Origin of the sequence: uncultured Methylobacterium sp. (assembly GCF_964251405.1) — a bacterium.
Classification (GTDB): Bacteria; Pseudomonadota; Alphaproteobacteria; order Rhizobiales; family Beijerinckiaceae; genus Methylobacterium.
In genome coordinates this window covers 1-46,284 of the sequence record NZ_CAXUJR010000002.1, presented here as the reverse complement: position 1 = coordinate 46,284, position 46,284 = coordinate 1, and the positions used below count along the sequence as shown (strand labels likewise).

Annotated in this window: 43 protein-coding genes, 1 tRNA gene and 1 pseudogene; 22 read left to right on the top strand and 23 right to left on the bottom strand. The window is 67.4% G+C overall.

Annotated elements, in window-relative coordinates; genetic code table 11:
• The 10 genes and pseudogenes from ACFE7U_RS01135 to coxB all read right to left on the bottom strand — a co-directional run.
• A pseudogene (locus tag ACFE7U_RS01135) lies at window positions 1-275 on the bottom strand (threonine synthase); the annotation flags it as partial.
• 85 nt (window positions 276-360) lie between these two features.
• Window positions 361-777: a DUF4864 domain-containing protein gene (locus ACFE7U_RS01130; protein ID WP_375407881.1), complete on the bottom strand. Its 417-nt coding sequence runs from the start codon at window positions 775-777 to the stop codon at window positions 361-363.
• Window positions 778-861: 84 nt separating this feature from the next.
• Entirely contained in the window at window positions 862-1,620 is a 759-nt protein-coding gene (locus ACFE7U_RS01125) for an SURF1 family protein (protein WP_375407880.1), read from the bottom strand.
• Entirely contained in the window at window positions 1,617-1,985 is a 369-nt protein-coding gene (locus ACFE7U_RS01120; RefSeq protein ID WP_375407879.1) for a DUF983 domain-containing protein, read from the bottom strand. The genes ACFE7U_RS01125 and ACFE7U_RS01120 overlap by 4 nt, the downstream gene beginning before the upstream one ends.
• 135 nt (window positions 1,986-2,120) lie before the next feature.
• Window positions 2,121-2,972, bottom strand: a complete 852-nt coding sequence (locus ACFE7U_RS01115) for a cytochrome c oxidase subunit 3 (RefSeq protein WP_375407878.1) — start codon at window positions 2,970-2,972, stop codon at window positions 2,121-2,123.
• A 133-nt stretch (window positions 2,973-3,105) separates the two neighbouring features.
• Window positions 3,106-3,735, bottom strand: a complete 630-nt coding sequence (locus tag ACFE7U_RS01110) for a cytochrome c oxidase assembly protein (RefSeq protein WP_375407877.1) — start codon at window positions 3,733-3,735, stop codon at window positions 3,106-3,108.
• A gap of 11 nt (window positions 3,736-3,746) precedes the next feature.
• On the bottom strand, window positions 3,747-3,923 hold the full coding sequence (locus ACFE7U_RS01105; protein WP_375407914.1) for a hypothetical protein: 177 nt from the start codon (window positions 3,921-3,923) through the stop codon (window positions 3,747-3,749).
• On the bottom strand, window positions 3,920-4,876 hold the full coding sequence (locus ACFE7U_RS01100; protein ID WP_375407876.1) for a heme o synthase: 957 nt from the start codon (window positions 4,874-4,876) through the stop codon (window positions 3,920-3,922). Before ACFE7U_RS01100 ends, ACFE7U_RS01105 begins: the two co-directional genes overlap by 4 nt.
• Window positions 4,877-5,028: 152 nt before the next feature.
• On the bottom strand, window positions 5,029-6,657 hold the full coding sequence (gene ctaD / locus ACFE7U_RS01095) for a cytochrome c oxidase subunit I (RefSeq protein ID WP_375407875.1): 1,629 nt from the start codon (window positions 6,655-6,657) through the stop codon (window positions 5,029-5,031).
• A gap of 63 nt (window positions 6,658-6,720) precedes the next feature.
• On the bottom strand, window positions 6,721-7,563 hold the full coding sequence (gene coxB / locus ACFE7U_RS01090) for a cytochrome c oxidase subunit II (RefSeq protein ID WP_375407874.1): 843 nt from the start codon (window positions 7,561-7,563) through the stop codon (window positions 6,721-6,723).
• Between the two features lie 390 nt (window positions 7,564-7,953).
• Here coxB and ACFE7U_RS01085 point away from each other — a divergent pair, with 390 nt between their 5' ends.
• The 6 genes from ACFE7U_RS01085 to ACFE7U_RS01060 all read left to right on the top strand — a co-directional run bounded on the left by ACFE7U_RS01085 (window position 7,954) and on the right by ACFE7U_RS01060 (window position 15,061).
• On the top strand, window positions 7,954-8,862 hold the full coding sequence (locus ACFE7U_RS01085) for a LysR family transcriptional regulator (RefSeq protein WP_375407873.1): 909 nt from the start codon (window positions 7,954-7,956) through the stop codon (window positions 8,860-8,862).
• Between the two features lie 124 nt (window positions 8,863-8,986).
• The gene (locus ACFE7U_RS01080) at window positions 8,987-9,460 is read left to right on the top strand and encodes a formate dehydrogenase subunit gamma (protein ID WP_375407908.1); all 474 of its coding nucleotides are present in this window, start codon (window positions 8,987-8,989) and stop codon (window positions 9,458-9,460) included.
• Complete coding sequence (locus ACFE7U_RS01075) at window positions 9,457-11,016, top strand: formate dehydrogenase beta subunit (protein WP_375407872.1); 1,560 nt, start codon at window positions 9,457-9,459, stop codon at window positions 11,014-11,016. Before ACFE7U_RS01080 ends, ACFE7U_RS01075 begins: the two co-directional genes overlap by 4 nt.
• 14 nt (window positions 11,017-11,030) lie before the next feature.
• A complete protein-coding gene (fdhF, locus tag ACFE7U_RS01070) occupies window positions 11,031-13,892 on the top strand; it encodes a formate dehydrogenase subunit alpha (protein ID WP_375407871.1) in 2,862 nt (953 codons plus the stop codon).
• Window positions 13,879-14,733 carry a formate dehydrogenase accessory sulfurtransferase FdhD gene (fdhD, locus tag ACFE7U_RS01065; RefSeq protein ID WP_375407870.1) on the top strand — a complete coding sequence of 285 codons (855 nt, stop codon included), beginning with the start codon at window positions 13,879-13,881 and terminating at the stop codon, window positions 14,731-14,733. The genes fdhF and fdhD overlap by 14 nt, the downstream gene beginning before the upstream one ends.
• A 37-nt stretch (window positions 14,734-14,770) precedes the next feature.
• Complete coding sequence (locus tag ACFE7U_RS01060; protein ID WP_375407869.1) at window positions 14,771-15,061, top strand: formate dehydrogenase subunit delta; 291 nt, start codon at window positions 14,771-14,773, stop codon at window positions 15,059-15,061.
• Window positions 15,062-15,219: 158 nt separating this feature from the next.
• Here the strand turns inward: ACFE7U_RS01060 and ACFE7U_RS01055 are convergent, their stop codons facing one another.
• The gene (locus ACFE7U_RS01055) at window positions 15,220-16,194 is read right to left on the bottom strand and encodes a hypothetical protein (protein WP_375407868.1); all 975 of its coding nucleotides are present in this window, start codon (window positions 16,192-16,194) and stop codon (window positions 15,220-15,222) included.
• A 631-nt stretch (window positions 16,195-16,825) separates the two neighbouring features.
• Here ACFE7U_RS01055 and gltB point away from each other — a divergent pair.
• From gltB to ACFE7U_RS01030, 5 genes are all read left to right on the top strand, one after another.
• Window positions 16,826-21,541, top strand: coding sequence for a glutamate synthase large subunit (gene gltB / locus ACFE7U_RS01050; RefSeq protein ID WP_375407867.1), 4,716 nt, complete (start codon window positions 16,826-16,828; stop codon window positions 21,539-21,541).
• Between the two features lie 192 nt (window positions 21,542-21,733).
• Entirely contained in the window at window positions 21,734-21,835 is a 102-nt protein-coding gene (locus ACFE7U_RS01045) for a hypothetical protein (RefSeq protein ID WP_375407866.1), read from the top strand.
• Complete coding sequence (locus tag ACFE7U_RS01040; RefSeq protein WP_375407865.1) at window positions 21,798-22,088, top strand: BrnA antitoxin family protein; 291 nt, start codon at window positions 21,798-21,800, stop codon at window positions 22,086-22,088. Before ACFE7U_RS01045 ends, ACFE7U_RS01040 begins: the two co-directional genes overlap by 38 nt.
• 29 nt (window positions 22,089-22,117) lie before the next feature.
• Window positions 22,118-22,717: a glutathione S-transferase family protein gene (locus ACFE7U_RS01035; protein ID WP_375407907.1), complete on the top strand. Its 600-nt coding sequence runs from the start codon at window positions 22,118-22,120 to the stop codon at window positions 22,715-22,717.
• Window positions 22,718-22,818: 101 nt separating this feature from the next.
• Window positions 22,819-24,249, top strand: a complete 1,431-nt coding sequence (locus tag ACFE7U_RS01030) for a glutamate synthase subunit beta (RefSeq protein WP_375407864.1) — start codon at window positions 22,819-22,821, stop codon at window positions 24,247-24,249.
• A 7-nt stretch (window positions 24,250-24,256) separates the two neighbouring features.
• Here ACFE7U_RS01030 and ACFE7U_RS01025 read toward each other — a convergent pair whose 3' ends face one another.
• From ACFE7U_RS01025 to galE, 3 genes are all read right to left on the bottom strand, one after another.
• A complete protein-coding gene (locus ACFE7U_RS01025; RefSeq protein WP_375407906.1) occupies window positions 24,257-25,558 on the bottom strand; it encodes a DUF459 domain-containing protein in 1,302 nt (433 codons plus the stop codon).
• Window positions 25,559-25,729: 171 nt separating this feature from the next.
• Window positions 25,730-26,914: a lytic murein transglycosylase gene (locus tag ACFE7U_RS01020; protein ID WP_375407905.1), complete on the bottom strand. Its 1,185-nt coding sequence runs from the start codon at window positions 26,912-26,914 to the stop codon at window positions 25,730-25,732.
• Between the two features lie 47 nt (window positions 26,915-26,961).
• Window positions 26,962-27,954: a UDP-glucose 4-epimerase GalE gene (gene galE / locus ACFE7U_RS01015; protein WP_375407863.1), complete on the bottom strand. Its 993-nt coding sequence runs from the start codon at window positions 27,952-27,954 to the stop codon at window positions 26,962-26,964.
• A 256-nt stretch (window positions 27,955-28,210) separates the two neighbouring features.
• Between galE and ACFE7U_RS01010 the strand changes: the two genes are divergently transcribed.
• Entirely contained in the window at window positions 28,211-29,077 is an 867-nt protein-coding gene (locus tag ACFE7U_RS01010; RefSeq protein ID WP_375407862.1) for a UTP--glucose-1-phosphate uridylyltransferase, read from the top strand.
• A 244-nt stretch (window positions 29,078-29,321) separates the two neighbouring features.
• Here the strand turns inward: ACFE7U_RS01010 and ACFE7U_RS01005 are convergent, their stop codons facing one another.
• Window positions 29,322-30,227 carry an N-formylglutamate amidohydrolase gene (locus ACFE7U_RS01005; protein WP_375407861.1) on the bottom strand — a complete coding sequence of 302 codons (906 nt, stop codon included), beginning with the start codon at window positions 30,225-30,227 and terminating at the stop codon, window positions 29,322-29,324.
• A 195-nt stretch (window positions 30,228-30,422) separates the two neighbouring features.
• On the opposite strand from ACFE7U_RS01005, the gene cpdR reads away from it, so the two are divergent.
• The 4 genes from cpdR (at window position 30,423) to ACFE7U_RS00985 (ending at window position 32,589) form a co-directional block, all read left to right on the top strand.
• Window positions 30,423-30,779 carry a cell cycle two-component system response regulator CpdR gene (gene cpdR / locus ACFE7U_RS01000; protein ID WP_003603128.1) on the top strand — a complete coding sequence of 119 codons (357 nt, stop codon included), beginning with the start codon at window positions 30,423-30,425 and terminating at the stop codon, window positions 30,777-30,779.
• Window positions 30,780-30,894: 115 nt separating this feature from the next.
• Window positions 30,895-31,155, top strand: a complete 261-nt coding sequence (gene grxC / locus ACFE7U_RS00995; RefSeq protein WP_375407860.1) for a glutaredoxin 3 — start codon at window positions 30,895-30,897, stop codon at window positions 31,153-31,155.
• 8 nt (window positions 31,156-31,163) lie between these two features.
• A complete protein-coding gene (locus ACFE7U_RS00990; RefSeq protein ID WP_375407859.1) occupies window positions 31,164-32,009 on the top strand; it encodes a carbon-nitrogen hydrolase family protein in 846 nt (281 codons plus the stop codon).
• Window positions 32,010-32,127: 118 nt separating this feature from the next.
• On the top strand, window positions 32,128-32,589 hold the full coding sequence (locus tag ACFE7U_RS00985; RefSeq protein WP_375407858.1) for a DUF1178 family protein: 462 nt from the start codon (window positions 32,128-32,130) through the stop codon (window positions 32,587-32,589).
• Here the strand turns inward: ACFE7U_RS00985 and ACFE7U_RS00980 are convergent, their stop codons facing one another.
• The 4 genes from ACFE7U_RS00980 to ACFE7U_RS00965 form a co-directional block, all read right to left on the bottom strand.
• The gene (locus ACFE7U_RS00980) at window positions 32,590-33,081 is read right to left on the bottom strand and encodes a disulfide bond formation protein B (RefSeq protein ID WP_375407857.1); all 492 of its coding nucleotides are present in this window, start codon (window positions 33,079-33,081) and stop codon (window positions 32,590-32,592) included.
• The gene (locus ACFE7U_RS00975; RefSeq protein ID WP_375407856.1) at window positions 33,081-33,662 is read right to left on the bottom strand and encodes a YqaA family protein; all 582 of its coding nucleotides are present in this window, start codon (window positions 33,660-33,662) and stop codon (window positions 33,081-33,083) included. Before ACFE7U_RS00975 ends, ACFE7U_RS00980 begins: the two co-directional genes overlap by 1 nt.
• A gap of 102 nt (window positions 33,663-33,764) precedes the next feature.
• A complete protein-coding gene (locus ACFE7U_RS00970) occupies window positions 33,765-34,037 on the bottom strand; it encodes a YiaA/YiaB family inner membrane protein (RefSeq protein ID WP_375407855.1) in 273 nt (90 codons plus the stop codon).
• Between the two features lie 47 nt (window positions 34,038-34,084).
• Window positions 34,085-34,774, bottom strand: coding sequence for a PspA/IM30 family protein (locus ACFE7U_RS00965; RefSeq protein ID WP_375407854.1), 690 nt, complete (start codon window positions 34,772-34,774; stop codon window positions 34,085-34,087).
• Between the two features lie 187 nt (window positions 34,775-34,961).
• Here ACFE7U_RS00965 and ACFE7U_RS00960 point away from each other — a divergent pair.
• Window positions 34,962-35,046: transfer RNA gene (locus ACFE7U_RS00960), tRNA-Leu, on the top strand.
• Between the two features lie 9 nt (window positions 35,047-35,055).
• On the opposite strand, the gene ACFE7U_RS00955 is transcribed toward ACFE7U_RS00960, so the two are convergent.
• The 3 genes from ACFE7U_RS00955 to ACFE7U_RS00945 all read right to left on the bottom strand — a co-directional run bounded on the left by ACFE7U_RS00955 (window position 35,056) and on the right by ACFE7U_RS00945 (window position 38,378).
• On the bottom strand, window positions 35,056-35,754 hold the full coding sequence (locus ACFE7U_RS00955) for a type 1 glutamine amidotransferase (RefSeq protein ID WP_375407853.1): 699 nt from the start codon (window positions 35,752-35,754) through the stop codon (window positions 35,056-35,058).
• A gap of 19 nt (window positions 35,755-35,773) precedes the next feature.
• On the bottom strand, window positions 35,774-37,144 hold the full coding sequence (gene eat / locus ACFE7U_RS00950) for an ethanolamine permease (protein ID WP_375407852.1): 1,371 nt from the start codon (window positions 37,142-37,144) through the stop codon (window positions 35,774-35,776).
• Between the two features lie 73 nt (window positions 37,145-37,217).
• Window positions 37,218-38,378, bottom strand: a complete 1,161-nt coding sequence (locus ACFE7U_RS00945) for a glycosyltransferase (protein WP_375407851.1) — start codon at window positions 38,376-38,378, stop codon at window positions 37,218-37,220.
• 126 nt (window positions 38,379-38,504) lie between these two features.
• On the opposite strand from ACFE7U_RS00945, the gene ACFE7U_RS00940 reads away from it, so the two are divergent.
• Window positions 38,505-39,467 carry an NAD(P)/FAD-dependent oxidoreductase gene (locus tag ACFE7U_RS00940; RefSeq protein WP_375407850.1) on the top strand — a complete coding sequence of 321 codons (963 nt, stop codon included), beginning with the start codon at window positions 38,505-38,507 and terminating at the stop codon, window positions 39,465-39,467.
• Entirely contained in the window at window positions 39,464-40,363 is a 900-nt protein-coding gene (locus ACFE7U_RS00935; RefSeq protein WP_375407849.1) for a histone deacetylase, read from the top strand. The genes ACFE7U_RS00940 and ACFE7U_RS00935 overlap by 4 nt, the downstream gene beginning before the upstream one ends.
• Before the next feature lie 3 nt (window positions 40,364-40,366).
• Here the strand turns inward: ACFE7U_RS00935 and ACFE7U_RS00930 are convergent, their stop codons facing one another.
• On the bottom strand, window positions 40,367-40,933 hold the full coding sequence (locus ACFE7U_RS00930; RefSeq protein ID WP_375407848.1) for a TetR/AcrR family transcriptional regulator: 567 nt from the start codon (window positions 40,931-40,933) through the stop codon (window positions 40,367-40,369).
• Window positions 40,934-41,039: 106 nt separating this feature from the next.
• Here ACFE7U_RS00930 and ACFE7U_RS00925 point away from each other — a divergent pair, with 106 nt between their 5' ends.
• The 3 genes from ACFE7U_RS00925 to ACFE7U_RS00915 form a co-directional block, all read left to right on the top strand.
• Entirely contained in the window at window positions 41,040-42,149 is a 1,110-nt protein-coding gene (locus ACFE7U_RS00925; RefSeq protein ID WP_375407847.1) for an efflux RND transporter periplasmic adaptor subunit, read from the top strand.
• Window positions 42,146-43,228 (top strand): efflux RND transporter periplasmic adaptor subunit, encoded by a 1,083-nt coding sequence (locus tag ACFE7U_RS00920; RefSeq protein WP_375407846.1) that lies wholly within the window; start codon window positions 42,146-42,148, stop codon window positions 43,226-43,228. The genes ACFE7U_RS00925 and ACFE7U_RS00920 overlap by 4 nt, the downstream gene beginning before the upstream one ends.
• An 81-nt stretch (window positions 43,229-43,309) precedes the next feature.
• On the top strand, window positions 43,310-46,284 hold a 2,975-nt coding region (locus ACFE7U_RS00915), incomplete at its 3' end, for an efflux RND transporter permease subunit (protein ID WP_375407845.1).

Here is a 46,284-nt window from a genome sequence, read left to right as displayed (position 1 = left end):
ACCAACGGGCACACCGCCGGATGCCGGAAGGTGGCGTATGAGTCCTCGATCATCGTATCGAGGGCCGCGTCGGCGATCTCCCCGTCGATCAGCGGGCGCAGGACATGCTTGGCCGCATCGGCGTAGCGGATGCCGGCGAAACCCGCGATGGTGTCCCGGGACAGAAGCGGCCAGGATTCCGGCACGTAGAGGCCGCCATCACGGGCGAGGCCGGCGAGCAGGGCATCGGAAAAGCTGAGGGGCGCCGCGGCGCCGCGGGTCGAGACGTGTAGCAAGGGGGCCTCCGGGAAGGCGCTCCCTCTACACGATGTGGTTCGGCGTGTCGAAAATTAGCGATCCGGACGAATCTCGACGTGGCCGTCAGGCGTTGCTGCCCGGCGCCTTCACGAGCTGACACCCATTGATCCGCCAGGCCCCGTCGGGCTGTCTCTCGACAGTATAGAGGGCCATCCAATCGATGCCCTCCTCGTCCTGCAAGGAAACGCCGAGCGCCATGCCGTTGTCGCCCGCATCCTCGATCCTGTCGACGCTGAAGCGGCGGGCGCGGTAGACCGGGCTGTACCCCTTCTTCACCATGGCGATGAAGGTATCGGGGGAGGGGAACATGGTCTGGATGGACGGCGCCGCCTGGGCATAGGCAGTCGCCGCGTCGTCCTTGCGGAAGGCTTCGATCTGGCGCTCGACCGCGGCCCTGGCCTGCGATCGGGCGGCCTCGTCCGCGGCGAGGGCCGGACCAGCCAGCAAACCGAGGGCAAACAGGGCGAGGACGGCGCGCATGAGAGACACTCCGCAGCAAGGGCGGCTACGACCGGAGGGTAGCGCAGCCGCCTGGTTTTGCCAGAGCAAGATACCTGCCATGCCTCAGGAAGCCGCTCCGTCCTTAAACCGACGCCAAGCGAAGGCGCCGAACACGCCGACCAGGCAGCCGGCGATCGCGAACCACGTGAAGGCGTATTGCAGATGGTTGTTGGGCAGGTCGACCCGCAGCTGTCCACCCTTCGGCCAGCCTCCCGGATTGGGCGTGGCATCGGCTTCCACGAGGAAGGGAGGAACGTCACCCAAGTGCCTGGAGGCGGCGATTCCGGCGACGTCACGGTTGTACCACTCACCGCGGGCGGGATCGGGCGCCGGCACGAACATCGTGCGCGGTTCGGGCCCCCTCAGGATGCCGGTGACGGTGACCTCGCTCGCGACCTGACCTTCTGCGCGACGGGTCGGGTCCTTCAGCTCGGTTGGCACGAAGCCGCGATTGACCAGTACCGTCCCGCCATCGCTGCGTGCCAGCGGCGTCATCACGTAGAAGCCCTGAAGGGCGCGGCCGGGAACCGAGCCGGCCGCGAGACCGTGGACGAGCGTCTCCTTCTCGTGAAGGAAGCGACCGCCGACGCGCACGCGCCGGAACTCATCGGCCGCAGGGTTCCAGTCCTCGACGCGAGGAAGCGCAGCCGGAGGCTCGACGCGCGAGCGCGCGATGATCTGCCCGATCAGCGCTTCCTTCTCGGATTTGCGCTGAAGCTGCCAGAACCCGAGCCCGACAAGAATCGCGAGCACGATCCCGGCCGCGATTCCGGGGACCAGCAGCCGCCGCCATGCGCTTTCCGAAGCCGCCAGGGCAGTCACCGAAAGCGCCCCTGCTCGGCCTTGTTCACGAATTGCAGGGCCGCGAGCACGCCCTTCAGGGGGCGCACCAGGAGGAGGCTGAGCCCGATCGAGAGTCCGCCCCCGACCAAGGCGTGAACCCACATCGACGGCTCGTAGGTGATCTCGAGCCAGAGGGCGATGCCCACCACCACGACCCCGACGATGGACATGACGAAGAAGGCCGGGCCGTCTCCGGAATTGAAGGCGGAGTAATCAAGGCCGCAGGCCTCGCAGGAGGGCTTGAAGGTCAGGAAGCCATCGAACATGTGGCCCTGGCCGCAGCGCGGGCAGCGGCCGCGCAGGCCCGCGGCAATGGGCTCGGGCGTCGTGCGGTTCTCGTCCAAAACAGATCCTCCGTCGCCCCCCGATGGGGCCGTTGCCCGCCATATGGGGCTCGCGATCCCAAGACGCGAAAAGGGCGGCTCGCGCCGCCCTCTTCATCGATCGTCAGCCACGTTCGTCAGGTCGCGCCGGAGCGCTCAATGGGCCGAAGCGCCGGCTCCCCAGACGTAGATCGAAGCGAACAGGAAGAGCCAGACCACGTCCACGAAGTGCCAATACCAGGCGGCGAACTCGAAGCCGAGATGCTGCTTCGTCGTCATCTGGCCGAGATAGACCCGGTACAGGCAGATCGCGAGGAAGATCGTCCCGATAATGACGTGCGCGCCATGGAAGCCCGTCGCCATGAAGAAGGTCGACGAATAGATGCTGCCCGCAAAGCCGAAATGCGCGTGGCTGTACTCGTAGACCTGGCAGGCGGTGAACAGCACGCCGAGGATGATCGTCAGCCACAGGCCGTATTTCAGGCCCTTGCGGTCGCCGTGCAGCAGGGCGTGGTGGGCCCAGGTGATCGTGGTGCCGGAGGTGAGCAGGATCAGCGTGTTGAGGAGCGGCAGGTGCCAGGGATCGAACGACTCGATGCCCTTGGGCGGCCATGTCCCGCCCGTGAAGGCGACGCGCGAGGCCTGGATCGGATCATTGGTGTAGAGCGCCGCTTCGAAATAGGCCCAGAACCAGGCGGCGAAGAACATCACCTCGGAGGCGATGAACATGATCATGCCGTAGCGGTGATGGAGCTGGACGACGCGGGTGTGGTCACCCGTATTCGCCTCATGTGTGACGTCGCGCCACCACGACAGCATCGTGTAGAGCACGCCGAGGGCGCCGGCGCCGAAGATGTAGGGACCGACGGCGAGCGTTCCGATGGTGAGGCCTTTCATCCAGAAGACCGCGCCGAACGCCATCATGAAGGCCGAGAAGGCACCGATGAGCGGCCACGGGCTCGGATTCAGGATGTGGTAATCGTGATTCTTGGCGTGCGCCTCGGCCATCGAAACTAACTCCTCGCCCCCGACCCTGAGCCGTCACGGCCTCGGGCTGTCATCGTCTGAGGGAACGGGCGACGCCCGATCCGCTTGCCCGAACCCATAATGCGACCGGCGCGACCTTGTCACGCCGGTCCGTTCAGAAATTCGACTTCGTCCCCGTGCCGCCCGATGTCGCAAGCGCAGCCGTGGGCTGACCGTTCTTCGAGGCGAAGTACGTGTAGGACAATGTCATTTCGGTGAGCGCCGCCGTGTTCGAGTCGTTCCGCACGGCCGGGTCCACATAGAACACCACGGGGAAGTCCATCGTCTCGCCGGGCTGCAACGTCTGCTCGTTGAAGCAGAAGCACTGCACCTTGAAGAAGAACCCGCCCATGAGCGCGGGCTGGACGTTGAAGGTCGCGATCCCGGTCGAGGGCGTCGTGCCGGTGTTCGTCACGCGGAAGAACACCGTCTTGGTCTCGCCGAGCTTGGCGTTGACCTCGCGCGTCTCGGCCCGGAACCGCCACGGCAGCGAGGCCGCAACGTTGGTGTCGAAACGGATCAGCATGCTGTCGTCGCTAGTTGCGGAGGCCGATGCGACGCCCCGGCGCGGCGTGCCATCGAACCCCGTCGCCTTGCAGAACAGGTCGTAGAGCGGTGCCGCCGCGAAGGCGAGGCCGCCCATGGCGAGGACGAGTGCGACGCAGGCCAAAGCGGTGCGAGCCGCTCGACGGTTCGCCGCGACCGTGCCGTTATCGTTGGAGGTTGTCTTCGGTGTTTCCGGCATGCGGTTCACCCTCAGATCGGACGATTGAGGACCTGCGGCCCGAGCTTGGCGATCGTCAGGACGTAGAAGATCAGGACAAGGGCGCCGAGCACGAACGCGATGGCGATCGAGCGCTTGCGGCGGCGTTCCGCCTGGGCGGCATCGAGCGACCGGGGCGTGATCTCCTTGCGATCGATATCCCCCTTCACGCGATCACCCCGCGAAAGAGGCCGAGGCCCTGCTCGGCGAGGAGGGCCGAGAACAACAGGAAGAGGTAGAGGATCGAGAATCCGAACATGCCGAGTGCCGCCCGCTTCTCGGCCTCGCCCTCGCGGTTGCGCATGACGTGGAGGCTGAAGGCGATCATGCCGAGGCCACCGACGAGCCCGGTGATGCCGTAGAGGAGGCCGCCGAAACCGAGGGCCACCGGAGCGAGGCCGACCGGGAAGAGCAGCAGCGAGTAGCCGAGGATCTGGCGGCGGGTCGAAGCCGGCCCGGCGACGTTGGGCATCATCGGGATGCCGGCCTTGGCGTATTCGCCGGCCTTGATCAGGGCGAGCGCCCAGAAGTGGGGCGGCGTCCAGATGAAGATAATGAGGAACAGGACGATGGACTCGATCCCCACCGTCCCCGAGACCGCCGCCTGACCGATGATCGGGGGAAGCGCGCCGGCGGCCCCGCCGATGACGATGTTCTGCGGCGTCGCGCGCTTCAGCCACATCGAATAGATCACCGCGTAGAACACGATGGTGAAGGCGAGGAGGCCGGCGGCGAGCCAGTTGGCGGCGAGGCCGAGGATCATCACCGAACCCGCCGAGAGCACGAGGCCGAAGGCCAGCGCCTCGCCGGGCTGGATCCGGCCGTCGGGGATCGGGCGCTTGGCGGTGCGGGTCATGACCGCGTCGATGTCGGCGTCCCACCACATGTTGAGGCAGCCCGACGCTCCGGCTCCCACCGCGATCATCAGGAGGGAGATCGTCGCGACGACCGGCTGGATGTGGACGTTGGACACGACCATCCCGACGAGCGCCGTGAAGATGACGAGCACCATCACGCGCGGCTTGAGCAGGGCGAAGAAGTCGGAGACGTCGCCCTGGCCGGAGACCGTGGCGAAGGTCCGCGGCTCGGCGTCAGCGGGGAAGCTGTTCGTCAGGGTCGTCATGGGCACCGTGGTTCGCGTGTTCGATGATCGGGCGTCCGTCGCGCCGTCCGGCGTCGCCCTTTTCCGGATCCCACTCCAGGAGGGATCCGGGAAAGAGCGAGGACCGCCGTAGCGGTCCTCGCGACAATCTCGGGTCTGGGTCGCAGAGCCCCTTAGTGGGCGGGCTCTTCGACGATCTTGGGCAGCGTCTCGAACTGGTGGAAGGGCGGGGGCGAGGACAGCGTCCATTCCAGCGTCGTGGCGCCGGGACCCCAGGGATTGTCCGCCGCGCGCCTGCTCGACCGGAAGGCGAGGACCACGCCTATGACGAAGACCACCATGCCGAGCGCGAAGATGTGCCCGCCATAGGTCGAGACCTTGTGCCAGCCGGCGAAGGCCTCCGGGTAATCCGCATAGCGGCGCGGCATGCCGGCGAGGCCGAGGAAGTGCATCGGGAAGAACAGGACATTCGCGCCGATGAAGGCGAGCCAGAAGTGCAGCTTGCCGGCCCATTCGGGGATGATGTGCCCGGTCATCTTCGGGAACCAGTAATAGACGCCGGCGAAGATGATGAACACGGCACCGAGAGAGAGCACGTAGTGGAAGTGCGCCACGACGTAATAGGTGTCGTGGAGGTACTTATCGACCGCCGCGTTCGCCAGCACGACGCCGGTGACACCGCCGACCGTGAACAGGAAGATGAAGCCCACCGCCCAGTGCATCGCGGCGGTGAAGCGGATCGAACCGCCCCACATCGTGGCGATCCAGGAGAAGATCTTCACGCCGGTCGGCACCGCGATCACCATCGTGGCGAAGACGAAATAGGACTGCGTCTGGAGCGACAGGCCGACCGTGTACATGTGGTGCGCCCACACGACGAAGCCGACGACGCCGATGGCGACCATGGCGTAAGCCATGGCGAGGTAGCCGAACACGGGCTTCCTCGAGAAGGTCGAGATGATGTGCGAGACGATGCCGAAGGCCGGCAGAATCATGATGTAGACTTCGGGGTGGCCGAAGAACCAGAACAGGTGCTGGTACAGGATCGGATCGCCACCGCCGGCCGGGTCGAAGAAGGTCGTGCCGAAGTTGCGGTCGGTGAGGAGCATCGTGATTGCGCCGGCCAGGACCGGGAGCGACAGCAGCAGCAGGAAGGCGGTGACCAGCATCGACCAGGCGAAGAGCGGCATCTTGTGCAGCGTCATGCCGGGTGCGCGCATGTTCAGGATGGTGGTGATGAAGTTGATGGCGCCGAGGATCGAGCCGGCACCGGAGAGGTGCAGCGCGAAGATCGCGAAGTCGACGGCCGGGCCGGGGTGGCCGCTCGTGGAGAGCGGCGGGTAGACCGTCCAGCCGGTACCGGCGCCGACGGCTCCGGGCGCGCCCTCGACGAACAGCGAGCACACGAGGCTGAAGAAGCCGGCCACGGTCAGCCAGAACGAGATGTTGTTCATGCGAGGGAACGCCATGTCGGGCGCGCCGATCATGAGGGGCACGAACCAGTTGCCGAAGCCGCCGATGAGGGCGGGCATCACCATGAAGAACACCATGATGAGGCCGTGGCCGGTGACGAAGACGTTGTAGGTCTGCGGGTTCGCGAAATACTGGAGGCCGGGCGCCTCCATCTCCATGCGGATCCCGAAGGAGAGGAACGCGCCGATCATGCCCGCGCAGAAGGCGAACAGCAGGTAGAGCGTGCCGATGTCCTTGTGGTTCGTCGAGAGGAACCAGCGGGAGAAGAACGACGGGGTGTGGGATGCGTGGGCGTCGTGGTGCCCGGTATGTGCTGCGGCGGTAGCCATGCGATGCAGACCTTGGTTCAGATGCCTGGTGATCTCGTGGGGTTCAGCAGTGCTTGGCCCGGTTCAGCGCCGGGAATCGGCGAACTTGGCGCCGTCGTCGATCCTGGCGAACTTCGTCTTTCCTTCGACGAGCCACTGCGCGTACGCCGCGTCGCTGACGACCCGCACCGTGATCGGCATGTAGGCGTGACGCGTTCCGCAAAGCTCCGAGCACTGGCCGTGATAGACGCCCTCGCGGTCGGCGTTGAACCAGAACTGATTGAGGCGTCCGGGGATCGCGTCGATCTTGAAGCCGAAGGCCGGCATCGCCCAGGAATGCATCACGTCGGCGGCGGTGACCTGGAGCTTCACGATCTTGTTGACCGGGACCACCATCTCGTTGTCGACGTTGAGGAGCTTCGGGGCCTTCTCCTCGTCGAGGTTGGCGTCGAAGGTGAAGCCACCGCCATTCTCGACGGCCGGATACTCGTATGACCAGTACCAGGCGTGACCCGTGACTTTCACGAGCACGTCCGCCTTGGGGTCGGAGAGCTGGGTGCGCAGGAGCCGGAACGACGGGATCGCGACGGCCACCAGGATGAGCACCGGGACGATCGTCCAGGCGACCTCGATCATGGTGTTGTGGGTGGTCTTCGAGGGCTTCGGGTTGGCCTTCTCGTTGAAACGGTAGATGCAATAGACAAGCAGTCCGAGCACGAACACCGAGATGCCGAAGGACAGCCAATGCAGTCCGACTTCGAATGCGTGAATGTCCCGGCCGTTCTCGGTGACCTGGATCTGGCGATCCATCTGCCAGGGCTCGGGCTGACCGAGGCCGGCGGCCAGCGCCGAAGCGGATGAGGCGAGGAACGCGCCGAGGGCGGCGAACAGTCCCGATGACCGGTATTGCGTCTGCGTCGTGCGCATCTGCCTCTCGTGGCTCCGCTCGAAAATCATGGTCGATGCCGCTCGCTTTACCGTTTGGCGCGCGCGGCGCAATCCAAATGGTGCGGTTGCCGTGTGGACCGTCTCGTAAGACGGGCTTCGGTCGATGGCTGGTGTCAGACCACAAGGTCGTTTGCCGCGCAACCGCAACAGCGTCGCACGGGAGCCCTGCGGGCTCGCTCGGGACACCTGCCTGCTCCCTCCGTCATCTCACGTTTCGCCTGGCCGACGCGACCGCATGGAACCTTGGATGGTCCGCCCTGCCGCTTGCGTCATCGTCCGGCGGCTGTTTCTTAAGGCGGTGACGTCGACCGGATCACCGTCCGCGGTCGACGACGAGGCGCGGCGACGCTGACCCATGCAGGATCGACCTTGATCGAACGTCTAGAATTCATCCTGGCCCTTGCGCGGGAGCGTCATTTCGGCCGGGCCGCGCAGTTCTGCAACGTCTCGCAGCAGACCTTGTCGGCGGGCGTCAAGCAACTCGAGGAGCGGCTCGGCGTCATGCTGGTTCAGCGGGGCTCGCGCTTTCAGGGCTTCACGCCGGAGGGCGAGAGGGTTCTCGAATGGGCGCGACGCATCGTCGGCGACGCCCGCGCGATGCGCCAGGAGGTGGCGAGCCTGCGCCGCGGCCTCTCGGGCATGCTGCGTCTGGCCGCCATCCCCACCGCGACGCCGGTGGTCGCGTTGCTGACGACACCGTTCCGGACACGCCACCCCGACGTCTGCTTCTCCGTGCAATCCACCACCTCGAGCGATATCGGACGCCTGATCGCCGATCTCGAGATCGATGCCGGGATCACCTATCTGGAGAACGAGCCGCTGGGCCGGGTGACGACCGTTCCGCTCTACCGCGAGCGCTACAAGCTGCTCACGGCCGTCGACGGTGTGCACGGGGCAAAGGATTCGGTGACGTGGGATGAGGTCGCGCGCCTGCCCCTCTGCCTGCTGACGCCGGACATGCAAAACCGCCGCATCATCGATCGCCATCTCAGCCCCGATGGCCGCCAATCGACGCCATTGCTCGAGTCGAACTCCATGATCGTTCTGCTCAGCCACGTCCGGACGGCGAAATGGGCGAGCGTGATGCCGGCCGTGCTCGCAGACAGCTTTCGCCTCGGGGACCGGGTGCGCGCGGTGCCGATCGGCGAGCCGGATATCAGCCACGTGGTCGGCCTCGTCATCCCGGAGAGGGAGCCGATGACGCCCCTCTGCGCATCGCTGCTCGCAGAAACCCGGGCAGCGGCACCGGGCATCGCCGACACCGTTGCGTCGCTCTGAAATTTTGCAGTGCAACATGAAAGTTTGACAAAAAAGGCTTGTCGCCCAACGGAAGCACGCGATTGATTCAAGGTTGGCGATATTCCACCTTCGAACGGCGACAAGCTGGATGTGAGTTGGAACAATCGTGCCACACGAGCCTTGGAGCACCCCGCGCGCGGCCGGGATCATCTCCGAACATACCCATCTCGAAGGCGCGACCCTGCCGATCCTGCACGCGCTGCAGGAAGCCTTCGGCTATGTCGACGAGCAGGCCGTCCCGCTGATCGCAGACGCGTTGAACCTGTCGCGCGCCGAGGTGCACGGCTGCATCACGTTCTATCACGATTTCCGCCGCGCTCCGGCGGGTCGGCACCAGGTCAAGCTGTGCCGGGCCGAGGCCTGTCAGGCAATGGGATCGGATGCCCTCCATGCCAACATCCTGGCGGGTCTGGGAATCGACTGGCACGGCACCACCTCCGACGGCCGGATCACGGTCGAACCGGTCTACTGCCTGGGGCTCTGCGCCAACGGGCCCGGCGCCCTTGTCGACGACCTGCCCGTGGCGCGCCTGACGGCCGATGGTCTCGAAGCAGCCCTGAACGAGGTGGCGTCGTGAGCATCACGATCTACGTTCCCCGGGACGCCGTCGCCCTCGGTCTCGGCGCCAACCGCGTCGCCAAAGCCATCGCCGTCGGCACCGAACGTCGCGGGCTCGATGTCGAGATCGTCCGCACCGGATCGCGCGGCCTGCTCTGGTTGGAGCCGATGGTCGAGGTCGGCACGCCCGAGGGCCGCATCGCCTACGGTCCGGTCACGCCCGCAGACGTCGAGACGTTGCTCGATGCGGGTCTTGCCGAAGGCGGAGCGCATGCGCTCCGGCTTGGTAAGCCGGATGACATCCCCTATCTCGCCCGCCAGCACCGCCTGACCTTCCAGCGTTGCGGCGTGGTGGATCCAGTCTCGGTGCTCGATTACCGCGAGCATGGCGGCTATCGCGGCCTGGAGGCGGCGCTGAAGCTCGACGCCGAAGGCATCGTCGCGGCGGTGCGCGAATCCGGCCTGCGCGGCCGCGGCGGCGCCGGCTTCCCGGCGGGCATCAAGTGGAACACGGTGATGCTCGCGCGTGCCGAGCAGAAATACGTGGTCTGCAACGCCGACGAGGGCGATTCCGGCACCTTCGCCGACCGCATGATGATGGAGGGCGACCCCTTCAACCTCATCGAGGGCATGACCATCGCGGCCGTCGCGACGGGCGCGACGCGGGGCTACATCTACCTGCGCTCCGAGTATCCGCAGGCCTTCGCGACCTTGAAGGAAGCGATCGCGGCCGCCGAGAAGGCCGGCTTCCTCGGCGCGAACGTGATGGGCTCCGGCAAGGCCTTCCATCTCGAAGTGCGCCTGGGTGCCGGCGCCTATATCTGCGGCGAAGAGACCTCGCTTCTGGAAAGCCTGGAGGGCAAGCGCGGCATCGTGCGGGCGAAGCCTCCGATCCCGGCACTCAAAGGCTTCCTCGGCCAGCCGACGCTGGTCAACAACGTCATGACCTTCACGGCCGTGCCCTACATCCTGGAGCACGGGCCCAAGGCCTATGCCGATTACGGCATGGGCCGCTCGCTCGGCACTCTGGCCATCCAACTCGCCGGCAACATCAAGCATGGCGGCCTCATCGAGTACGCCTTCGGCATCACGCTTCGCGAGATCATCGAGGATTTCGGGGGCGGCACGCAGAGCGGCCGGCCGGTGCGGGCGGTGCAGGTGGGCGGTCCGCTCGGCGCCTACTTCCCGGACCATCTGCTCGATACGCCGCTGGATTACGAGGCAATGGCGGCCAACAAGGGCCTCGTTGGCCATGGCGGCATCGTGGTGTTCGACGACACCGTGGACATGGCCCGCCAAGCCCGCTTCGCCTTCGAGTTCTGCGCGGTGGAATCCTGCGGCAAGTGCACCCCCTGCCGCATCGGTGCGACGCGCGGCGTCGAGACCATGGACAAGGTGATCAGTGGCATCCGCCCTGCCGAGAACCTGGCCGTCATTGCCGACCTCTGCGACGTGATGACCGATGGGTCGCTCTGCGCCATGGGCGGGCTCACACCGATGCCCGTGATGAGCGCGATCACCCATTTCCCTGAGGATTTCGAGCGGCGCGGACCCCTGTCCGTCGCCGCCGAGTGAGAAGGCTCACCACCATGGCCCTCATCAAAGAGATCGATTACGGCACCCCGATCCGGGTGTCCGAACAGACGGTGACGCTCACCATCGACGGGATGAGCGTTACCGTCCCGGCGGGGACCTCGGTGATGGCGGCGGCGATGCATGCCGGCACGCAGATTCCCAAACTCTGTGCCACGGATTCGCTGGAAGCCTTCGGCTCCTGCCGCCTCTGCCTCGTCGAGATCGAGGGACGCCGCGGCACCCCGGCCTCCTGCACGACGCCTGCCGAGAACGGCATGGTGGTCACCACCCAGACGGACAAGCTCGCCAAGCTCCGCAAGGGTGTGATGGAGCTCTACATCTCCGATCATCCGCTCGACTGCCTGACCTGCGCCGCCAACGGTGATTGCGAGCTGCAGGACATGGCAGGCAGCGTGGGCCTGCGCGACGTGCGCTACGGCTACGACGGCGCCAACCACGTCAAGCCGACCTCCGACCAGTACCTGGCCAAGGACACCTCGAACCCGTACTTTACGTACGATCCCTCGAAGTGCATCGTCTGCAACCGCTGCGTCCGTGCCTGCGAGGAGACGCAAGGGACCTTCGCGCTGACGATTTCCGGCCGCGGCTTCGACAGCCGCGTGGCGGCGGGTCCCACCGACTTCTTCAACTCCGAATGCGTGTCCTGCGGCGCCTGCGTCCAGGCCTGCCCGACGGCGACGCTGCAGGAGAAGTCGATCATCGAGCACGGCCAGCCCGACCATTCCGAGATCACCACCTGCGCCTATTGCGGTGTGGGCTGCTCGTTCAAGGCCGAGATGCAGGGCACCCGCATCGTCCGAATGGTCCCCTACAAGGGCGGCAAGGCCAACGAGGGCCATTCCTGCGTCAAGGGCCGCTTCGCCTACGGATACGCCACTCACAAGGACCGCATCACCAAGCCGATGATCCGCGACAAGATCACGGACCCCTGGCAGGAAGTGAGCTGGGAGGTGGCCATCGACCGCGCCGCCTCCGAGTTCAAGCGCATCCAGGCAAAATACGGCAAGGACTCGGTCGGCGGCATCACGTCGTCGCGCTGCACCAACGAGGAGGCCTACCTCGTCCAGAAGCTCGTGCGTGCCGCCTTCGGCAACAACAACGTCGATACCTGCGCCCGCGTCTGCCACTCGCCCACCGGCTACGGCCTGATGTCGACGCTCGGCACCTCCGCTGGCACCCAGGACTTCGCCTCGGTGGCGCATTCCGACGTCATCCTCGTCATCGGCGCCAACCCGACCGATGGCCACCCGGTCTTCGCCTCGCGGATGAAGAAGCGCCTGCGTGAGGGTGCCAAGCTCATCGTCGCCGACCCGCGCAAGATCGACCTCGTGAAGTCGCCCCATATCGCCGCGGACTTCCACCTGCCGCTCAAGCCCGGCTCGAACGTCGCCTTCATCAACGCGATGGCCCACGTCATCGTCACGGAAGGCCTGGTGGACGAAGCCTACGTCCGCGAGCGCTGCGACCTCGGCGACTTCGAGTCCTGGGCGCGCTTCGTCGCCGACGAGCGCCACTCTCCCGAGGCCCAGGCGGCGATGATCGGCGTCGATCCGGCCGAGCTGCGCGGCGCCGCCCGCCTCTACGCCAAGGGCGGGGCCGGCGGCATCTATTACGGTCTCGGCGTCACCGAGCACAGCCAGGGCTCGACCATGGTGATGGGCATGGCCAACCTCGCCATGGCCACCGGCAACATCGGCATGCTCGGCGCCGGCGTGAACCCGCTGCGCGGCCAGAACAACGTCCAGGGCTCCTGCGACATGGGCTCGTTCCCGCACGAGCTGCCCGGCTACCGCCACGTCTCGGACGACGCCACCCGCGAGACCTTCGAGTCGCTCTGGGGCGTACCGCTCGACAAGCACCCCGGCCTTCGCATCACCAACATGCTCGACGAGGCGGTCGATGGCGCCTTCAAGGGGATGTACATCCAGGGCGAGGACATCGCCCAGTCCGACCCCGACACGCATCACGTGACGGCGGGCCTGATGGCGATGGAATGCATCGTCATCCAGGACATCTTCCTGAACGAGACCGCGAAATACGCCCACGTCTTCCTGCCGGGCGCCTCGTTCCTCGAAAAGGATGGGACCTTCACCAATGCCGAACGCCGCATCTCCCGCGTGCGCAAGGTGATGCCGCCGCTCGCCGGCTACGGCGACTGGGAGGGCACGATGCTGCTCTCCAACGCCCTCGGCTACCCGATGAACTATTCGCATCCCTCCGAGATCATGGACGAGATCGCCGCGCTCACCCCGAGCTTCAAGGGCGTGAGCTTCGCCAAGCTCGACGAGCTCGGCTCGATCCAGTGGCCGTGCAACGACGACGCGCCGATGGGCACGCCGATGATGCATGTCGACCGCTTCGTGCGGGGCTTGGGCAAGTTCATGATCACCGAATACGTGGCGACCGAGGAGCGCACCGGTCCGCGCTTCCCGCTCATCCTCACGACGGGGCGCATCCTCTCGCAGTACAATGTCGGCGCGCAGACGCGGCGCACCGAGAATTCGCGCTGGCACGAGGAGGACGTGCTGGAGATCCATCCGTTCGATGCCGAGGTCCGCGGCATCGTCGAGGGCGACCTCGTGGCACTTGAGAGCCGTTCCGGCGACATCGCCCTGAAGGCACGCGTGTCCGAACGGATGCAGCCCGGCGTGGTCTACACCACGTTCCACCATGCCAAGACCGGCGCCAACGTCATCACCACCGACTATTCGGATTGGGCTACCAATTGCCCTGAGTACAAGGTAACCGCCGTGCAGGTCCGGCGCACCAACCGTCCGTCGGATTGGCAGGCGAGGTTCTTCGAGGAAGACTTCTCGCTCACCCGCATCGCGACGCAGTTGAATGCCGCCGAATAAGCCTGACACGGATGCGACGGGCGTGGCGGCCGAGACGGTCCGCCGCGTTCCCACCCTCGTGGTGGCCTATGACGATCCCCAGGCACGTCCTGGCGACCGGTCCCTCGCGGTCGAGATGCCTGTGAACCTCGTCTATGGCAGCGTCCCCTACGCCGTCATGATGACGACGCCGGCCGATCTCGAGGATTTCGCCTACGGATTCAGCCTCACCGAAGGCATCATCGAATCCGCCGACGAGATCCGCGGCGTTTCGGTCGAGGACGGCGACGGGGGGCTCCGGGTCCTAGTCGACCTCGTGCCGGGCCGTTTGCGCGAGCACCTCGCCCGCAAGCGCGCCATCAGCGGCCGGACCGGCTGCGGCGTGTGCGGGATCGACGACCTCTCGGCACTCCCGAAGGCGGCCCCGCGCACGGGCGTCGATCGGTCGGTGACGATCGGGGCCGTGCAGCGGGCGCTCGCGGCGCTGGGTGACGCTCAGATCCTCAATCGGGAAACCCGCGCCGTCCACGCGGCCGCATGGGCCGACCATGCCGGGTCCCTGGTCGCCGTCCGAGAGGATGTCGGACGGCACAACGGGCTCGACAAGCTGATCGGTGCGCTGATCCGCCGGGGCACCGACCCGGCCGACGGCTTCGTCGTGATCACGAGCCGCTGCTCGTTCGAGATGGTGGAGAAGGCGGCGTCGTTCGGTGCCGCCGTCCTGGTGGCGATCTCGGCTCCGACCTCGCTGGCCATCGACCGTGCCGCCCTGCACGGCATGACTCTCTGCGCGATTGCCCGCTCCGACACGCTGACGGTCTTCGGCGGCCGCGAGCGTCTGATCCTTGATCCTGCCCCCTGACATCCGGGCATCTCGCCCCACCCCCGGAGTGCAAGCCATGAGCGCCCTCAGCACCGACCAGAAGCTCGTTCGCATGGCGAACCAGATCGCCGGCTTCTTCCGCTCCTATCCCGACGACGAGGCGGTGGCGGGCATCCACAAGCACATCATCGCATTCTGGACGCCGAAGATGCGTCATGCACTGCAAGCCTTCGGTCCAAAGCCGGAGAGCGGGCTCGATCCGCTCGCGCTGCAGGCAATCCTCGGGGGGGCGATGGGCGAGAGCCCGGTCCGTGCGGCGACCAACGATCCGCACCTCATCGGTGCCGGAGCCAGTGACGCGGGCTGACCTGTCGGGTCTGCGTCCCTCGCCAAAGCCTAGCGGCTTTCCAATCCATCGGTCTTCCGACGGCGCTGCCGAAGGCGCCCTCCGCTAAGCGTCGAGCGCCGCCGTGACGTAGTCGGCGCTCGTTCGGAGCTGATGTCTGCTCCGACGGGGTGGTCGTCCTACTCCGTACCGGGCGACCCCTTGTCGCCAGAACCCGGCACGACGGTCGCGCCATCGATAACGCGGACCGGGCGCTTGTTCTCTGCGGGCGGATCCTTCCAGGCTTGTACCGGCGGTTTGGCTTCGCTGGTCTTGGCTTCGGCGGCCGATGCCGTCCCCTCAGCGGGTGGGGGCTGCACGGCGGCTGGTGTCGGGGCGGCCTTCGGCGCCTCAATCGTCGCCACGGGCTGCTCCGGCTTCGCAGCGGGCGGCTCGGCTTCCGCCGGCCTGAGGGCTGGAGCAGGCGGCACCGTCCGCGCCGCTTCGGGTCCGCGCTCCCGCGCTTTGGAAGCAGCGGGCTTCGCCTGAGGCGGAAGGCGCACGATCTTGCGAGGAGCCTCCGGGTTGCGTCTGCCTGCGTCGGGATTGAGTCCCAGTGCGTTCGGGTCGCCGGGATCGGTGCGGCCGCTCGTTCCCGACCGATCCGGCGCGAATCGATCAGGCATCGCGCGATCCAGCATGGCGCGGTCCGCCTCCGTCCCACGCAGCGGCGAACGCGGCGCGAAATCACGGGCCGAGGGAATGTTGCCCGGCGGGATCGGACGTTCGTCCTCCCCGCGCCGTGCGGCCACGTCCCCTTCGGTCCAGCCGTAGACGTTTCCGGGGCGGCCGATCCGTGCCGGAGGCAGCAGCGGTGCGTCGAGCCGGACACGTCCGAGAACGGCGCCATCGCGCGCATCGACGAAGAGGCGAACCCGGCCACCCCTCGGGCTCTCAGCCTCAACCACATAAGCCCTGCCGTCGAAGCGCGGCCGGCTGATCTCGGTGAAGCCGCGATCGTTCAGGCGCCATACGATGGAGCGCGGCGAGATCACCTCGACGAACGGATCGAAATACTGCGCCTGTGCCGGCGCGATGGCGGCCAGCGACAGGGCTGCGACGCCGAGAAGGAGGGTGATGGAAGAGCGCACAGGCGCCCTGCGGCTCGTCTGCATGTGGCCTCGTTGGAAACGTTGCGGCATGTAATCCGGAGGCCCGCTGTTGTCGCGGGTCCTCCGGTCGGTCGATGCAGGGTCCGGCCCCGCATTCCCGCCATCTGTGCTTGGCGCGATCTCGTAGAACGTGCGAATGGGGCAGCATTGCGGGACGATCCTGGCGAGATCGCGCCACCACGGTTCCATCATGGCTCCATCGATTGCCCGCGATGGCATTCTGACAGTGCGAAAGTGCCCGCCTGCGGCGATGTCACCCCGGCCGTGGTGCCCTCCGAGTTCGGAAAAGCGTGGTCCAGGTGTCGCCTGGGTCTTGCTGGAGTGATTAAAAGCTGTAATGTCGACGTGTTAGGACAGCATGACTGTCCCATTTCCGGCGATGCTCTCGGGGCGTCGCTTGCGGGCCTCGCAAGATGCGTGTTCGAACGATCGAACGAGAATCGAAACCGGTTGCCGTAACGGCGATCAGGGCGAACGCGGCTTGAGCGAGAGCCGGTGTCGAGCCCGTGGGTAGCGGGTGCTTCCTCACCGAAGTCCATTTCGTGACCCCGGCCCGGCACTGACCAACCTCGGCATCAGGTGATGCCGGGGCACGAAACATGCTCGCATGCGGGCAGGTCGTATTCAGACGGGGATGGCGAGCGTGACCGCATCTGCAGAGTTCGGAACCCTCCAGGCGTCCTTTCCGGCCACTCGCGATGGCGGGACGCCGATCGACGTGCGCGACCACGCTCTGCCGCAGGCCCAGGGGCTGTACGACCCGGCGCGGGAGAAGGATGCCTGCGGCGTCGGCTTCGTCGCCGACATGCATGACCGCCGCACCCACGCCATCGTCCAGCAGGGTCTGTTGATCCTCAAGAACCTCGACCATCGCGGCGCCGTCGGCGCCGACCCGAAGATGGGCGACGGCTGCGGCATCCTCACTCAGATCCCGCATCGCTTCCTCACAGAGGAGTGCGCGACGCTCGGCTTTACGCTGCCGGAGCCGGGCCATTACGGCGTCGGCATGTTCTTCCTGCCCAAGGACCCCGAGGGCCGTCGCGTCATCGAGGATATCGTCGGACAGGTCCTCGCCGACGAAGGCCTGCCGCTGCTCGGCTGGCGCGACGTGCCGGTGGATGCCGAGGACCTCGGTATCCGCGTGAAGGAGACCGAGCCGCATCACCGCCAGGTCTTTATCGGGCGCCCGGCCTCGATCACGGACGAGGACGCCTTCGAACGCCGCCTGTTCACGGCCCGCAAGGTCATCTCCGGCAAGGTCTACGGCCTCAACGATCCGCGCGTGAAGGCCTATTACCCCGTCTCGCTGTCGACCCGGACCATCGTCTACAAGGGCATGGTGCTGGTGACGCAGCTCGGCCAGTATTACCGCGACCTCCAGGACGAGCGCTTCGTCTCGGGCCTCGCCCTGGTCCACCAGCGCTTCGCCACCAACACCTTCCCGACCTGGCAGCTCTCGCACCCCTACCGGATGGTCGCCCATAACGGCGAGATCAACACCCTGCGCGGCAACGTCAACTGGATGGCGGCGCGCCAGGCCAGCGTCGATTCGGAGCTGTTCGGCAACGACATCTCGAAGCTCTGGCCGATCTCCTACGAGGGCCAGTCCGACACCGCCTGCTTCGACAACGCCCTCGAATTCCTCGTCCAGGGCGGCTACTCGCTGGCGCATGCGATGATGATGCTGATCCCGGAGGCCTGGGCCGGCAATCCGCTGATGAGCGAGGAGCGCAAGGCGTTCTACGAGTACCACGCCGCCCTGATGGAGCCGTGGGACGGTCCGGCCGCGGTCTGCTTCACCGACGGACGCCAGATCGGCGCCACGCTCGACCGCAACGGCTTGCGCCCCGCCCGCTATCTCGTCACCGAGGACGGCCTCGTGGTACTCGCCTCCGAGATGGGCGTCCTGCCGATCCCCGACGAGACCATCGTCGAGTCCTGGCGCCTGCAGCCGGGCCGGATGCTGCTCATCGACCTGCAGAAGGGTTGCATCACCTCGGACGAGGAGATCAAGAGCGAGCTCGCCGCCGCCCACCCCTACGCGCAATGGGTCAAGAACACCCAGATCGTGCTCGAAGACCTCAAGCCCGTGATTCCGCGCGCGTCGCGGTCCGACGTCTCGTTGCTCGATCGCCAGCAGGCCTTCGGCTACAGCCAGGAAGACCTGAAGCTCCTGATGGCACCCATGGCGGTGACCGGCCAGGAGGCGGTCGGCTCGATGGGTACGGATACGCCGCTTTCGGCACTCTCGGACAAGCCGAAGTCGCTCTACACCTACTTCAAGCAGAACTTCGCGCAGGTGACGAACCCGCCCATCGACCCGATCCGCGAGGAGGCCGTGATGAGCCTCGTCTCGTTCATCGGGCCGCGCCCGAACCTGCTCGACATGGAGGGGGCCTCCCGCAAGAAGCGTCTGGAAGTGCGCCAGCCGATCCTCACCAACGGCGACCTCGAGAAGATCCGCTCGATCAGCCATTTCGAGGACCGCTTCGACACCAAGACCCTCGACATCACCTTCCCGGCGGAAGCCGGGGCGGCGGCCATGGAAGGCGCCCTCGACCGGCTCTGCGACCGGGCCGAGGTGGCCGTGCGCGGCGGCTACAACATCATCATCCTGTCGGACCGTGGAATCGGGCCGGACCGCATCGCGATCCCGTCCCTGCTGGCGACGGCGGCGGTCCACAACTACCTGATCCGCAAGGGGCTCCGGACCTCGGTCGGCCTCGTGGTCGAGTCGGGCGAGCCGCGCGAGGTGCATCACTTCGCGTGCCTGGCCGGCTACGGCGCCGAGGCGATCAACCCCTACCTCGCCTTCGAGACGCTGATCGCGATGAAGGGCGAGTTCCCGCCCGACCTCACCGACGACGAGATCGTCTACCGCTACATCAAGTCGATCGATAAGGGCCTGCTCAAGGTCATGTCCAAGATGGGCATCTCGACCTATCAATCGTATTGCGGCGCGCAGATCTTCGACGCGGTCGGCCTGAACTCGGCCTTCGTCGCCCGCGACTTCTTCGGTACCGCGACGACCATCGAAGGCATCGGCATGGCCGAGGTCGCCGAGGAGACGACGCGGCGCCATTCGGACGCCTTCGGCGACGCGCCGGTCTACCGGACCTCTCTCGATGTCGGCGGCGAGTACGCTTATCGCCTGCGTGGCGAGAGCCATACCTGGACGCCCGACACCGTGGCGACGCTGCAGCATGCGGTGCGCCTCGGCCTGCCCGAGCGCTATCGCGAGTACGCGCGGCTCGTGAACGAGCAGGAAAACCACCTCAAGACCATCCGCGGGCTTTTCCGAATCCGGCAGGCGGCCGAGCTCGGTCGCGAGCCCGTCGCCATCGAGGCCGTCGAGCCGGCGGCCGACATCGTCAAGCGCTTCGCCACCGGCGCGATGTCCTACGGCTCGATCTCGAAGGAGGCGCACGAGACGCTGGCCATCGCGGTCAACTCCTTCGGCGGCCGCTCGAACTCGGGCGAGGGCGGCGAGGAGGTCGAGCGCTTCAAGCCGATGGCCGACGGGCGCTCGCGCCGCTCGGCGATCAAGCAGGTGGCGTCGGGCCGCTTCGGCGTCACCACCGAGTACCTCGTCAACGCCGACATGATGCAGATCAAGGTCGCGCAGGGCGCCAAGCCCGGCGAGGGCGGGCAGCTACCCGGACACAAGGTCGACGCGAAGATCGCCAAGGTCCGCTACGCCACGCCCGGAGTCGGCCTGATCTCGCCGCCGCCCCACCACGACATCTACTCGATCGAGGATCTGGCCCAGCTCATCTTCGATCTGAAGAACGTCAACCCGGCCGCCGACGTCTCGGTGAAGCTCGTCTCCGAGGTCGGCGTCGGTACGGTCGCCACCGGCGTCGCCAAGGCGCGCGCCGACCATATCACGATCTCAGGCTTCGACGGCGGCACGGGTGCCGCCCCGCTGACCTCGATCAAGCATGCCGGCGGACCCTGGGAGACGGGGCTCGCCGAGACCCAGCAGACGTTGGTGCTCAGCCACCTGCGCGGCCGCGTCGTTCTCCAGGCCGACGGCGGCATCCGCACCGGGCGCGACGTATTGGTCGCCGCCCTGCTCGGCGCCGACCAATTCGGATTCTCCACCGCGCCGCTGATCGCGGCCGGCTGCATCATGATGCGCAAGTGCCACCTCAACACCTGTCCGGTCGGAGTGGCGACGCAGGACCCGGTGCTGCGCAAGCGCTTCAAGGGCACACCCGAGCACGTGGTGAACTACTTCTTCTACGTGGCCGAGGAGCTGCGCGAGCTGATGGCCGCCATGGGCGTCACCAAGCTCGAAGACCTCATCGGCCGGGCCGACTACCTCGACACGCTCGACGTCATCAATCACTGGAAGGCCAAGGGGCTCGATTTCTCGAAGCTGTTCCACCGGCCTGACGTCGGTCCCGACGTGGCCATCCGCCATGTCGAGAAGCAGAAGCACCCGATCGACGACGTCCTCGACCGCCGGCTGATCGAGCGGGCGAAGTCCGCGCTCGAATCCGGTGAGCCCGTGGTCATCGACGACGTGATCAGGAACTCGGACCGCACCGCGGGCGCCATGCTGTCTGGCGCAGTGGCCAAGCTCCACGGCCATGAGGGCCTGCCCGACGACACCATCGTGGTGAACCTCTCCGGTACCGCCGGTCAGAGCTTCGGTGCCTGGCTCGCCGCCGGCGTCACGGTGAAGCTGACGGGCCACGCCAACGACTACGTCGGCAAGGGCCTGTCGGGCGGCAAGCTCATCATCCGCCCGTCCGATGCGCTGAAAGCCCCGCCGAACCACACGATCATGGCCGGCAACACGGTGCTGTACGGCGCGATCGCGGGCGAGTGCTACATCCGCGGTTCGGCGGGCGAGCGCTTCGCCGTGCGCAATTCCGGCGCCATCGCGGTGGTCGAGGGCATGGGCGACCATGGCTGCGAGTACATGACCGGCGGCGTCGTCGTCTCGATCGGCGAGACGGGGCGCAACTTCGCCGCGGGCATGTCGGGCGGGATCTCCTACGTGCTCGACGCGGACGGCTCGTTCTCGGCGCGCTGCAACCTCTCCATGGTCGATCTCGAACCGGTGGAGGAGGAGGACGACCTGATGCGGCGCTTCCACCAGGACGGCGACCTCGAGACCAAGGGCCGCGTCGATATCCTCGCCGACATGTCAGGCCACGATGAGGAGCGCCTGAGCCAGCTCATCACCAACCACTTGAAATACACTGGCAGTCCCAAGGCCAAGGCGATCCTGGACGACTGGGCCGGCTACCGCACCAAGTTCGTCAAGGTGATGCCGGTGGAGTACCGCCGGGCGTTGCGCGAGATGGAAATGGCGCGGATGCCCGTCGCTGCGGAGTAAGGACGCGGACTGTTAGACGTCCTTGATGCGCCTCACGTTCGATGCGCGAAAGCGTGACTGGACGCTGAAGGTCCGGGGATTCGATTTTGCGCGCGGTCTCGATGCCTTTGCAGGCGCCTTGGCCACTTTCGGCGACGAGAGGAACGACTATGGTGAGCTCGGCAGGTCACTGTCGGCTACCTCGACGGACGCATGGTCATCGTTGTCTGGACAGAGCAGGTCGGCATGAGGCGGATCATCAGCATGAGGAAAGCCAGTGAGCGAGAGCAAGCGCGCTACCGCCCGAGACGCTGATCGGCCGATGCACCCCGACGACATCGGTTATGATCCGGATGACGCACCGGAACTCGACGATGAATGGTTCGAGAAGGCCGATCACTACATCGCCGAGAAACTGGTCGAGCGCGGTTACCGTCCTGGCGAAGCCGAGCGCCTAGTCCTGCCGACTGAGCTCGTCGATCGCTTTCGATCAAGCGGTCCCGACTGGCAGATCAGGATCGAATCAGCGCTGAAGGAATGGATGGCGGAGCATCCCGAGCGGATGTGACGAAGACGGATGAGGGAAAGGTGAGAGGATTGAGAATCTACGGCGATCTCGTCTCCGGCAACTGCCTCAAGGTGAAGATCGTCGCCGATGTCCTCGGTCTCTCCTATGAATGGGTTGCGGTCGATATCCTGGAGGGCGAGAGCCGGACGCCGGACTATCTGTCCCGCTTTCCGGCGGGGCAGGTGCCCGGAGTGGTTCTCGATGACGGGCGCTGCCTCGCGCAATCGAACGCCATCTTGCGGTATCTCGCCAGGGACAGCGTCCTGATCCCGCAGGACGCGTTTCTTCAGGCCAAGATGGACGAGTGGCTGTTCTGGGAGCAGTACAGCCACGAACCGGCCATCGCGGTCTGCCGCTTCGACATGCGGTATCTCGGAAAGCCGCGGGAGGCGCGCGATCCGTCGCGGGTGGCGCGCGGCGAAGCGGCGCTCGACCTGATGGAGCGGCATCTTGCCGGCACGACGTGGATGGTGGGAGACGGCGCCACCATCGCCGACATCGCGCTTTTCGCGTACACGCATTGGGCCGACGAGGGCGGCTTCGCCCTTGGACCGAGACCGGCGATCCGGGCTTGGCTCACCCGTTGCACCAGCGCTTTCGGCGGTCGTGTGACGTCGCGGCAGGGTTGAGACGGTCGCGAGCCGAAGCGGCCACACCATGGACAACGTGCGGAGGCGGGCCGGACCCCTTCCGCGCGACGGAACAGACAGACTCGCGAAAGACAGTCACGATGGGCAAGGTCACAGGGTTTCTCGAATTCGACCGGCAGGAGCAGAAGTATCAGCTCGCCGCCGACCGCGTGCGTCATTTCCGCGAGTTCACGCTGCCGCTCGACGAGCATGACCTGAAGAAGCAGGCGGCGCGCTGCATGGATTGCGGCATCCCGTTCTGCCACGGCGACACCGGCTGCCCGGTCCACAACCAGATCCCGGACTGGAACGAGCTCGTCTACCAGTCCGACTGGGAGGAGGCGCATCGCAACCTTCACTCCACCAACAATTTCCCGGAATTCACTGGCCGCATCTGCCCGGCGCCCTGCGAGGAGGCCTGCACCCTCAACCTCGAGAACCAGCCGGTGGCGATCAAGACCATCGAGCAGGCCATCGCGGACCGGGCCTGGAACATGGGCTGGGTCAAGCCCGAGCCGTCCGAAATCCGTACCGGAAAGACCGTCGCGGTGATCGGATCGGGGCCGGCCGGCCTCGCCGCCGCCCAGCAGCTCGCTCGGGTCGGGCACGACGTCCACGTCTTCGAGCGCGAGCCCAAGGCCGGCGGCCTGCTCCGCTACGGCATCCCCGACTTCAAGATGGAGAAGCGGCACATCGACCGGCGCGTGGCGCAGATGGAGGCCGAAGGGGTCCGCTTCCATTACGGTGTCAATGTCGGCGTCACGAAGCCGCTCGACGAGCTCACTGCCGAGTTCGACGCGGTGCTCTTCGCCGGCGGCGCCGAGGACCCGCGCAACCCGCAGCTTCCCGGGCAGGATCTGCACGGCGTCCACTATGCGATGCCGTTCCTCGTCCAGTCCAACCGCCGCGTGAACGCCGAGCCGATGCCCGGCAACGGCGAGCTGCCGATCCTGGCCGCCGGCAAGAATGTCGTCGTCATCGGTGGCGGCGACACCGCCTCGGATTGCGTCGGGACCTCGTTCCGCCAGGGCGCCCTTTCGGTGACGCAGCTCGACATCCGACCGCGACCCCCTGAGCGCGAGGACAAGCTCAGCGTCTGGCCGTACTGGCCGACCAAGATGCGGACCTCGTCGAGCCAGGCCGAGGGCGCCGAGCGCGAATTCCAGGCGGCGACGCTGAGGCTGGAGGGCAAGAAGGGCAAGCTCACCGGCGTGGTCTGCACGCGTGTCGACGAGAAGCGCCAGCCGGTACCGGGCGGCGAGTTCGTGCTGCCGGCAGACCTTGTCTTCCTGGCGATCGGGTTCGCAGGCTCGGTCCGCAAGGGCCTGCTCGAAGTATCGGGCGTGGCCATGGACAAGCGCGGCAACGTCACGGCGAACGAGCTCGACTACCGGACCTCGCACGAGAAGATCTACGCGGCGGGCGACATGCGTCGTGGGCAGTCGCTCGTGGTCTGGGCGATCCGCGAAGGTCGTCAAGCCGCCCGATCGATCGATGAGGCGCTAATGGGCGCGAGCATGCTTCCGCGCTGAATCGTCCTCAGCTCGGAGGCCAGCGGAAATCGTCGGCCCGTCCCGGTTGAGGCGGTGGTGCAGCCCCACGCAGGAGCGTCCGCTCCAGCGTGCCGGTAGCATCGGTCTCACGCGGCTGTCCGCTGATCAGGGCACCGCCCGGTGAAATCTCGGCCCGGCTGAGCGGGACCACCGGTCCTGCCGCGGCCTTGACCGGCAGTGCCGGGATGCCAGGCGGCTCGGGAAGGCTCGGCAACATGCCGGTGATGAGCTTGTCGATGGCTGCGATGTCGTCGAGCCTTGGGGTGGTGCCGCTCGGATTCGGCCCCGGCATCGCAGCGACGGCGGCCGCCGGTTCGACCTGACCCGGCATGCCGGCCCCCATGAGGCGCTTGAGCTCGACATCCGCGAAATGGGCGACCTTGCGGGCGCCCGCACCGGTAAAATGAACGCCGTCGGACGTTCGCAGCTTCGCGATCTGCCCTTCGAGATCCGGTCCCGTCGCCACGTAGCGGTTGCGCTCGTCGACGAAGCCCGGCCAGATGTCGACGAAGGTGCCTCCGGCCTTGCTCACGCGTTCGCGGACGAGGTCGTTGATGGTCGCCAGGTCCTTTGTCAGGGGCTCGCTGCGCATGGGTGGGGTGCCCACCCAGATCAGCGGAATCTTGCGGTCGGTGAAGACCTTCACGAGGGCATCGACCCGGTCGCGATAGATGTCCCGCCAACGCTCGCTGAGCGGTTCGAAGCTCTGATCGCCTTCGCGGATCGCCTGCCGATCGTTGGCACCGATCATGACGAGGGCATAGGTGACCTTCGGACCGGTCTTCAGGGATTCGTCCGCCACCTTCGCCCAGTCGAGCAAGTCTTTGCGCGCGAGGCTGCTATCGGCGCGCGACCGATCGATGATCTCGACATCGGCATTGTCCTCGAACACGTCGTCGAGGCCGCGGCCGAGATAGCTCGCCAGTGAGTCGCCGAAGACGGCGAGCCGCGTCGTCGGCTCCGCCTTGGGTGCCACAGGCTTGGGCTGCGCGGCAACCGCGGGCGCCTGCCGCTGGCGGCGGGCCGGGGCACGACGCTCGTCGGCATAGACCGGCGGTGCATAGCTGCGCGGGCGCGGAGGCCGCGCGGAGGGTACCGGTACCGGCTGCGCCTGCTGGGCCGGTCTGTCCTCCCAGGGCCAGAAGAACTGGCGGGGCGCTTCCTGCGCCTGCGGTGCGGCACGGCGGGGGGGCTGGCGGCTGCGCTCGATGCCGTCGTCGCGGTAGTATTCCGGCGCCCGACGCCGAGGCACGTCGTCGTAGCCACCCCACTGAGCCATGGCCGGCATCGCGCCGAAGCCGAGGACGGCGACCGAGACGGCAAGCCCTGTCAGTATCCCTCGTATGCGCAAGTTCGTCGATGCCATCGGGCTCATCAGCCTCGTCGTCGCGGGCACGATGAGCGGCCCGGGATCGTCACCGAGACACTATAGAGCGCATCGGCCCGGGCGACGAATCGGTCATCGGCGAGAGGCCCTGAGATGTGCGAGCAGGTCCGCGCTCGCGTATCCGTCGACCGCGAGGCCCGCCCGGACTTGATACCGCCGAACCGCCTCGCGCAACTTCGGCCCTGCGCGTCCGTCGGCCTCGCCGTCGTAGAGCCCCTCCGCTGCAAGGCCGGCTTGGAGCGCTTGCAGCCCGGTCTTGTCGAGGCGGGAGGCGGCGCTAGGCCAAGGGGCCGCCAAGGCGGGGCCGCCGGCGAGCCGGTCGGCGAGATGCCCGATGGCGAGGGCATAAGAATCGGAGGTGTTGTAGCCGCGGATCACCTCGAAATTGTCGGTGATGAGGAAGGCCGGCCCGCCGGCGCCACCGGGAAGAAAAAGGCTCGCAAGCCCCGATCGCGGCAGCTTTTGCCCGTCGGTGCGCCGGACATCCCGGGCGGCGAAGTCACCGAGGTCGCCGCGATGGCCAGACAGGTCGAAGCCGGGCGGCAGCGCCACGGCATATCCCCACGCGACGACCGGGTTCCAGCCAAGGCTACGCAGGAAGGCGGCGATGGACGCCAGGGCGTCGGCCTCGGACGTCCAGATGTCGCGTCGGCCGTCGCCATCGAAATCGACCGCGTGCTTCAGGTAGTTCGAGGGCAGGAACTGCACCTGTCCCATCGCTCCCGCCCATGAACCCTTCATGGCCTCCGGCGCGATGTCGCCCCGTTCGAGGATGGTGAGCGCTGACAGGAGTTCGTCCCGGAACAAGGAGCCGCGATAGCTCGCCTGGGCGAGGGTGGCCAACGATCGGATCACCGGCGTGGCGCCGCCGCTCGCACCGAAATCGGACTCGACGCCCCAGATCGCCAGCACCATCCAGCGCGGCACGCCGTAGGCGGCCTCGATGCGGGACAGGATCGGGTCGAGTCGCGCCGCCGCTGCCCGTCCGCGGGCAATCCGGCCGGGGGAGACCGCACCGACGAGGTAATCCCAGACGGGGCGTCCGAACTCGCCCTGCGCCTTCGTCCGGGCGAGGATGGCGGGGTCCGGGAGGGCGACGTCGCGAAAGGCGCGATCGAAGGTGGCGTCCGAGACCCCCCGGTTGCGCGCATCGGGCCGCAGGGCCTCGATGAAAGCTCGGACGTCGGATTGCGGCTCGGCCGTTCCGTCGGGCGGCCTCGATCGCGGTTCCGGTGCCGCCGCGGTGCCCCCGACGATCGCCAGGGTGGCCGCCAGTGCCACGCAGAGTCGAGCCGTGGCGGTGATCACGTTCGGTTGCGGCGGGTCAGAGCCTCCTCCCAGGCGATGGCCTGGGTGACGATCCCGGTGAGATCGTCGTGCCGTGGCGTCCATCCGAGTCGGTCGCGGATGAGGTCCGCCTTCGCCACGATCCTGGCGGGATCGCCGGGGCGGCGCGGCGACAGGCGCACCGGAAAGTCGACCCCCGACACGCGCTTGACGACCTCGATCACCTCGAGAACCGAGTAGCCGCGGCCGTAGCCGCAGTTCAGCGTCAGGCTCTCGCCGCCTCCCCGCAGGTGATCGAGGGCGAGGCGGTGAGCCTCCGCGAGGTCGGAGACCTGGATGTAGTCGCGCAGGCACGAGCCGTCCGGTGTCGGATAGTCCGTGCCGAACACGTCCAGATGCGAACGCCGACCGAGGGCGGCCTGGGTGGCGACCTTGATGAGGTGCGTGGCGTTGGGCGTCGACTGGCCGGCGCGCCCGCGTGGGTCGGCGCCCGCGACGTTGAAGTAGCGCAGCACGACGTAGGTGAAGCCGTGAGCCTTGGCGGCGTCCGCGATCATCCACTCGCTCATCAGCTTCGAGCGGCCGTAGGGATTGATCGGGGATGGCCCGAGATCCTCGGGCACCGGCACCGTCTCGGGCTCGCCGTAGACCGCAGCGGTGGAGGAGAAGATGACGTGCTTCACGCCCTCCTTCACCGCGGTCTCGATGAGGGCGCGCGTCTTGACCGTGTTGGCGAGGTAATAGCCGAGCGGATCGGCGACCGAGTCCGGCACGACGATCTTGGCGGCGAAATGCGCCAGCGCGTCGATGCGGTGCCGGCGGATCACGTCGGTCACGAGCGCTTGATCGGCCATGTCCCCGACGACCAGCTTGACCTCCTGGGGCAGCGCCCAGTCGAATCCGGTGGAGAGATCGTCGATGACGACAATGTCGTCATGGCCCGCATCCAATAGCGCTAGGACCATATGGCTGCCGATGTAGCCGGCGCCCCCCGTCACCAGAACCGCCATTCTCGAGTCCTTCGAAGTCGCTACACCAGGTCGTCGTGAGGTCGGTGCGTCGGGGATGATGGGCACGTTTGGCCCCATTCCTCTCGACGCCCCATTCCCTCGTACAGGGAGACCTTATATCGAAGAAGACCCTTATGGTTCACGTCCCATAGGCAATCGTGATCTCGACGATACGCAAGGCCAGCCGTCGCGACACCAATGCCCGTGGTCGCCTTTCACCATCGATCCCCTTCTCTCCGCAACCGGGTTCCGTTCTATGAAACCGATTCGCAAGGCCGTTCTTCCTGTCGCGGGCCTCGGCACCCGCTTCCTTCCGGCAACGAAGGCCGTGCCGAAGGAGATGTTGACGGTCGTGGATCGGCCGGTGGTCCAGCATGTCGTCGACGAGGCGCGAGAAGCGGGCATCGAACATTTCATCTTCGTCACCGGGCGCGGCAAGGCGGTGATCGAGGACCATTTCGACATCGCGTTCGAGCTCGAACAGATGCTGCGCGAGCGCGGCAAGCAGGCAGCCTACGACGAACTGAAGCGCGACCTGCCCGGGGCCGGTCAGACCAGCTTCACCCGGCAGCAGGCGCCGCTCGGCCTCGGCCACGCGGTCTGGTGCGCCCGTGAGATCGTCGGCGACGAGCCTTTCGCAGTCTTGCTGCCGGACATGCTGAGCCGCGGCTGCATGGGTCAGATGCTCGCCGCCTACGAACGCCACGGCGGCAACGTGATCGCGGTCGAGGAAGTCGCCCCGGAGGAGACGCACCAGTACGGCATCGTCGGCGTCGGCGAGACCTTCGGCCAGACCTTCGAGATCAACGGCATGGTCGAGAAGCCCAAGGCCGGGACCGCGCCCTCGAACTACATCATCTCCGGCCGCTACATCCTGCAGCCCGAGATCTTCTCGATCCTCGAGCGCGGCGAGAAGGGGGCAGGCGGCGAGATCCAGCTCACCGACGCGATGATCGCCTTGTCGAAGCAACAGGACTTTTTCGGCATGCGCTACGAGGGCCGGACCTACGATACCGGCTCGAAACTCGGGTTCCTCACGGCGAACCTGGCCTATGCCCTGGAGCGCAAGGAACTCGCGGAGCCCCTAAAGGCCGAGATCGCCCGCCTCCTGCGGGAGCATTAGGAGCCGTCGCTTCTCGCTCAGCACGCAGGTTGCGCCAAACGCGCCGGAGGCATGCGCAGAGCGCGGCCGTTACGTCGAAATAGACCTTGCGCTTTGTGCGCCGCACCTTAAATATTGCATTGCGAGATCGCGATGGCGTCGCGGTCTGGCAGCCCTTCTTGGGCGTTTCCTCCCTAGACTTCGGGCCGCTCTTCGGAGCGGCCTTTTTTCTTGGCCGGAATGTGCTCAGCAGCTCAGGCGACCGCTACTCGGCCGCCATGCGGCGCGGCGCGAGGTCGATCGCCTCAGCCGCAACGGCCACGACCATGCCGCGCAGGTGCCAGACGAGTTCGGAGAAGCGCTCCGTCACCGCCAGCGAAGCTTCGTTCATGTAGAGCCCGCGGTTGATCTCGATCTGCAGGGCGTGGCGGCCGACGCCCGGCTCGCCGTAATGCTCGGTGATGAAGCCGCCTGCGTAGGGCTTGTTGCGCAGGACCTTGAAGCCGCGTGCGCGGAGATGCTGTTCCACAAGGGCGGTGAGCAGCGGCGCGCAACTGGTGCCGAAGCGGTCGCCGAGGACGAAATCGGCCTTGCCCGCCTCCTCGCGACCCAGACTCGACGAGGGCATCGAGTGGCAATCGATCAGGATCGCATGACCGAACTGTCGCCCGGTGCGCTGGATGAGGCCGCGCAGGGTGCGGTGATAGGGCTTGTAGAGATTCTCGATGCGGGTGACCGCCTCCTCGACCGGCAGCCGCCCGCGATAGATCTCCTGTCCGTCCGCCACCACGCGCGGCACCGTGCCGAGGCCGCCGGCCACCCGCATCGAACGGGTATTGGCGAAGGGCGGCAAGCGACCCTCGAACATGCGCGGGTCGAGCTCGTAGGGCTCGCGGTTCACATCGAGATAGGCCCGCGGGAAATGTGCCCGCATCAGCGGTGCGCCGAGGTCGACCACGGGTGCGAACAACCGGTCCACATGGGCGTCCTCGGAGCGGCGCAGCGACAGCGCGTCGAGGCGGGAGGCCGCCAGGAAGGCGCGTGGATAGACCGACCCGGAATGGGGCGTGTTGAAGACGAACGGAAGCGCATGCGTCTCCGGTTCGTCGACGACGAAGGGCGGATCGAAGTCGTTGGATGCGGGCGACTGGTTCGGGAAGGATTCTGTCATCGCTGTGCGGACGGGAGAACGCATCGGACCACTTTGCTGGCTCTCACAGAGGCTGTCCACTGCGATCCTTCGGTCCGCATCGAGCCCGACGTGCCATCGAACACGGTCCGTGGCGGCGGATCTCAACACCTTGTTTACCAAGTCGACGCTTTATGGGAGGAACACACCGAGTCGAAGGGTACGGGACGCCGCGCGATGAAGATTCTCCTAGCGGAAGACGACAACGACATGCGTCGTTTTCTGGCCAAGGCGTTGCAGAACGCCGGCTACGATGTCCTGTCTTTCGACAACGGCCTCTCTGCCTATAACCGCCTGCGCGAAGAGCCCTTCGAACTCCTCCTCACCGACATCGTGATGCCGGAGATGGACGGCATCGAGCTCGCCCGCCGCGCCACCGAGCTCGACCCCGACATCAAGGTCATGTTCATCACGGGTTTCGCCGCCGTGGCGCTCAACCCGGATTCGAAAGCTCCCAAGGACGCCAAGGTGCTCTCGAAGCCCTTCCACCTGCGCGATCTCGTCAACGAGGTCGAGAAGCTTCTGGCGGCGTAGCCTCGTCGAGGCGAGATCCTGAAGGGCAGGAGCTTTCGGCAACCGCGATAGCTGGATACAAGACGAAGTCATGGCCGCACCGCGCCGGTGCGTTGCCCTGGAATCGTTCAGACCCATGTCGCAGCCGGTGACGATCTACACGACCTCGTGGTGCCCTTACTGCTCCGCGGCCAAGGCCCTTCTGCGCGGGAAAGGCGTCTCCTTCACCGAAATCGACGTGGAGAAGACGGCCGGTTCGCGGGCAAGCATGGTCCAGCGGACGGGCGGACGCACCAGCGTGCCTCAGGTTTTCATCGGCGAGACCCATGTCGGGGGCTGCGACGACCTCCATGCCCTCGACAGGTCGGGTAAGCTCGACCCGATGCTGGACGCGTGAACCCGATCATGGCTGAACCCACATTCGTCGCCGCCTGCGTCCAGATGCGCTCGGGGCGCGATCCTGCCGCCAACCGCGACGCGGTGGTGGCCGGTATCCGCGATGCTGCCGCGGCGGGAGCCCATTACGTCCAGACGCCCGAGATGACGTCCCTGGTCGAGCGCGACCGCGCGAGCCTCTTCGCGAAGGTCCGGGTTCAGGACGAGGACGAGACCCTCGCGGCCTGTCGCGACGCCGCCCGCGATCTCGGCATCGTTGTGCAGATCGGCTCCCTTGCGATCCTCAACGGCGACAAGGTCGCGAACCGCGCCTTCCTCATCGATGCGACGGGCGCGATCACGGCGGCGTACGACAAGCTCCACCTCTACGACGTCGACCTGCCCAACGGCGAGCGCTGGCGCGAATCGTCGATCTATACCGGCGGGGCTTGCGCGGTCGTCGCCGAGACCCCGTGGGCGCCGATCGGGCTCGCGATCTGCTACGACCTGCGCTTCCCCGCGCTCTACCGGGCGCTGGCCGAGGCCGGCGCCTCGATCCTGACGGCTCCGGCCTGCTTCACGCGCCAGACCGGGGAGGCGCATTGGCACGTCCTGCACCGGGCGCGCGCCATCGAGACCGGATCCTTCATGATCTCGGCCGCGCAAGGTGGGCGCCACGAGGACGGCCGTGAGACCTACGGGCACTCCCTGATCGTCGATCCTTGGGGGCGGGTCCTCGCCGACGCCGAGGGTGACGCGCCCGGGATCATCCTGGCCGAGATCGACCTCGCCCGCGTCGCCGACGCCCGCGCCCGCATCCCGACGCTCCAGCATGCCCGACCCTTCACCGTGGAGCGTATGCCGAGGACGAGCTGAGCCGCGGGTCGGTCGCGCAGCCGCATTGACCTCCGGTCCGGATCGGTAGAGGCCGTTTCCTCGACGGTTCGTCCAAAGCGCAATCCCACCCCGATCCGCACCGGCCCTGGCATCCATCATGATCCGCTACACACTCGCCTGTGAGGCCGGGCATGGTTTCGAGAGCTGGTTTCCTTCGAGCGAATCCTACGACGACCAGGCCGCGCGCGGCCTCGTGACCTGCCCGCACTGCGGCTCGGCCAAGGTCGCCAAGGCCATGATGGCACCCTCGATCGGTCGCGCCGCTTCGGGTCCGACGGAGCCGAACCTTCCCGCCGTCACGCAGCAGCCCGAGACCGTCTCGCTGATCGCCGAACCGGACCAGCGCCTTCGCGCCATGCTGAAGGCGTTTCGCGACCACGTGACGGCAAATGCCGACGATGTCGGGACGCGCTTTCCGGAGGAAGCACGCCGCATCCATTACGGCGAGGCCGGCAACCGAGCGATCTACGGCGAAGCGAGCCCGGCCGAAGCCCGCTCGCTCATCGACGAGGGCATTGCCGTGGCGCTCCTGCCGGTGCTCCCCGACGACCGGAACTGATCACCGGCGCAGGGCAGCGGTCCCAACGATCGAGGCGAGCAGAGCGGCGAAGGCCGCGTTCCATCCCGCCAGCGAGATCCCGAGGAAGCGCCACGCGGCGGTCGAGCAATCCGCGACCCGCGTCGTCTCGAGAGCGTTGCGGAATTCACCGATCGAGGCGGGGGCCGCACCGGAGCCGCTGCCGCCGCAACCGGTGGGGCCCGGCCAGAACGCCCATTCGGCGCCGGCATGGTAGACGCTGAGCCCGGCGCCGTAGAGCAGCCCGGCAGCGGCGAGCCCGAGCAGGAGACGGGTCAGGCGCTCGGGTGCGAATAGGCCGAGGAATCCGAGCGGGATCGCCGCGTAATAGGGCAGGCGCTCCGTGAGGCAGAGCTTGCACGGCACGTAGCCAAGTACGAATTCGAAGTAGAGTGCCCCGGCAATGGCGGCGACTGCGCCGACCACGAGGACGAGCGCGGCGCGGCGCAGCCGGAGCAGGGCTTGGTAATCCATTACAGCAACACCTTGAACAGCACGAACCCGAGGATGATGACGGCCACGGTGATCGCCGCCACGACGTTGAGGTGCCGGTCGAGCACCCCGCGGATCTGGACGCCGTAGCGCCCGAGAAGCCCGGCGAGCACGAAGAACCTGGCGCCGCGGGTGATCAGCGACAGCACCATGAACCAGAACAGGTCGTAATGGGCAAACCCCGAGGTGATCGTCACCAGCTTGTAGGGGATCGGAGTCAGGCCTTTGAGCAGGATGACCCAGTGTCCGTACTGGGCGTAGGACGCCTGGAAGGTCTCGGCCTTGTCGGACAGCCCATAGACCTTGAACAGCCAGACGCCGACGGAGTCGAACAGGAGGGCGCCGATGGCGTAGCCCAGGAGGCCGCCGGCCACGGAGGCCAACGTCGTGATCAGCGCATAGAACCAGACCCTGTCCGGCCGGCTCACCGCCATCGGCACCAGCATCACGTCCGGTGGCACGGGGAAGAACGAGCTCTCGGCGAAGGCCACGGCCGCCAGCGCCCAGGGCGCGGACGGCTTGCCCGCCAGCGCGAGGATCCACTCATAGAGGCGACGGATCATGGGTGTCCTGCTTCCGGTGATCGGCGGCGCCCTTTGAGCATGGCGAACCCGGCGGGGCGAGACCTCCGGCGACACGCGCCGGAGGTTTCTGGTTCCGGCCGATCAATCCTTGCCCACCGACATGAGCAGGCGCTCGGTCTTGGCATCCTCGATGCGGTTGACCATGCGCCGGCCCTCGTGGACGTCGCGGATGGTCTTGGTGGCGGTGATGCAGGATTGGACCAGCATGACGACGCCCATGGCGAGGTAGCCCTTCACCCAGATGTCGATGGGCATGAACAGGATACCCAGCGCCACCATGGCGGCCGAGCCGATGAACGAGGCGTAGGTGAAGGCGACCCATGCGCCCGAATGCTGCGTGGTCTCGTTGGTCATGACGTCTCTCCTGAAGCTTGATCGTAGGGGGAAGGCGGATCGGGGGGTCAGGCAGACGCCGGTTGGGCGGCGGCCGCCTTGCGGCGAAGGCGATCGAGGATGTCGGCAGCGTTCGGGCGGCTCTTGGCTCCGAAGCCCTCGCGTTCGAGTCGCGCGGCGATGTCTCGGCCCGGATCGGTCTCGGCGCGGGCCTCGTCGAGGTCTGCGGCCTCGACCTGGGTCTGTCGCAGGCGTTCCAAGGTCGCCTCCGCCTCCCGCAGGGTGGCGCGATCGCTGGTCGGGGCGCCCGCACCGAGGCGACGAACCGCCTCCGCGGCGGCGGCGATGCGGCGTCCGCGTTCGAGCTCGGCTTGGCGGCGGTTGGCATCGGCCACGATGTGGCGCAGGCGCCCGATCTCGGTGGAAAAGCGCAGGCGCGCCGACCTGATCGCCTCGGCCCCGCCTTCGAGCTCGGCGATGGCGTCGGCGGCCTCCGTCGCGAGGTCGTCGCGCGAGCCGGTCAGGGCGGCGACGGCGCGGGCTTCGAGGTCCTCGATTCGGGCCGTGATCTCCGCGAGGCGCCGGGCCTCCGCGCGGTCGCCGGCCACTGCCGTCGCGAGCGCGAGCTTGCTGCGCTCCAGGGACACCCTCGTTTCGCGGATCTGCTGATCCAGGACGAGCAGGGCATGGCGGTCGAACAACTCCTCCTCGGCCTGGGCGGCGGCGCCGCGGGCGAGGAGCCGAAACAGCTTGAACATCGAAGACCTCCTGATCGGTGAACCGCGTTCACGAGACCGGTTCTGCGGTCATTTGAACGGTGTGTAAGTGCGTTTATGCACGACGTTCAAAAGGGTCGGTTCGATGCTGTGGCGATGCGCGTACGGACGCGGATCTGCGCTGCTCCCTCTGGTCGAAAGGGGAAACTTGTGCGATGAGGCGAACGCTGCGGGCGTGGTGGAACTGGTAGACGCGCCGGACTCAAAATCCGGTTCCGCAAGGAGTGTCGGTTCGATTCCGACCGCCCGCACCATTCGCACCTTCAATCCAGTTCGAGAAACCGCCTGATCCAGGCGCCGACGCGTGCGCTGTCCGACGGTCCCTTCAGCGAGGCGATCGCGCTCGCGTGGAAGGCGGTGTCGTGGGCCACGGGCGGATGGTGTCCGGCGATCAGCGCCTCGGCGTAGTCTCTCTCGAATTCGGGATGGAACTGGAACGAGATCGCATATCGGTCGCCGTAGGCGAGGATTCCGCAGGGCGTGAACGTGCTTCCGGCAAGGATGCGGGCATGGGGCGGGGGCTCGACCACCTGATCCTGATGGATCGCCATCACGGCGACCTGCCTCGCTGAATCCATCCAGGGCGCGCATTCGTGCACATCGTAGCGGTGGAGTCCGAGGCCCCAGCCCTTCTCGGATTTGCGTACCGTCCCGCCGAAGGCCTGCGCCATGACCTGATGGCCGAAGCAGAGGCCGACGAGCTTCGTGCGCCGATCGAGGTCGCGCAGGAAGGCGATCAGATCCTCTATCCAGGGCAGGTCGTCGTAGATTCCAGCCGGCGAGCCGGTGATGAGGAATGCGTCGAACGCGTCAGGCCGGGACGGCCATTCGCCCCGTGCGACCGCAAAGATCGTGACGTCGACCGGATCTCCCAGCAGCTTGGCCGTCATCTCCCCGTAGGACGGATAGAGGCCCGCGAGCCGCGCGGGCGGATTGCCCGCTTCGAGGATGCCGATCCTCATGGAAGCGACGATGCCCGCGTCATATGGCGGGATCGAAGGACGCGACCGAGCCGGTGCCCCTGCCCAATGCGCGCGACGCCAGCACCGCGACCGCCATGGTGACGGCGAAGATCGCGAAGACGACAGGATTGAAGATCACCAGCGCGACGAAGCAGATGGCGGCCATGGCGAGCGCGAAGGCCGGCGCTGCGGGATAGAATGGCGCCCGGTAGGGCCGGGCGAGTTGGGGTTCAGTGCGACGCAGCTTGAACAGGCTCGCCATGCTCATGCCGTACATCACGAGCGCGCCGAACACCGCCATGGTGACGATGCTGGCGGTCAGGGACTGTCCGGCGATGACGATGAGGTTGTCGCTGTAGATGGCGGCGATGCCGATGACGCCGCCGACAAGCGTGGCGACATGCGGCGTGCGAAAGCGCGGATGCACCGTGGCGAGGATTCCCGGCAGGTAGCCGGCCCGGGCCAGGGCGAAGATCTGGCGCGAGTATCCCAGGATGATGCCGTGGAACGAGGCGACGAGGCCGAACAGGCCGAGCCAGACCAGCATGTGCAACCAGCCGCTCGACTCGCCCACCACGCCCTTCATCGCCTGGGGCAGCGGGTCGTTGAGGTTGCTGAGCGCCTTCCAGTCGCCGGCGCCACCGGCGAAGATCATCACGCCGAAGGCGAGGACCGTGAGCGTCAGCACGCCGCTGATATAGGCGATCGGGATCGTGCGCTTGGGATCGCGTGCTTCCTCCGCCGCCATGGCGACTCCCTCGATGGCGAGGAAGAACCAGATCGCGAAGGGGATCGCCGCGAACATGCCGCCGATGGCCGGCAGGGCGAGCTCGTTGCTGCCCGCCCAGCCGTTCGCGGAGAAGTTCGCCCAGGTGAAGGCGGGCGCCACGACCCCCATGAAGACGAGGAGTTCGCCCACCGCCAGGATGGAGACGAAGAGCTCGAAGGTCGCGGCGATCCGCACGCCGACGATGTTGAGGGTCATGAAGACGAGATAGGCCCCAAGTGCCGCGTGCTTCGGGTCGAGGCTCGGGAACTGGACGTTGAGATAGGCGCCGATGGCGAGCGCGATCGCGGGGGGAGCGAACACGAACTCGATCAGGGTGGCAAAGCCCGCGATGCAGCCGCCCGTCGGGCCGAAGGCGCGGTCGCTGTAGGCGAAGGGGCCGCCGGCCTGCGGGATCGCGGTGGTCAGTTCGGTGAAGCTGAAGATGAAGGCGACGTACATCGCGGCGATCACCGCGGTGGTGACGAGGAAACCGAGCGTGCCCGCGCTCGCCCAGCCGTAGCTCCACCCGAAATACTCGCCAGAGATCACGTGTCCGACGGCGATGCCCCACAGGTGGAAGGCGTTGAGGCTCTTGTCGAGGCCCGGTCCCGCGCTGGCCATGCCGTCATCCTTGGTTGGCGAACCATCGTCCGACCAAGGTTGGTGCAAGAAGGTTGCCGTGTCGACGGCGCTTTCAGGCGGCGCTGGCGCGCGGGCGAAGGCGCCCGGGCTCCTTGGGCCGGATCTCCATGGCGTTGCCCCGCCAGACGATGGCGCTCTGCATCCAGGCGCTTACCCAGATCGCCGGGAACAGGGCGTCGCGGACCAGGAAGGCGAGGAGGAGCCGGGGACCGCGATGCCAGCCCGCGCGCACCGCGAGGGCGTATTCCGCTGCGTACCAGAGTCCGGCCATGGCGAGGGCCGCTCCGGCCATCACCGGTTCCGGCACGCAGGCCACCGCGAGGGTGAAGGGCAGGAGCGGTCCGGTGCCGATCTCGGGCGCGAAGAAGAGCGGGAAGGTGACGCGCCGCAATCGGGCCCAGCGCTGCTGCCGCGACCAGATCTCGCGCAGCGTGCGCCGTCCCAGCGGCTGCTCGAAGGGAGACGCCACCAGATGCACCCGGCGTCCGGCGGCCCGAACCAGCTTCGTCGCCGCCGCGTCCTCGGCGATCTCGGCGGCGAGCGCCCGGATGCCGCCTTGGCTCTCGAGGAAGGGCTTGTGCCAGAGCATGCTCTTGCCTTGCGCGAAGCCGAGGCCGACGCTCTCACCGACATATTGCCACCGCGCCTGCAGGGTGTTGAGGAAGGCGCATTCGAGCTCGGCGAAGAAGCCGATCGGCCGAGCGCCCACCGGCGTCGAGCAGACGAGGCCCGTATTCGCGCGCCAGGCCGCCTGGAGCCGCTGCAGGTAATCCGGCGGCATGAGGACGTTGGAATCGGCGAGCACGACCCAGTCGTGTCCGGCCGCCTCCCAGCCGCGGACGCAGTTGTTGAGCTTGGGATTGTCGCTCACCCGCTCGTCGCCGACGATCAGCCGCGAGGGGATACGCGGATGCGCGGCCATCAGGCGGTGCAGCAGAGGGACGATGGGATCGTCGGCATCGGCCACGCAGAAGATCAGCTCGTAGTCCGGATAATCGAGGAGGAAGCCGCGGGTCAGCATCTCCTCGCTGAATGCTTCGATGCCGCAGACGGGGCGAACCAGCGAGACCGGCGCCCGTGCGGGGAAGGTCGAGGGGCCGGGGTCGCGGCCGAGCCTACGGCCCGCCATGGCCAAGCTCGCGAGATTAATCACGGTGAGCAGGGCGCACAGCGACAGGGCCAGCACCATGCCGGTCTCGACGTTGCCCGCCATCGCCGCTTCCTCCTCCGGCAGGAACGCCGGTCGAGCGCCACTCCCTGATCCTCGGGCCTAACAGCCGTCCTGTTTCAGCCGTATGACAAAGACCGGAGCCGGCGATGGGCTTTCCGGGAGGGATGAATGCGGATTCCGAATCGCGTGGCGGTGCTGGGTGCCGGCCTGTCCGGGGCGGCAGCGGCGCGCGACCTGATGCGGGCCGGGTTCGACGTCGTCGTCCTCGACAAGAGCCGTGGCGTCGGTGGCCGCATGGCGACGCGACGGGTGCCCGGCCGCGACCTCGCCTTCGATCACGGGGCGCAGTTCATGCGCGCACGCGGGACGGCCTTCGCAGCGCAGATCGAAGACTGGCGGGCGCGCGGTGTCGTCGCGCCCTGGGGCGGGCACGACCGCTTCGTCGGGACCCCGACCATGACGGCGCCGGCCAGGGATATCCTCGCCGGGCTCGATGTCCGCGCCGGCATGACGGTGACCGGCATCGCACGCGATGCCGATGGCTGGCACGTTTCCGCGGCGGAGGGGGCGATCACGGAGGCGTTCGGGGCCGTCGCAATCGGCTTTCCGGCACCGCAGACGTTCCGCCTGCTGGAAGCCTCCGGCCTCGCATTGCCGGGGATCGAAACGGTGACCTACGCACCGTGCTGGTCGTTGATGCTCGCCCTGGACGGCCCGGCAGCGTTCCCCGAATCCGATCGTCGCGACCGGGATGGCCCGATCGCGGCGGTGATCCGCGACGAGTCTCGGCCGGGCCGGCCCCCCGGGACAAGACTCCTCGTCCATGCCGGACCGGACTGGTCGCGCCGGCACCTAGAGGACGCACGTGAAGCGGTGGCCGAGGCTCTTCTGGCCGAACTTGCGATCCTCCTCGGCCAATCGATCGTCCCCGCCTATGCGAGCGCGCATCGCTGGCGTTACGCCCTGGTCGAGACCGCCTTGGGCCAGGATTGCCTCTACGACCCGACACTCGGGCTTGGGGCCTGCGGCGACTGGTGCCTCGGTCCGCGGATCGAGGCGGCCTTCGACAGCGGCACCGCGCTCGCCGCCCGCATCGCAGCAGATCTGGCTGCGGGGAGCGAGGGCATTTGACCCCGCCGATCGTCTTCCATCCGGCCTATGAGGCGCCCTTGCCGGAGGGGCACCGTTTCCCGATGCGCAAATACGGTCGTCTCGCCGAAATTCTCGTTGCGCGCGGCCTCGTCCCGGACGGTTTCGTAACGCCGCAGCCCGCGACCGCCGGCACGCTCGCCCTGGCCCACGACCGCACCTACGTCGATGCCGTCCTCGATCTTGCCGTACCGCCGGCGGTGGCGCGGGAGATCGGGCTGCCGCTCGATGCCGGAATCGTTGCCCGTGCCCGCGCTTCGGCCGGCGGCACGCTGGCGGCCGCCCGTCTTGCCCTGGCGCATGGGCTCGCCGGGAGCGCGGCAGGCGGGAGCCACCATGCCCGCCGCGACAGCGGAGCCGGGTTCTGCGTCTTCAACGACGTGGCGGTGGCAGCGCGCACCCTCCAGCACGAAGGTGCCATCCGTCGGGCGCTGGTCATCGACCTCGACGTCCATCAGGGCGACGGCACCGCCGATTGCCTCGGGCGCTCCCCCGATCTGTTCACGCTCTCGCTTCACGGCGAGAGGAACTACCCGACCCGGAAAATCGCGGGTGACCGCGACGTCGGCCTGCCCGACGGCCTCGACGATGCCAGCTATCTCGCCGCACTCGAAGGCTGCCTGCCCGATCTTCTCGACCGTCTCGCTCCTGATCTCGTCTTCTACAATGCCGGCGTCGACCCCCATCGCGACGACCGGCTCGGGCGGCTCGCCCTCACGGATGCCGGGCTTTCCGCCAGGGACCGCTTCGTGGTCGGTGCGGCGCGGGGGCGTGGCATCCCACTCGTGTCCGTCATCGGCGGCGGCTACGGCACCGACGTCGACGCGCTCGCCGCCCGGCACGCGCTGGTGTTCGAGGTGATGGCGGCGCTCGCCTGACGCTCAGGCCTCCGGCAGGGCCCGCGCCGCCGCCTCAAGGGCCTCGAAGGTCCGGGCGAGTTCGGCTCCTTCGAGATTGTGGAAACCCAGCATCCGCGAGAGCAGCAGGCCGAGCGCCGCAAGGTTGAGGACTGTGCCCGCGCCGGGTCGGCCGGCGATCGCCTCCATCGCCGCGAACTGCTCGCTGAGGAGTTCGCTGAAGCCCGCCGACGCCTCCGGGTTCTCGGCGGAAGCCAGGCACAGGGCGCGCGGGAAACCATCCTCTTCCGCGTAGACCGCTCGGACATGTGCGATCAGCGCGAGCGGGATCGCGGCCGGCCCGGGCGGCTGCTCCGCCTCGCGCGCCGCGATGTTGGCTCGGATCTCCTTGAGCTTGCGAGCGGCCAGCGCCGAGATCAGCGCATCCTTCGACGCGTAGTGATGCAGCACGCCGCCCTTGCTGAGCGTGGCCTCGGCGGCTACCGCGTCGATCGTCAGCGTCCGCGCGCCCGAACGTCGTATCAGCCGCTCGGCCGCATCAAGGATGATTTCCGGACGGTCCTCCCGCCGGGTGCGCGCCTTCGTCATCATTCTTCCGCTAAAAACCGTCTGGACGGTTTTTAAGTTAGCCGATATGACGCTTGGGCGATAGACGAATCCGCGAGGCGCGAACGCCGTGGCAAATCAAAACTCGGCCTTGACCAGCGTGTTGCAACCCTGCCTTGCGGCACTCTCGGCCATACTCGCGTTTGGCTGCGTCGGCCCGGCGGCTGAAGCGCCCGCGGGGCAGAGGGCGCCTCAACTCGCCCTCGTGAGCACGACGACGGCGCAGCGTACCACCATCGCGACGGATCTCATCTTCACCGGCGACATCCAGACGCAGTCGCAGGTCAGCGTCTCTTTCCGCACCAACGGGAAGATCGTGAAACGGCTGGTGGAGGTCGGCGACCACGTCAAGGCCGATCAGGTGCTGGCGCAGCTCGATCCGCAGGAGCAACGGGCCAACCTCAACAATGCGCAGGCCGCCCTGGCCTCGGCGGAAGCCCTGCTCACCCAGGCCAAGGTGAGCTTCAAGCGGCAGGAAGCGCTGCTGGCGGGCGGTTTCACCACGCGGCCGAGCTACGACGAGGCCGAGCAGCAGTTGCGCATCAGCCAAGCCTCGGTCGATTCGACCAAGGCGGCGCTCGGGACGATCCAGGAGCAGCTGTCCTATACCGAACTCAGGGCCGGGGTGGATGGGATCGTCCTGAGCCGCAGCTTCGAGGTCGGCCAGGTCGTGCAGAACGGCCAGACGGTCCTGTCGGTCGCGCAGGACGGACCGCGGGACGCCGTCTTCAACGTGTTCGAGGCGGTTCTGGCGGCCCCGCCGGAGAGCCCGCAGGTGGACGTGGCGCTTCAGGCCGATCCGTCGATGCGGACGGTGGGCCTCGTCCGCGAGATCTCTCCCAGCGTCGATTCCGGATCGGGCACGGTCAGGGTCAAGGTCGGCCTCAAGGACACGCCGGCGGCGATGACGCTCGGGGCGATCGTGATCGGCACCGGCAAGTTCCGGCCGCGCCAGGCGGTCGTCCTGCCCTGGTCGTCCCTTTACCGCTGGGCCGACGGGCCGGCCGTGTGGGTGCGCGATCCGACCACAGGAACCGTGGCGCCTCGCGCGGTCACGATCGATCATTTCGGCACCCGGACCATCGCGTTGTCGGGCGGCGTCGAGCCCGGCGAGGAGGTGGTCGTCGCCGGCATCCAGCTCCTGCGCCCGGGCCAGACCGTCGCCGTTGCCGCCGCCAAGGTCGTGGAGGAGATGCGATGAACGGGCTCGCGCGCGCCCTCGCCATCCTTCTGATACCGATCGCCGGGGTTGGCGCATGTAAACCGGTCGAAGAGGCCGCGCCGGCTCCCATCCGTCCCGTCCTCTACACCGTTGCGAAGCCCGTCGACGCGGTGGTGTTCGGACCCTTCGCCGGGTTCATCGAGCCACGCTACAAGTCCGAGATCGGCTTCCAGATCGCGGGGCGGGTGATTGCCCGCGACGTCACCATCGGCGACGTGGTCAAGAAGGGTCAGCGCATCGCCGCCCTCGACCCCGTGGTGACGCGCTTCGGCCTCACCCGCGCAGAGGCCGACCTCGCCGACGCCCAGGCCCAGGCCGAATATGCCGCCGCCACCGAGGCGAGGCGCCGCAAGCTCCTGGCCGGCGGCAACGTCACTCAGGCGCAGCTCGACAGCGCCGTGGCGAGCCGCGACACCGCGCAGGCGCGCCTCGTCCAGGCTCAGGCCAACCTCCAGAAGGCTCGCGATCAGATGGGCTACACCGAGCTGCGGGCCGATTTCGACGGAGTCGTCACCGTGCGCAGCGCCGAGGTCGGGCAGGTTCTCAGCGCCGGTGCCGCCGTCGTGACCCTGGCCCGGCCCGAGGAACGCGAGGCGGTGGTCGACATCCCCGAGGACCTCGTCGGCGCCATGCCCAAGGACGGCGTCTTCACCGTGGCTCTGCAGAGCGCCCCGGGGATCACGGTGACGGGCAGGGTGCGCGAGATCGTGCCCTTCGCCGACCAGATGACACGCACGCGGCGCATCCGGCTGACGCTGGTCGAGCCCTCGGAGGCGTTCCGCCTCGGCACCACCGTCACGGTCTCGCTGTCGCGGCCCGTGAAGCCCGCCGTCTCGCTGCCCGCGACGGCCGTCGTTCAGGCCGACGGCCGCGATTCCGTCTGGCTGGTGTCGGTGGCCGGCGACTCGGTCGCGCGCCGACCGGTCACGATCGAGGGGCGACGGGACGACCGAGTCTCGGTGACGGAGGGGCTGGCGGCCGGCGACCGCGTCGTCGTCGCCGGCGCGAGCAGCCTGACGGAGGGCCAGGCCGTGCGCATCTCCGACAGGCCGCTATAGAGCGTCGGCCATGCCGAGAAACGATCCCCCCATGTCGGGCCGATGCGTCGGCTCGCTTTCCGGCCATGCGAGATCCGCCCCGTGAAGAGCTTCAACCTGTCCGAGTGGGCGCTCGAGCACCGCTCCTTCGTCTGGTTCCTGATGCTGGTCTCGATGGTCGCCGGCAGCCTCGCCTACGGCAAGCTCGGGCGCGAGGAGGATCCGCCCTTCGCGATCAAGACCATGATCGTGCAGGCGACCTGGCCTGGGGCCACCATCGGCGACACCCTCGATCAGGTCACCGAGCGGATCGAGAAGGAACTCCAGCAGATCGATGCGGTCGATTTCAGCCGCAGCTACACCACGCCGGGCCGGACGACGGTGTTCGTGCAATTGCGCGAGACGACGCCGCCCAAGACCATCCCGGCGGTCTTCTACCAGGTGCGCAAGCGTATCGGCGACATCCAGAACGCCTTCCCGCAGGGAGTTCAGGGCCCGTCGTTCAACGACGAATTCGGCGATGTCTTCGGCAACGTGTACGCCTTCACCGCCGACGGCGTGACGATGCGGCAGTTGCGCGACTACGTCGAGCGGGTGCGCGCCGAGCTCAAGAAGGTGCCGAGTGCGGGCAAGATGCTGCTGCTCGGTGCGCAGAACGAGGTGATCTACCTCGACTTCTCGACGCGGAAGCTCGCCGGCCTCGGCGTCAACGTGAACGCCGTCGTCAGCACGCTCCAGGCACAGAACGCGATCGCGCCCTCCGGCGTGATCCAGGCCGGGCCGGAGCGCATCTCGGTGCGGGTCGGCGGGCAGTTCCTATCCGAGGACAGCCTCCGGGCGATCAACTTGCGGGTGAACGACCGCTTCTTCCGCCTCTCGGACGTCGCCGAGATCTCGCGCGGCTTCAGCGACCCGCCTACCGACCTGTTCCGCTTTAACGGCCAGCCGGCGATCGGCCTCGCCATCGCGATGCAGCCATCGGGCAACCTGCTCACCTTCGGCGAGGGCCTGAAGGAGCGCATGCGCAAGCTCGAAGGCGAGCTGCCGGTGGGGGTGGGCATCCATCTCGTCTCCGATCAGCCCAAGATCGTCGAGGAGGCGGTCGGTGGCTTCACCAAGGCGCTCGTCGAGGCTGTGCTGATCGTGCTGGCGGTGAGCTTCATCAGCCTCGGGTGGCGGGCGGGGCTCGTGGTCTCGTTCTCGATCCCGCTGGTGCTCGCCATCGTGTTCGTGGTCATGCAGGTGATGGGCGTGACGCTCCAGCGCATCTCGCTCGGCGCGCTCATCATCGCGCTCGGCCTCCTCGTCGACGACGCCATGATCACCGTCGAGATGATGGTGGCCCGCCTCGAGGTCGGCGACAGCCTCAAGAAGGCCGCTACCTTCGCCTACACCTCCACGGCCTTCCCGATGCTGACCGGGACCCTCGTCACCGTGGCGGGCTTCCTGCCGATCGGCTTCAACGGGTCTTCGGCCGGCGAGTACACCTACAGCCTGTTCGTGGTGATCGCGGCCTCCCTCATCGTCTCGTGGGTGGTGGCCGTGCTGTTCGCACCGCTCATCGGCGTGAAGCTCCTGCCGGCGGTGATGAAGCACAAGCACCACGACAAGCCGAGCCGTCTCACCCGCGTGTTCCGGGCCCTGCTGCTCGGGGCGATGCGCGGGCGCTGGATCACCGTGGCCGTCACCGTCGCCATCCTCGGCCTCTCGATCTATTCGCTGCAATTCGTGCAGCAGCAGTTCTTCCCGGCATCGGACCGGCCCGAACTCCTCGTCGACGTGACGCTGCCGCAGAATGCCAGCATCGGCGAGACCAAGGCGCAGATGGACAGGATGGAGGAGACCCTGAAGGGCGATCCCGAGATCAAGCTCTGGACCTCCTATGTCGGCCAGGGCGCGGTGCGCTTCTACCTGCCCCTCGACCAGCAGCTCGGCAACGCCTTCTTCGGACAGATCATCATCGAAGCGACCTCGCTGGAGGCCCGCGACAGGCTGAAGGTCAAGCTCGACCGGCTGGCGCGGGAGCAGTTCGTCGGCACCGACGTCTTCGTCCACACTCTCGACCTCGGCCCGCCGGTGGGCCGCCCGGTCCAGTACCGCCTGGGCGGACCCGACCTTCAGAAGCTGCGCACCCTGGCCCTGGGACTGACCAACATCGTCGGGGCAAACCCGCATCTCGACGTGCCGACCCTCGACTGGAACGAGCCCGGCAAGGTCCTCAAGGTCGAGATCATCCAAGACAAGGCGCGCCAGCTCGGCGTGACCTCGGAGGACATCGCCGGCCTCCTCAACGGCGTGGTCGGCGGCCGCACCATCACCCAGGTCCGAGACTCGATCTACCTCGTTGACGTGATCGGGCGCGCCCAGGCCGCCGAGCGGCGGTCCATCGAGACCCTGCAATCGCTGCAGGTCGCGCTGGCGAACGGCAGCGTGGTGCCGATCCTCGCCTTCGCGACGATCGGCTACGAGCTCGAACAGCCGATCGTCTGGCGCCGCGACCGCATTCCGACCATCACCATCCGGGCAGCGATCGGCGACATCACCCAGCCGGCGACGATCGTAGCTCAGCTCGCCCCGGCCGTCGCGGACTTCGCCAAGGCTCTGCCGGACGGCTACACCCTTGAGACGGGCGGCGCCGTGGAGGAGAGCGCCAAGGGCCAGGGTCCGATCGCCGCGGTGGCGCCGGTCATGCTTCTGACCATGGCGGTCCTGCTCATGATCCAGCTCCAGAGCTTCCAGAAGCTGTTCCTGGTGGCGAGCGTCGCGCCGCTCGGGCTCATCGGCGTCGTCGCCGCCTTGCTGCCGTCGGGCAGGCCGCTCGGCTTCGTGGCCATCCTCGGCGTGCTGGCGCTGATCGGCATCATCATCCGCAACTCGGTGATCCTGGTGACCCAGATCGACGAGTACGAGCGCGAGGGGCGAGAGCCCTGGGAAGCCGTGGTCGAGGCCACCGTGCATCGCATGCGCCCGATCCTCCTGACGGCAGCGGCCGCAAGCCTCGGCCTCGTTCCCATCGCCAGCGAGGTGTTCTGGGGGCCGATGGCCTTCGCAATGATCGGCGGCATCATCGCGGCGAC

What these genes read in the sequence shown, in the direction of transcription:
- ACFE7U_RS01130 (WP_375407881.1), bottom strand. Translation starts at nt 777, where the DNA reads ATGCGCGCCGTCCTCGCCCTGTTTGCCCTCGGTTTGCTGGCTGGTCCG.
- ACFE7U_RS01115 (WP_375407878.1), bottom strand. Translation starts at nt 2,972, where the DNA reads ATGGCCGAGGCGCACGCCAAGAATCACGATTACCACATCCTGAATCCG.
- ACFE7U_RS01110 (WP_375407877.1), bottom strand. Translation starts at nt 3,735, where the DNA reads ATGCCGGAAACACCGAAGACAACCTCCAACGATAACGGCACGGTCGCG.
- ACFE7U_RS01100 (WP_375407876.1), bottom strand. Translation starts at nt 4,876, where the DNA reads ATGACGACCCTGACGAACAGCTTCCCCGCTGACGCCGAGCCGCGGACC.
- ctaD (WP_375407875.1), bottom strand. Translation starts at nt 6,657, where the DNA reads ATGGCTACCGCCGCAGCACATACCGGGCACCACGACGCCCACGCATCC.
- coxB (WP_375407874.1), bottom strand. Translation starts at nt 7,563, where the DNA reads ATGCGCACGACGCAGACGCAATACCGGTCATCGGGACTGTTCGCCGCC.
- fdhF (WP_375407871.1), top strand. Translation starts at nt 11,031, where the DNA reads ATGGCCCTCATCAAAGAGATCGATTACGGCACCCCGATCCGGGTGTCC.
- fdhD (WP_375407870.1), top strand. Translation starts at nt 13,879, where the DNA reads ATGCCGCCGAATAAGCCTGACACGGATGCGACGGGCGTGGCGGCCGAG.
- ACFE7U_RS01060 (WP_375407869.1), top strand. Translation starts at nt 14,771, where the DNA reads ATGAGCGCCCTCAGCACCGACCAGAAGCTCGTTCGCATGGCGAACCAG.
- ACFE7U_RS01055 (WP_375407868.1), bottom strand. Translation starts at nt 16,194, where the DNA reads ATGCAGACGAGCCGCAGGGCGCCTGTGCGCTCTTCCATCACCCTCCTT.
- gltB (WP_375407867.1), top strand. Translation starts at nt 16,826, where the DNA reads ATGGCGAGCGTGACCGCATCTGCAGAGTTCGGAACCCTCCAGGCGTCC.
- ACFE7U_RS01045 (WP_375407866.1), top strand. Translation starts at nt 21,734, where the DNA reads ATGGTCATCGTTGTCTGGACAGAGCAGGTCGGCATGAGGCGGATCATC.
- ACFE7U_RS01030 (WP_375407864.1), top strand. Translation starts at nt 22,819, where the DNA reads ATGGGCAAGGTCACAGGGTTTCTCGAATTCGACCGGCAGGAGCAGAAG.
- ACFE7U_RS01025 (WP_375407906.1), bottom strand. Translation starts at nt 25,558, where the DNA reads ATGCCGGCCATGGCTCAGTGGGGTGGCTACGACGACGTGCCTCGGCGT.
- galE (WP_375407863.1), bottom strand. Translation starts at nt 27,954, where the DNA reads ATGGCGGTTCTGGTGACGGGGGGCGCCGGCTACATCGGCAGCCATATG.
- ACFE7U_RS01010 (WP_375407862.1), top strand. Translation starts at nt 28,211, where the DNA reads ATGAAACCGATTCGCAAGGCCGTTCTTCCTGTCGCGGGCCTCGGCACC.
- ACFE7U_RS01005 (WP_375407861.1), bottom strand. Translation starts at nt 30,227, where the DNA reads ATGACAGAATCCTTCCCGAACCAGTCGCCCGCATCCAACGACTTCGAT.
- cpdR (WP_003603128.1), top strand. Translation starts at nt 30,423, where the DNA reads ATGAAGATTCTCCTAGCGGAAGACGACAACGACATGCGTCGTTTTCTG.
- grxC (WP_375407860.1), top strand. Translation starts at nt 30,895, where the DNA reads ATGTCGCAGCCGGTGACGATCTACACGACCTCGTGGTGCCCTTACTGC.
- ACFE7U_RS00990 (WP_375407859.1), top strand. Translation starts at nt 31,164, where the DNA reads ATGGCTGAACCCACATTCGTCGCCGCCTGCGTCCAGATGCGCTCGGGG.
- ACFE7U_RS00985 (WP_375407858.1), top strand. Translation starts at nt 32,128, where the DNA reads ATGATCCGCTACACACTCGCCTGTGAGGCCGGGCATGGTTTCGAGAGC.
- ACFE7U_RS00980 (WP_375407857.1), bottom strand. Translation starts at nt 33,081, where the DNA reads ATGGATTACCAAGCCCTGCTCCGGCTGCGCCGCGCCGCGCTCGTCCTC.
- ACFE7U_RS00975 (WP_375407856.1), bottom strand. Translation starts at nt 33,662, where the DNA reads ATGATCCGTCGCCTCTATGAGTGGATCCTCGCGCTGGCGGGCAAGCCG.
- ACFE7U_RS00970 (WP_375407855.1), bottom strand. Translation starts at nt 34,037, where the DNA reads ATGACCAACGAGACCACGCAGCATTCGGGCGCATGGGTCGCCTTCACC.
- ACFE7U_RS00965 (WP_375407854.1), bottom strand. Translation starts at nt 34,774, where the DNA reads ATGTTCAAGCTGTTTCGGCTCCTCGCCCGCGGCGCCGCCGCCCAGGCC.
- ACFE7U_RS00955 (WP_375407853.1), bottom strand. Translation starts at nt 35,754, where the DNA reads ATGAGGATCGGCATCCTCGAAGCGGGCAATCCGCCCGCGCGGCTCGCG.
- eat (WP_375407852.1), bottom strand. Translation starts at nt 37,144, where the DNA reads ATGGCCAGCGCGGGACCGGGCCTCGACAAGAGCCTCAACGCCTTCCAC.
- ACFE7U_RS00945 (WP_375407851.1), bottom strand. Translation starts at nt 38,378, where the DNA reads ATGGCGGGCAACGTCGAGACCGGCATGGTGCTGGCCCTGTCGCTGTGC.
- ACFE7U_RS00940 (WP_375407850.1), top strand. Translation starts at nt 38,505, where the DNA reads ATGCGGATTCCGAATCGCGTGGCGGTGCTGGGTGCCGGCCTGTCCGGG.
- ACFE7U_RS00930 (WP_375407848.1), bottom strand. Translation starts at nt 40,933, where the DNA reads ATGATGACGAAGGCGCGCACCCGGCGGGAGGACCGTCCGGAAATCATC.
- ACFE7U_RS00920 (WP_375407846.1), top strand. Translation starts at nt 42,146, where the DNA reads ATGAACGGGCTCGCGCGCGCCCTCGCCATCCTTCTGATACCGATCGCC.